The organism is Streptomyces sp. NPDC015130, from assembly GCF_043080005.1.
GTDB lineage: Bacteria > Actinomycetota > Actinomycetes > Streptomycetales > Streptomycetaceae > Streptomyces.
The window spans coordinates 1-55,854 of record NZ_JBIBVC010000011.1 but is presented as its reverse complement, the minus strand read 5'-3'; the positions used below and the strand labels follow the sequence as shown (position 1 = coordinate 55,854).

Genomic DNA, 55,854 nt, shown 5'->3' with positions numbered 1-55,854 from the left:
GCAACGGCCGGAGCTGCTCCCCGCCCGCGGCCAGGCGCAGTTGCCAGCCCCACCGGGTGCGGTGCCGGACCCAGAAGACGTCCCGCTCCTCCTCGGTCAGCACCCGCGCGGTGAGCGCCCGGGCGAAGTGCACGGCGTGCGCGGCCCGTTCGTAGCGCCGGGGCAGCGCGGCGAGGTCGAGCTCCGCGCAGAACGCGCTGTCCAGCCGGAAGATCCGCTCGGCGAGAGCCACCCCGTCCGGGCCGCCGTACTTGGCCGATTCCGGCGCGTACAGCGCGGGCGTGACGCCCCGCGCCGGCGAGCCGGGCGGCAGCGCGCCGGGCAGCAGGCCGACGGAGTCCTCGGGCCGCTCCTCCAGCGTGTCCAGCAGGGCGGTCAGCTCCTCGCGGGCGACGGCGTGCAGCGCGTCCACCGTGTCGGCCCCGGCCCGCAGCCGCAGCCGCAGGTGGTGGCCGGTGGCGTCCCAGTACCTGATGAAGAACCAGTCCTCGCTGCCCAGCCGCCCGGCCTGCGCGGCCAGCCACGGCGCCAGGGTGCGGACCGCGGCGTCCATGAGTCCGGGACCACCCGGATAGACCCGTACGTACCACCAGTCCCGCCGGGGGACGGTCGTGCTCATGCTTCCTCCTCCGGGCGCCGCCAACGCAGCAGCGCGATGTGCTCGGCGGCCCTCGTGCCGCCCGCCGCGTCCCGCAGCGGATGCGCGGACCTGACCGGCAGCGCCTCGACCAGACGCAGGTGCCCGGTGGCCGGACCGGCCCACTGGGCGAGTACGGACAGCGAGAGCGGTGACGTCAGCGACACCCACAGCGGCTTGCGGTCCGTGCCCTGCTCCCCCGGCCCGAAGCCGGTCAGCCGGTGGCAGAAGACCTCCTCCGGCAGGCCGTGCGCGCGCCGGAACTCCTCGGCGCGCAGCACCGTCTCGGCATCGCTCTCGCCCGGCCTCGGCACGGGCAGTGCGGCCGCCGGGACGACCCACGAGGCGCGGGAGACCGTGACGCGGCCGAAGCCGGTGCGCGCCGACGGCACGACCTCCTCGGTCCGCCGCTCCTGGAGCCCGAACGGCAGGACGTAGTCCGAGTGCGGCGAGCCGTTGACCCACGGGTCGGCGAGTACGGCGAGCAGCCGGGCGAACGGCGGGAAGAGGTGCGGCGGGACGAGCCCGAGATAGGCGAGGCCGACCGGCTCGCCGGCACGGTCGCGCAGCGCGAGGGTCCCCTCGCCGGGGTCGTGGGTGAGGACGGTGTCGGTCAGGTCGAGGCCCTCGTCCGCCGGGACCTCGCCGGGCAGCACCAGGGGCGGCAGCAGGCCGGCCGACCGCGACTGGGCCGTGTTGATCTCCGTCCACAGGACGAGTTCCCGGCAGGTCCGGCCCGGCCAGCAGGCCCGGACGTGCGCACGCAGCCGGTCCCGGAAGCCTTCGCCGAGCAGCCCGCCGAAGCGGGTCACGAGCCCGCCCGTACCGGGGTTGAACTGGTTGACCACCAGCCGGTAGTCGCCGGCGCGCACGGCCTCCGGGCCGCTCGCGGCGAGCTGGAACAGCACCGCCGACGCGGGCGGGGCGCTGCTCGGCCCGACCGGCAGCCAGGCCCGCTCCCCCGCGGTCTCCCGCTCGGCGCGGTCGGCGACGGAGGCCTTGTCGAGGTCGGGCTGCGCGTCCCCGTCGACGGCGACGCGCATGAGGAACCCGAGCACGTCGGTGCAGGTCCCGCCCGGCCCGAACTCGGCCGTGAAACGGTCCACGAGCACGTCGTAGAGGTGCGAACGGAAGACGAACGGGCGCATGCGGCGGCCCAGTTCGGTCAGATCGGCGCGGACCTCCGGCACGTCGAGGAGTCGCGGCAGGGCGAGATCGCTCGCGACGTCCTCGTACAGCACCTCCCCCGACTCGAACCGGTCGAGACCGGCCCGCCTGGCCCAGCGCCGGGCGGTGTGCCGGGCCCGGGTGAGCGTCTCGGTGCGCTCCTCCTCGCCGGCGGCGGCGAGCGCGGCGGCCGAGTCCCTCAACTCCCGTACCTCGGCGGCGATCCCGTCCCCGTCCTGGGGACTGCCCGCGAGGAGCTCCGCCACCGCCCCCACCGGATCGTCGCCGCGCCGCCAGGGCGGTACGGGTGCGATCAGCCCGGTGTCGAGGAGCCGCCGGAACCGGCGGAAGGGGTCCGGACCGCCGAGGCCCGCCAGCAGTTCCTCCAGGGAGTGCTCGGCATCGGGCGCGAAGCCCGCCAGCCAGGGCGCCGCGTGATCGGCCTCCACGACCCGGTCGAGCCGCCAGGCCAGACCGCCGTCGGCGACGGGCTCGGGCAGCAGCACGAGCCCCCGCGGAGCGTCCGACCCACCGGGCCGCACCGGCGCGAGCCGGTACCGCAGCAGCCCGGCGCTCCCGGCCTCGCGAGCGAGACAGCGCAGCGCGAGCTGCGCGAGAGCGGTGGCGGCGTAGCTGTGAGCGGCGGGGGTGGCGGCGGAGCCGGCCTCGCCGACCGTGGTCAGGGTGGAGAACGGGCTCGTCTTCACCGCCGCGCGGGACACGTAGGAGTACAGGGTGCGCAGGTTGCGGGTCTCGGCCGGGCGGCGGCGCGGGCGGCCGTGGCGCAGCCAGTCGGGGGCGGCGAGGGCGGCGGCCCGGGCGAAGCCCGGATCGGCGAGGTGGCCCGCGAGCGCTGCCGGGGCCGCCGCGCGGTCCTCGGCGAGCAGGGCGTCGAGCCGCCGGGCCGTCTCGTCGCGCAGCCGTACGGCCTGCTGCCAGCCGCGGAACTCCGCGGCCGCCTCGGGCCCGGCCAGCTCGGCGACCCGAGCGGGCAGTTCGTCGCCCCACGGCAGCGCGCGCAGCCGGTGCGCGGCCCGCTTGGCGGCCAGGACCTGGCGCCGCAGGGGCACTTCGTCGTCCAGGAGGGGCACCAGCGGGAAGCAGGCGTCCTCCACGGCGGGGCGGCGGCGCTCCAGTTCGGCGTGCGCGTCGGCGGCCTCGGCGATCGCGCTGCGGGTGGCGGCCCCGGTGAGGTCCAGGGCCTCGGTGGGCAGTCCGCCCACCCGGGTCAGCAGCGGTCCGGAGATCTCGGGAGCGGTCACGGCAGCGACCGTCCGACCAGCTCGAAGGACCAGATCAGCGACTGGACGACGAAGAAGCCGAGCGCCACGGTGTAGACGCAGCAGACGATGCCGTACGTGACGTGCAGCCGGCGGCTGCGGGCCGGCATCCGCTCCAGGAAGCCCGGCAGCGGACGGCCCAGCAGGCGGTGCTTGAGCAGGGTGAAGGCACGGCCCCGGGCGTCGACGAGGCCGAAGCCGGCCTCCAGCGCCGCGTAACCGTCGCTCGGGAGCATCGGGTTGATGTTCGTGACCAGGTTGAGCATCTGGAAGATCAGCAGCGCACCCGCGACCTGTGCGACCGGCCCGTCGGCGGTGAGGACGAGCAGGGCGGCGGCGCCGGTGAACCAGCCGTCGCTGAGCGGTCCGGCGACGGCGAGCAGGACCCGGCCGCCCCGGGAGCGGACGCGGTAGGCGTCGGTGCGGTCGACGTAGGCGAGCGGCATGAAGTAGAAGAGCAGCGCCACTCCCAGGCCCCGTACGGGCACCTTGAGCACCTGGCAGACCATGGCGTGCGCGCTCTCGTGCACGAGGATCTGGAGGAACATCAGCGCGATGGCGACGAGGGTTCCGGTGCCCAGCAGGTCCTTGGCCGGCGGGGCCGAGGTCAGGACCGTGTAGAGGCCGAGCAGGATGCCGAGGAGGCCGCCGCCGGCGAAGACGCCGACCGACAGCCAGGCCGGGACCGGGCGCAGCAGCCGGGCCAGGGGCTCGAGGACCTTCGGCAGCGAGCGGGTGACGACGAATCGGGGCATGAGCATGCTGGTGCCGAAGCGGCCGCCGGCGCGCTTCTTGGGCTCCCGTTCGGCTTCGGTTCCGACGAGGAGGCCGCTGCGGCTCAGCTCGTCGACGAAGGCGGTGAGCTCTCCGCGGACGCCCTCGGCGGGTACTCCCCGGCGCTCGGCCATCAGGGCCGAGAGCTCGTCCAGCGTGTGCGCTCCGTCGAACTGGCGGAGCAGCGCCGCCGCCGACTTGGTCAGCCGGTGGTAGGTCCCGCCCTTCGGATCGAACATCAGGGGGTGGTCGTCCATCCCCCGGATGATCTCCAGATCCTCCCGGAGCTTGGGTGCGGTGCACGTGTCCACGGCGCGGTTCCTCCCTCCGCAGCGGCGGCCGGTCCGCTACCGTGCCGGGCCGCCTGGCTCTAATCTGGTCGTGTCTGGTGCAGTCCGGTCCGGGAAAAGCGGACCGGGCTGAGCCTGTTCGGCGCTTGGGCCCTGGGCCCCGGGGTACTAGGACCACCCCGGAGCCCAGGGATCCGAGCCGCTGATCAGCCGCCCTGGCTGGAGACGCTGCTCATCGAGCCGACGCAGCCGACGGGGCAGCTGGCCGAGCCGGCGCAGGCGCCGCAGAAGGCGGTGGTGAAGCCGGGGCTGACGGCGTCCTGGAGGACCTCCAGGTCGAGGGACTCCGACCACAGCTCGAGCTCGTTGTCGAGGTTCTCGTTCATGGCGTTCACTTCCTTTCGTTCGCCCACCTGACGCGCAGGTGGTCCGGGTGGATGTGGTGCGGGTGGTGCGGGTGGTGCGGGTGGTGCCGGTCGTGCCGGCGACCTCGCGGGCGGACTCAGCCGAAGCTGGAGGCGCTCGCGGAGGAGGAGGCGGTGCTCGTCGGGCACGAGGCCGACGAGGCGGTGCCGGCGGTCGCCCAGGTGCCGAGGGCGACGCCCTCCTTCAGGGGCTCGAGGCCGAGGGCGTCCGAGGCCAGCTCGTCGGCGGACAGGTCCAGCTCGAGGTCGTCGAAGTCCTTCATCGAGGAATCCTTTCTGCGTTACGGGTAACGGTTTCTGGTACGGGTGCTGACCGGGGGTCAGCCGATGGTCGACGCGGACGACGCGGTGGCCGCGGACGTGCCGGGGCAGGACGCGGTCGAAGCGGATCCGGCGCAGAAGAAGCAGCCGAGGGCGTTGCCCTCCGGAAGCTCCTCGATGGCCAGCTCGTCACCGTCGATGACGTAGAGCTCGATGTTGTTCTCCATGGTGTTCACCTCCTTCCGGTGTGCGGTGCGGGGCGGACGGCCGGGCGGGCCGGCCTGGGGGCTTCGGATCACCCGTAGGTGGACGCGCTGCTGACGGACGACGCGGACGTCGCCGGGCAGGACGCGGTCGAAGCGGAACCGGCGGACGCCCAGCTCGCGAGGGCGTTGCCCTCGGGGAGCTCCTCGATCGCCAGCTCTTCGGCGTCGACGGCGTACAGCTCGATGTCCTCCATGCGAGGCACCTCCTCAGGTGTCGTGCGGTGGGTAAGGGCTCCCGCCCCCGGTCGGGGCGGGAAGTCTCAGGGGGCCGGCGGCAGGCCCAGGGCCAGCGCGAAGATCTGCTGGCGGCTCGTTCCGTCGCTGAGCAGCGGGCCGCGGACGGCCGCCGGGATGAAGCCGGCGAAGACGCTGCCGACCAGTCCGTGGGCGACGCCGTCCAGCCACATCGCGTACGCGGCGGAGCCGGCGCGGGTGAGCAGGAGCCGGTAGCCGTGCGCGCCGTGGCGGTGGACGGCGGCGTCCAGCGGGACTCCGATCGAGACGATCGCGGCGGCGTCGGAGAACTCCGGCTGCAGCGTCAGTCCGTAGCGGGCCGCTCCGGTGGGCAGCTCCATCACCGGGGTGAAGGTGGACGCGGCGGCGTCGAAGCGGTGGACGGCGGGGGTGACCCCGGTCAGCCGGTGGGCGACGACCGTGATCTCCAGCGGGCAGTCCGCGTCGTCCGCGTCCCTCTCGTCGAGGTCCAGGGTCCGGGCCATGATGCCGGCCAGCAGCCCGGCGGGCAGCGGCTCCTGGGAGAAGCCGCGCAGGGAGCGCCGGTTCTCCAGGGTGGTCAGGAGGTCGTGGGGCACGGTCCGGTGGGCGTACGGCTCGACCGTGACGGCCGGTCCGATCGCCGCCGGGGCGGGCACCGACCCGACGGACACCGGCTCGGTGCTTACGGCTCCGGCGGGTACGGCTCCGGCGGGTGCGGCCGGCGGGCGTTCGGCGAGCGCCGTGCCCGCGGCGGGGCCGCGCTGCTCGCGGAAGGACGCCAGCATGTCCAGGGCCAGTTCGTGCGGGGCGCTCACGGGGCTCCTCCCAGGTCGACGAGGGTGGTGACCGGTTCCAGGTCGGGGTCGATCCCCAGGGCCGCGGCGACCGCGAGGTCGTCCCAGCGGGTGCGGATCGCGAACGGCAGGTCCAGCGCGGTGGCCGCGGAGCGCAGCGTGGCGGTGGCGCAGCCGGCGTCGAGCAGGACGATGCGCAGGGCGAAGGCCGCGTACTTCTTGGCGACCTTGGTGAAGTCGCCGGTGAGGACGACCGTCAGCGGCGCCTCGCCGGGGACGGCGCCGGGGTCGGCGGCGAGCCTGGCCAGCCGGTGCTCGGAGGCCACGTAGCCGTAGACGCCGGGCTCCAGGCCGGGGACGTCACGGACGACGAGGTGGGCGACGACGGAGCCGATGTTCCCGCCGCTCGCCGTCCACCGCTGGACGCGGCCGGGCAGCAGGGCCCTGCGGCCCGCGGTGACGGCGAGGAGCAGTGCGGCGGTCCGGTCGTCGAGGAGAGCGGGCGCGGACGCCGGCGCGGGTGAGCGCAGCGCTTCGAGCGGGGGTTCCGGGAGGGGTACGGCCGCCGCGACGGGCCAGGTCTTCTCGTCGTTCTGCAGGGCGATGTTCGAGGGCTTGTAGTGGGCCTGGTGGGCCTTGCCGTCGGCGTACTCCTTGGGCGGGAAGGCGATCGCGGCCTCGTAGCGCGCGGCGAGCGGCGGGGCGACCGGGTCGCCGGGGGCGGCCGAGCAGTCGGGGCAGCCGGGCCGGGTGGCGGCCGAGCGGCGCTGCTGGGAGAGGTCGGCCAGGTCGACGGTGCGCCACTGGGACGGCAGCGGGCTGGGCGTGCTCCGCGTGAGCAGCGCGAACAGGTCGCGGGCGAAGAGCGAGGCGGCCAGCTCGGCGTCACCGGGCAGCGGGGGCCGTTCGTCCGCCGGGTCCTCCGCGGTGCGGCAGGCCAGGCAGGGCGTGAAGGCGAGGTCGACGTACGGCCCGAGGTGGGCGGTGCGGCCGGTGAGCGCGAGCCGGATCAGCGGGACGCCGGTCCGGGCGCAGGAGGCGGCGAGCGCCGCGGAGCCGGCCGGGTCGAGCCCGGCGGCGACGACGAGGGTGGTGCCGGGCGCCGGCGCGAGGTCGCCGCCGTTGTCGCCTCCGCCGCCGGTGTCCACGAGGGAGTCGGCGAGGTGGCGGCGGGCGGCGTCGGCCAGGGGGCCGGTGCCGAAGACCTCGACGCGGGCCCGGGCCAGCCGGTCCAGCGCCTCCTCCCAGGCGTGGTTGGCCCCGGTGGAGTCGCCGATGCGGGAGAGGAAGTCGGCGAGCGCCTCGGGCACGGCCGCCGCCCTGGAGGCCGCCGCCGGGGACGCGGCCTCCTCGATCAGACCGCAGGTCCACAGCAGGGAGAGGGCCTTGAAGACGGTGCCGGCCGGGATGCCCAGGGACTCGGCGACGTCCTCGTGGCCGCGGCTGCCGTCCAGCAGGGGGAGCATCCGGGGCAGCAGTTCCCGGGCGGCGGCGCCGCGCAGCAGCTGCTTCTTGGGCGTCCCCTCGACGACGAGGGCCTCGGGCGTGTGGTGCAGGGAGAGCCCGCGCCGGAGCCTGGGCCGTGCCGGGACGTGGAACTGCGGGTCGTTCAGGGCGGCCGAGGCCATGGCTTCGGCGGTGATCACAGAGTGGTCCGGCATCGAGGCCTCCTTTCCGGGTCGTACGGGATGCGGTACGGGTCGTACGAGGTGCGGTGCTGGTTCGTGCGCGGGTCCGGGGTCACCGGCCGGCGGGCGCCGGGAGGGCCGCGAGCTCCGTCGCGATCGCCTCGAACCGCCGGAGGCGGCTCTCGGGCGTGCGGGCCGGCCGGCAGCGGGCGCACCGGTCGACGGCGACGACCGCCGAGGTGGAGGTGGCGCCCTCCACGACCCCGAAGATCCGCACGGTGCCGCCGATGCCCTCCGCCGCGCCCGGCTCGCCGGGTTCGGCCAGGGCCTCGCGCACCGCCTGGTCCGCGAGGCCCACGGCGATGGCGACGTGGTGCGGGGCGTGCCCGGAGACCGGGGGCGCGGTGTTCGCGTCGCCGCGGGTGCCGTCCGCCGTCGGGGCGGTGTGCTGGGCGCGGCGACGGGTGTAGCAGCGGTGGCATGCGGTGCGGCCGGGGACGACCACCGGTCCGCACCGCAGGTCGAGGGGGCCGGCCTGGACGGCGAACCAGGGCCGCTTCCAGGCGTGGGCGCTGGCGTCCACCATGTCGGCCAGCACCTCCCGGTCCTGTCCGGTGGCCAGCACGATCAGATCGCTGTCGGGCCACAGGCTGGGGTGCGTGCCCTGGTTCACGTCGAGCACGGTCGACCCGGCGTGGCGTGCGGCCAGCCCTTCGGCGACGGCGGTGCCGAACGCTCCCGCGGCGAGGATCAGCAGGCGCGGATCGGTCATCTTGGGACTCCTCGTCGGACGTTCGGGGATCAGGCGAAAGGCTGCGGGTGCGGGTTGACGTCGGCTTCGCCGCGTACCGGGTGGCCCATGGCGGCGGGTGCCGCGTAGAGCCGGGGGTGTGCCAGGTAGCGGGCCCGGTGCACGAAGGACAGCGGCATGAGCTGGGGCACGAGCATCCGGACGACGGTGGCTCCGACCTGCTCGGCCTCGTCGGTGGTGAGGTCGACGGCGACGACCTCGCAGCCGGCGCCGTGCAGGCGCTCCAGGAGCCAGGCCAGGGCGGGCAGCGGCTCCTCGGACGGGGCCCGGGGGAGGTCGCGCAGCCCGTGCACCGGGCGTTCGCCCTCCAGCAGGAAGTCGAAGCGGTGGCGCTGGGACAGCGGGCCGGACAGCAGGGCGCCGTCGACGACGCTGACGATGTCCTCCTCCGCCGCGGGGGTCGTGGGCTCCTTCTCGGCGGCGCGGGCCATGTGGCGGAGCGCGATCCGGAGGGAGGACGCCTCGCGGTAGAGCTTGGCGATCCCCTTGCCGGGGTCCAGTTCCGCCGTGGCGGCGACGAGCTGGGCGATGACCCGGTCGTCGTCGGCGAGCTGCACCCCGTAGATCACCGGGATGCCGAGGTCGGTGGTGGCGTCGTAGAGCTGGGTACGGAGTCGTTCGCTGCTGCCCCGCTCGACGAAGGCCCGGAACTCCGGGGCCAGTTCGGCCGGGTCGAACTCCAGCCGGGGGAGCCTCAGCCGCTGGAGCCAGGTGAGCGCGATGGCGTCCCGTTCGACGATCTCCAGGATGCCGTTGACGACGGCGGCGGCCGGGTCGGAGTGCGCGGCGCAGCCGGTGGAGACCGGGTGGACGTAGCGCTCCGCGACGGACTCCACGGGATTCTTCAGCCAGACCTGCATGGCCGGCACGTACACCGGGCGGTTGCGGGTGAAGGACCAGCCGCGCACCCAGCGCATGGGGCCGTCGGGGTCGGTGGGGACGAGACCGCTGCGGGGGTCGGCCAGTTCGGCCGGCGAGCAGCGGGGCCAGTGGTCGCTGGGGATGGCGTCCTCGCCGAGTTCGGCGGCGGTCGCCCAGACGATCTGCTCGGGGTCCCGGGCGCAGGAGGAGTACCGTTCCAGCGATTCGGCGACCGCGAGGTGCGCGGCGCGCTCCGGGTCGAGGTCACCGCCGGCTCCGTCGAAGTTCCCGGAGCTGGGGTTGTGCTCCCAGCCGGACTGCTCGCTGAGGACTTCGCCGGGGTTGCCGAGCGAGGCCGTGAAGATCGGGAAGTCGGGTTCGCCCTCGGCGACGGGGAGCCGCGTGACGCGGTTCACCAGGCCGTAGGAGGAGGCCAGTTGGCCGATACGGAGGAGCGAGTCGGGTATGGCGGGGTGGTCCGTGCCGGCGGCGTTCCCGGCCGGGTTCTGGTCCATCGTACGAACGGTCATCATGCACGCTCCGTGTCCCAGCGGAACGTCCGTGCCGCGAGGGCGGTGAGCCCCGCGGCCGTCGCCGCCATCACTGTCCAGTCGAGCCACAGGGCGTGGCGGGTGATCCCGCCGACCACGTCGTGGCGCAGGGCGTCTCCGAACATCGCCAGCGGGGTCCAGGAGAGCGGACCGGCCACCGAGTCGGGGAGGAGTTCGAGGGGGAACAGAAGTCCCGTGCTCATCAGGAGGACCGGGGTGAGCAGCCCGGAGATCGCGTTGGTCACCTCGGGTGAGGAGAGCAGTCCGCCGAGGAGGTAGCCCAGGGCGAGCAGCATCACCAGGCCGATGGCCGTGGTCAGCAGCAGCCGCAGCATCGAGGCCGGCTCCAGGAGTCCGCCGGCGACGGCGCCCGTTCCCATCAGGGCGAGCACGGCGAGGGCCAGCAGTCCTCGGCCCGGGAGGAGCGAGAGCAGGACGGCGGGCCGGCGGGCGGGGGTCGTCGACAGCAGCCGCAGGGTGCCGCTGGCCCGCATCGCGACGAGGGCGGAGGCGGTACCGGTCAGGGCGAGCGAGAGCAGCGCGAAGGCGAGGACGCCGGGGATGACGAAGGCCATGGGGTCGAAGAGCACGGACCCGTCGCTGCCGACGGCCGTCACTTCCCATCCTTGCCAGCCGGTGTCGTCCAGGGCGGCGCGTACCGCGGCCACCACCGACGGCTGTTCCGGATCGACGGCCATCCGCAGGGTGCGGGAGGCCGCGTCGGGCACGATCAGCGCCGCCTTGCCGGGCTGCGGGCCGGCCTCGGCGACGGCGACGGCCGTACTGCCGCCGCCGAGCGCCTCCTGGAGCGCTGTCGCCTGGGGGCCGGTTCCGACGACGGCGAGGTCGAAGGGGCCCCGTACCCAGGTGAGTTGCATGAGGACGACGAAGAACACCGCCATCAGCAGGGGGAAGACCACGGTGAAGAAGAGCGCCGCGGGATCGCGCAGGAGCTGCCGGGTCATGGCCCGGGAGAGCGCCTTCAACTGACGTGTGGTGGAGACGGTCGGCGCCTCGACACTGACGTGGTTCATCGCATGCCCTCCTGTCCTTCCGCCGTGTCCGATGTGGGTTCGAGCGAGGTTCCGGTGAGACGGAGGAACACGTCCTCCAAGGTCGCGGGGCGCGGCCGGACGTCGGCCGCGGGGTCGAGTCCGGTGATCCACGCGGCGGTGGCGTGCGGGTCGTCCGCCGTCACCTCGAAGCGGGTGCGCCCCGAGCGCCCGGCCGACTCGACGGCGGTCACGGCGTCTCCGTGACGTGCGCGCACCCGGTCGGCGAGGCCGGAGTCCTCGGTCCGTACGGACACGACACCCCCCGACGCGTGTCGGGCGATCAGCTCGGCCGGGGAGCCGGCCGCCACCATCCGCCCCTCGTGCATGACGGCGAGGCGGTCGCACATCTCCTCCGCCTCGGCCATGGCGTGGGTGGTGAGCAGGAAGCTGGTGCCGCCGGCCTGGGCCCTGCGGATCAGGTCCCAGACGGCGTGCCGGGCGTGCGGGTCGAGTCCGGTCGTGGGTTCGTCGAGGACGACCACGGGGGTGTCGCCGACCAGCGCCGTGGCGAGCAGCAGCCGCTGCTGCTGGCCGCCGGAGAGCCGGGCGGAACGCGCCCCGGCCTTCTCGGCCAGGCCGATCTCGTCGAGCAGGGCGTCCACGTCCCGGGGCGCCGGGTAGAGCGCGGCCCAGGTCTCCAGGGTCTCCCTGACCTTCAGCCGCGGGAAGAGACTGGCCTGCTGGGGCTGGAGGGCGAGGGAGGCGCGCAGGAGATCGGTGTGCGCGAGCGCGTCCTCACCGAGGATGCGGACCTGTCCCGCATCGGGCCTGCGCAGCCCCGCGACGGCCGAGATGGTGCTGGTCTTGCCGGCTCCGTTACGGCCGAGGAGACCGAAGATCTCGCCCGGAGCGACGGAGAAGGAAATCCCCGCCACCGCTTCGACGTCGGCGTATCTCACCCGTAGGTCGACGACTTCGAGAACGTATTCCGAACCACCCGGGAATTCCGTGACACTCGGGAGCTGACTTGTCATGACCATCTCTGCTCTCGCCCTCTGGATCAGCAGTCGTGGAAAGGGGCGGGAACTACTGCCAGCCGTTGACCGGCTTGCAGTCCGGCATCGGAACCAGGTGCGGCACGTGCGGCAGGCTCGCCCGGATCTCGCAGATCAGCTCCCCGACCTCCGGCGGCACCGGCACCGGCCACTGCGCCTCACCGTGCAGTCCGGCACTCCGGCCGACACCCTGTCCCTCACCCTGCTCGGCGGCAGCCGCGCTGCCCGCCGCCACAGTGAGACCGGCGATCGTCAGAGCCAGACAAGCAACTGCCGAAGTGATTCGAATCCGCACTGTTTCCCCCTGGGTTCCGCTTCTGTGTTCCCTCTGCGTTTCCGCTGAGAAAGACAATGCCAGCGGGGCAGGGGCCACTCCACGGCATTCGGTGTCAGCTTGCTGCAGACCCCCGTGCAACAAGCTGACGCACACCGAAGGGCCGCACCCCGAGCAGGGGTACGGCCCTTGTCGTGCGGCTCGGGGGCGACCCCCCGAACCCCCATCCGCTAGGCTGTCAGCGATCAGTAGCCCCGCCTTCGTAGCTCAGGGGATAGAGCACCGCTCTCCTAAAGCGGGTGTCGCAGGTTCGAATCCTGCCGGGGGCACAGTGAAGTAGCAGGTCAGAGGCCCTGTCGTCCGTGTGGACGGCGGGGCCTTCGTCGGATCCGGCCCACGCCTCGGGAGGCGAGACCTCATGGACACGCTGCCGTACGTCGACGAGCACGCCGTCGTCGTCGGGGCCGGGGCCGACGAGGCGTGGGCGCGGGTGCGGGACGGGGTCGAGCGGGCGTTGTCGCGGGGGTGGCTCGCCTCCTACGCGCGGGTCGTGCGGGCCGAGCCGCGGGAGGCGGGTGGGCCCCGGCCGTTGGCCGAGGGGGCCGTGTTTCCCGGGTTCCGGGTCGTTCGGGTCGTACCGGGGCGGGAGCTCGCCCTGGAGGGGCGGCACCGGTTCTCCGTGTACTCCCTGGTCTTTCGGATCGAGGAGCTCACCGACGGCCGGACGCGGCTCCGGGCCGAGAGCCGGGCCGCGTTTCCCGGGGTGGCCGGGTGGGTCTATCGGGTCCTCGTCATCGGGAGCGGCGGGCACGCCGCGGGGATGCGGCGGATGCTCGCCTCGTTCGGTGGCGGGGCTGTCGTCGGCTGAGGGTCGTCAGCAGGTGCGGGTGGTCGGCGGCCGAAGAGTGGTCGGCGGCCGCAGGTCCTCAGCCGCCGAGGGCGGTCAGCGGAGTTCCTCCGGGCACGGTGTGCCCCGGGAGAGCTTGTACGGGGCCGCCAGGCGGTAGACGCCGGCCTTCGGGGCCACGAGTTCCGTCCACTCGTCGCCCTCCGTGTCCGCCTCCGCCTTGAAGAGGCAGCCCTCCTCGTTGGCGAAGACCTTCGGGAGCTCCGTCTCCGACTCCTCGCGGGCCAGCTTCGAGGCCTCCGTCTCCTGCGGGGCCTCGATCTTGCCGCCGTTCTCGTCCATGAGCGCGAGCCACGGCGAGTACGGGACCCGGATCTGGACCCGGCCGGGGCTGCCCACGCGGATCACGACCTCGTTCTCCTCCGCGCTCAGCACCTGCGCGGGCGCCTCCGCGAGCGGAGTCGGGTTCTCGACCTCGTACAGCCGCCAGTTCTCGTCCGACCAGACCTGCTTCAGGTACGGCAGCCCCTCGCCGACCAGTTCCGCCTCCTGCTCGGCGCCCGAGTCGGGGGCGCCGGTGGGCAGGACCACGTAGTGGACGGCCCAGCGGTGGAGCCAGTCCTCGTAGTTCACGGCGTTGAGCGTGTCGTCGTAGAAGAGCGGGTTGCGCTCCATGTCCGCCTGCCGGTTCCAGCCCCTCGCCAGGTTGATGTACGGGCTGAGCGCCGAGGACTCGCGGTGGCTGGAGGCCGGGACGACCTCGACCCGCGCCTTGCCCGCGTCCCGCACCTGGAGCTGGTTGACCAGCGGCGCGAGCTCGCGCGCCCAGGAGGCGTCCGGGGCGGTGCGGATGACGTCGTCGACGCCCTTGAAGCCGATCCAGAAGTTCAGCCCGACGAAGGCCAGCACGAGCGCGTACCAGCGGCGGGAGCGCGGCGCCGTGTACGGCAGCGCGGCGAGCAGGACGACGCCCGCGAAGAGCATCGGCAGCCGCGAGATGTTCGAGCCGATCTGCGAGTCGATCAGCCAGGTGAGGAGCGTGCCGATCGTGTACACCGCCGCCGCGGTGCGGACCGTGCGCCAGTCCCCCGGTACGAGGACGAAGACCAGGATCCCGAAGAGCAGCGGCAGGGCCGTCGAGCCGAAGGCCATCGGCTGCGTGCCCGAGAAGGGGAAGAGCCAGGAGGAGACGGCGACGACCGCCACCGGGGCCAGGCCCAGCGCGTACGCGCCGGGGCGCCGCTTGTTCAGGAACAGGGCCGCCGCCGCGACCCCGAGGAACAGCCCGGCCACCGGGCTGCACGCCGTCGCGAGGCCGGCGAGCGGTGCGGCGACCGCCGCCTTCGCCCAGCGCTTGCGCCGCCAGCGGTGCGGCCAGCAGAAGACGGCCGCGACCGCGCCCAGCGCGAACATCATGCCGAGACCGAAGGTCACCCGGCCCGAGAGCGCGTTGCACAGGAACGCGAAGACCGCCGCGAGCGAGCAGGCCATCGGATTGCGGACCGCGGGCACGCGCACCAGGATCAGCGCGGTGAGCGCGGCCGACAGCGTCCCGGCGACCATCATCGTGCTGCGGACGCCGAGCAGCGACATCAGGTACGGCGAGACGACGCTGTACGAGACCGGGTGCATCCCGCCGTACCAGGCCAGGTTGTACGCGGAGTCCGGGTGCCGTCCGACGAACTCGGCCCACGCGTCCTGCGCGGCCAGGTCTCCGCCGCTGTTCGCGAAGAAGTAGAACCAGAGGATGTGGGTGACGGCCGCGACCCCGGTGGCCGTCAGGACCGTCCAGCGGCGCTTGCGGCGCGGGCGCGGCTCGGCGGCCGGGCGCGCCGCCGAGGCGGGTGCGGTCGTGGGCTCCGGGGACGGGCGCTGGGACGGGAGCACTATTCGCGAGGGGGAAGAAGGGGAAACGGAGGACGGTTCGGTGCGGTCGGCTCGGTCGGCTTCATCGGTGTGATCCTCGCCGTCGGCGTGGTCGTCGGCGCGATCCGCGCGCGTCGGCTCAGCGGTGGTCACTGCTGCCCTTTCCCGTACTGCTCGTCCCCCGGAAACGCTAACAGCCGGACGCCCCGGAGGTCCGGGGCGTCCGGCCGAGCGGATGACCGTCGGCTCAGCCCAGGCGGGTCAGCTTCTTGTCGAAGCCGGGTTCCACCAGGTCCTTCTCCAGGGCGACCGGTGCGCTGACCTTGCCCACGCCCGTGCCGATGGACACCTGACCGATCACGTCGCCCGCCTTGCCCGAGTGCGGCACGGCCTTGCCGCCGGAGTTGAGCTCCAGCTTCACCTTGAGGCCCGGCCAGCCGATGGCCTTGAGCTCCTTCGTCGCCACGACCGGGGTCAGGCCGCCGAGGCCGTCGTCGATGTGGCCGAGGACCTGGCCCTTGCGGACCACGACGGCGGACGTGACGTCCTTCTGCGCCTGCTGGATCAGCAGGTAGCTGTTGTCGATGGCGAGCTGGAGCTTCTTGCCGAGGTCGGCCGCGTCCTTCGAGCCCATCACGATGCCCAGGATGCGGCGGTTCTCGCCGTCGACGATGGTGTTCGCCGCCCAGAGCAGGTTGCCGCCGGCGGGCGTGGAGGAGCCGGTCTTGATGCCGCTCACACCCGGCTTGAGCAGGATGTTGTTGTTGTTCTCGATCCGGCCGGGGATGCCGTCCACCGTCACGTTCGGCATGTTCACGATCTCGCGGAACACGTCGTACTGCATGACCGCCTTCGCCAGCTTCAGCTGGTCCTGCGGGGTCGACACGGTGCTGTCGAGCAGACCCGACGGGTCGGTGTACGTGGACTGGGTCATGCCCAGGTCCTTCGCGGCGGCGTTCATCTTCTCGACGAACGCGGCCTCCGAACCGGCGTCCCAGCGCGCGAGCAGCCGGGCCACGTTGTTCGCGGACGGGATCATCAGGAGCTCCAGGAGCTCCTTCTGCGTGTAGGTCTGGCCCTCCTGGACCGCCGCCGTCGACTCGTGCTCGGCCTTGCCCTGCTCGGCCGCCTTCTGGTCGATCTCGATCTCAGGGCCCTTCTGGCTGCCCTTGAGCGGGTGGTCGCGCAGGATCACGTACGCCGTCATCGTCTTGGTGACACTGGCGATCGGGGCCGGCTTCTGGGGTCCGTACATCCCCATGGAACCGACGCCCTCGACCTCGACGGCACCCTGGCCCTCGTTGGGCCACGGCATCTGCAGCTCGCCGCCCTCGAAGGTGAAGGTCGGCGAGGCGGAGAGGGTCAGAACGGGGTCCGGCAGCGGCCGGACCATCTGCACGATCGCAAAGACGATCAGCAGGAGCACGACCAGCGGCGTCCAGATCCGCACCCGGCGCGCGGTCGTCCGCAGTGCGTTCGGCTTCGGCGGCGGGGTGTTCGTGAGCTCCGCGAGCAGGTCCAGCGGGGGCAGCGGCGGCAGCGGCTGCTGCCGGGTCCGCTCCGCCTCGACGAGGGACGCCGGCGGTACGGGGGCGGAGGCCTGGGCCGGAGCGGCTTCCGCGGCCTGGGGGGCCTTGGGGGCCTGGGGAGCCTCGGGGGCTCCGCCGGCGGGCTCGGGGGCCGGCACGGGCGCCTTGGGGGCCGCCTGGGCCTGCCGGGCCACCTGGGCCTGCCGGGCCGCCTGGGCCTCCTCGGCCTTCCGCTCGGCCTTCCGCTCGGCGGGGATGTCCGCGCGCAGCGGTACGAAGGTGCTCGTGCGCTCGCTGTCGTAGTCCTCGCGCAGCGACTGCGGGAGCTTCAGCGCGGTCGTCGGCTGGTCCACGACGGGCGCCACCGGCGGGCGGACGATCTTGAACATGGCGGTCGGCTGATCGACCGGCTCGTCGGCCACCGGCTCGTCGGCGGCGGAGCCGCTGTCGGGCGACTCGGTCGACCCGCCGGAGGCCGGGCGCGCGCCGGAGGCCGGGGCGGCCGCCGCGGGCGCGTCCTCGACGTCCGTCCCGGCGTCGGAACCGGCGTCGGACCGGGCCGCGGCCTTCTCCGCCTCGACCGGCTTCCGCGCCGCGAACCAGGACTCGGCCGGCGCCTTGCCCTCGACGGGCGCGTCAACGGCCTCGTCGGCGGGCTCGTCCACGGCCTCGCCCACGGCCTCGTCGACCGTCGCGTCGTCAGACGCGTCGGCCGGCTCCTCCGAGGCCGCCGGCTCCGAAGCCGACTCCGCCCCGGACCCCGACTCGGACCCCGTCTCAGGCTCCGACTCCGTTCCCGACTCCGGCTCCTCGTCGTCCGCCGACGCCACCCACGCCGCCACGGCCGCCTTCAGCCGGTCGCCCCCGGGCGCGTCCGTGGACGCGGGCGCGGGCACGGCCTGCTTCGGCGCGTCGTCCTCCGGGGTCCGGGGAGCCAGCGTCCTGAACACGGCCGTCGCCTGATCCACCTGAACCGCCGACGCGGAGGAAGCCGAGGATCCCGACGTCCCCGACGATTCGGGCGACTCCGACGACGCGGACGAATCCGACCCCGGCGACGCGGACTCTGCCTCACGGAGCGCGGAAAGCCGAGGATCCCGGCCGCCGCCGCCCGAGGCCGCCGCCCGCTCCGACGACCCCTGCTGCTCCGCCTTGTCGGGGGACTCGCCCGCCACCGTGCCTCCTCCATGCGTCATGCGTACGTCCGAACCGTGTACCAGTGTCCTGTGTGAACCCCTTGGCCCCCGTGCTAGACGAGAACGACATACCTACTGGTTCCCGGATGAACCACCCAGGCACTCTCGACAGATGAATGTGAGAGGGGTCACCCTGTCATTCATCCACGCGGGGAGGCATGGATGGGCAGGAGCCGCAGAACTATTCCGGAGGAGCTTCTGCTGCTCGCTCTGGACCCGACCACGGGTACCACAGCGCAGCCGCAGTCGCTCGACCTCGGCCTGGCCGGAGCACAGCTAGTGGAGCTGGCTCTGGCAGGACGGATAGCCCCAGACGGGGATCGTATCGCCGTGGTGATGCCACGGCCGACCGGAGATCCGACCTTGGACTCCGCACTGGAGCTGCTGCGCAGGCGTGGCAGCCCGGTTCGGGCCGTCCATTGGATCGGCGGACCCCGACTGGGGCTCCGTCAGACGTATCTCTCGCATCTGGAGCGATGCGGCATGGTGCATGCCGTGGAGGGCCAGATGTGCGGGGTGTTGCCGACGACTCGCTACCAGGCGACGGACACGGCGATCAGCAGGGAGATCCGCTCCCGGCTGGACAATGCGATCCGCACCGGCGTACCGCCGGACCCGCGGACCGCGGCGCTCGCCGCACTGGCCCACGCGGTCGGTCTCGGCAAGCACCTGTACCCCGGCAACGAAGGACGGTCGTCGCGGTCCCGGCTGCGCGACCTGATCCGGCACGACCCGATGGGCGGCCTCGTGGCACACGCCGTGATGGACGTCCAGAACGGTGCGGCGGCGCAGCCGCGCCGTGCGCCCGCCGCGGGCGTACCGGCGCAGCCACGCGGCAGCATGGCCCGCGCGGCGGTTCACTGAGCCGTCGTACGGACCGCGGAACAAGGAACCGCAGGAACCCCTCCGGGAGCCGCACAGGTGTGCGGGGTGGCCGTCAGGCCGCCCCGCACACGTGCGTTGTGCCGGTTTCCCAGCGCGCGCCCGACCTTTGGTGGCAGTCTGCCAAGCGGTAGATACTCACAGCTACGCAGGCAGACAGCAGCCGGAGGTGCAGTTTCCGTGGCGTCCAACGTCAACCCCACCGTCAGGCGACGCCGATTGGGCCAGGAGCTGCGCAAGCTCCGGGAAGCGAAGAACATGACGGCCGAGCAGGTCGCCGAGCGTCTTCTCGTCTCCCAGTCCAAGATCAGCCGCCTCGAGAACGGCCGCCGTTCCATCAGCCAGCGCGATGTGCGCGACCTCTGCGGGGTGTACGAGGTCGAGGACGAGCGCATGGTCGACTCGCTCATGCAGATGGCGAAGGACTCGCGCCAGCAGGGCTGGTGGCACGCCTTCGGCGACATCCCGTACAGCGTCTACATCGGCCTGGAGACGGACGCCGAGAGCCTACGGATGTACGAGTCGCAGATCATCCCCGGACTGCTCCAGACCCCGGCGTACGCGGAGGCCGTGATCTCCGGTGCGATGCCGGAGTCGACGCCGGCGGACATCGACAAGCGCGTCACGGTCCGCACCCGCCGCCAGGAGCGCATCCGGGACGAGGAGCGTCCGCTGCGCCTGTGGGCGGTCATCGACGAGGGCGCCCTGCACCGGATCGTCGGCAGCAGGCAGCTCATGGTGCAGCAGCTGGAGCACCTCGTGGAGCAGTCGCACCTGCCGCACGTCACCGTGCAGGTGATCCCCTTCGAGATGGGCGCGCACCCGGGGATCAGCGGCCAGTACTCGATCCTGGAGTTCCCGGACACGTCCGACTCCAGCGTCGTCTACATCGAGGGCGTGACCAGTGACCTGTACCTGGAGAAGGCGCAGGACGTCGGCAAGTACAGCGTCATGTACGAGCACCTCAGGGCGCAGGCGCTGAACGTCGAGCAGAGCCGCGAGTTCATCGCGAAGATGGCCAAGAAGCACGCCCAGGGCTGATCCCGGGCGGGTGGGCCAGGCACCGTACACCGCGTGATCGCTCCCATGGAAGCGCAGTTGGAATATGCCACCCGGTCGGGTGAACGCCGGTCCCACCGGGCGGGGCCGGCGAGTAGCGTCGATCACGCCGGCAAGAACGCCGGTAGGACACCCCCACTGGGCAGAACCGGAGTTGAGCATAATGGCGATTTTTCAGGGTGCTACGGACACGTGGACGAAGTCTTCGTACTCCGGCGGGAACGGCGCCTGCGTCGAGGTGAAGTCCCCCGTCGTGGCCGCCATCGCGGTGCGTGACTCCAAGGCTCCCGAGGGTCCGTCGCTCACCTTCGGACCGGGCTCCTGGAACACCTTCGTCGGCGAGGTGGGCAACGGGGCGCTCTGAGCCCCGATGCTCCCGCCGTCACCCGCGGTACCGCAGCACACGCGTCACCCGCAGTACCCGAAGAGCCCTCTCGACCGGTCCGCCGTCCTGGCCGAGAGGGCTCGGCCCTTTTCGGGCCCCTTCTCCCCTTGCCCCTCAGCGCAGTTGGTCCACGTACCGGTCCGTGCCCGGCACCGTCGGGATGAAGGGGGCCAGCAGTTCGACCCGGGCCGCCTCCCCGCCCAGGGACTCCAGGTCCGCGAAGTGCTCCGTCCAGCACTCGCGCGGGTCCCGCTCCAGGAACCAGAGCAGGGTCAGCCGGGTGTCGACGCCCTCCACCTGCTTCACGTACGTCATGCGGTCGCCCGGCAGCGGGGTCGGGCGGAAGACCGTGACCATCGCCGCCGGTGAGCCGGCCAGCCGTGCGGGCAGTTCGCGCGAGCGCAGCCGTTCGAGCAGGTCCGCCCGCGCCTCGGGGCCCTCGGCGTCGACGACCTGGAGGATCAGTCCGGCGTAGGGGTGGTCGAGGGCGTGGAAGTCGCGCGGGCCGCCCGCCCCGTCGCGGTACACGGTCGCCTCGTGGTCCTGGAAGGCCGTGAAGACGTGCGTGCGGTCCTGGTGGACGCGGGCGTCGCGGTTGAGGCGCTTGTTGATGGCGACGGTCCACTTCATGTGCTCGTCGTAGCGGCCGTCGGTGATCCAGTACGTGGAGAGGTAGCAGCCCGCGGTGACGGGCTGGGCGACGGCGGACTTCTCCGGGCGGCGCAGCTCCTGGAGCTCGCGGGTGGCGACCCAGCGGCGGCCCGCGTACATCCAGGGCATGGCCATGGCGCCGGCGTAGTAGTGGTCGTCCTCGTACCAGCGGTTGTACGCGTACTCGTGGCCCGGGTGCGGTTCGACCATGGTGATCAGGGCGTGGCCGGGGCGCACGCCGTACGGGCCGACGGACGCCAGCTCCGCGTACGTCTCGCTGCGGGTCTCCTCGCTCACACTCGTACCTCTTCCCAAGTCGGTGACGGGGACCTAACCTGACCACCACTCTGACGGACCGTCAGATACTTGGCCAGGCTTGAGAGGGGTTCGGATGCTGCTCCAGGGGAAGACGGTCGTCGTGTCGGGCGTCGGGGCCGGGCTCGGCCACCGGATCGCGGAGACGGTGGTGCGGGACGGCGGGAACGCCGTCCTCGGCGCTCGTACCGAGGCGAACCTCGCCAAGTCCGCCGCCGAGATCGACCCGGAGGGCCGCCGCACCGCCTACCGGGCCACGGACATCACCGACGAGGAGCAGTGCGCCGCCCTCGCCGGGCTCGCCGTCGAGCGCTTCGGCGGGGTCGACGCGGTCGTCCACGTCGCCGCCTGGGACTCCTACTTCGGGGGTCTGGAGGACGCCGACTTCGCGACCTGGCAGGCCGTCCTGGACGTCAACCTGCTCGGCACGCTGCGGATGACCCGCGCCTGCCTCCCGGCCCTCAAGGAGCGCGGCGGCTCGGTGGTCCTGATCGGCACACAGTCGGCGATCGCCGCGCCCTCACAGGTGCGGCAGGCGGCGTACGCGGCCTCGAAGGGGGCGCTGACCTCGGCGATGTACTCGCTCGCGCACGAACTCGGGCCGCACCGGATACGGGTCAACACCGTGCTGCCGGGCTGGATGTGGGGGCCGCCGGTCCAGGCGTACGTGCGGTTCGCGGCGGACTCCGAGGGTGTTGCGGAGGCGGAGGTCCTGGCCCGGCTGACCGAGCGGATGGCGCTGCCGGAGCTGGCGACCGACGGGGACGTGGCGGAGGCGGCGGCCTTCCTGGCCTCGGACCGCGCGCGGGCCATCACCGGCCAGTCCCTGCTGGTCAACGCCGGGGAGCTGATGCGCTGACGCCCGTCCGAGCCCCTTCCATAAGTTCATAGACGTGAACAAGGGTCAGTAAACAGAACGATTTTACTGTCCCTTGACCCTCCATTGCATTGTCCCCGCCTCGGAACTCCCCACACGATGAACGGCGTTCACAAGGCGGACCGGACCCCTTGGAGGGGGCTCAATGAACAGTCTCGACTGGGCCGTGCTCATCGGCTACTTCGGCGTGATGGTCGCGATCGGCGTCTGGTCCCACAAGCGCGTGGACAACGTCTCCGACTTCTTCACCGCCGGCGGCAAGATGCCCTGGTGGCTCTCCGGCATCTCGCACCACATGTCCGGCTACAGCGCCGTGATGTTCACCGGGTACGCGGGCATCGCGTACACCTACGGCGTCACCTCGTACGTCACCTGGTCCTTCCCCATCGCCATCGGCATCGCGATCGGCGCCCACCTCTTCGCCCCCCGCCTCAACCGGCTCCGCTCCCGGCTCCACGTCGCCTCCCCGCTGGAGTACCTGAAGAACCGGTACAACCTCCCCACCCAGCAGGCGCTCGCCTGGTCCGGCGTCCTCCTGAAGATCGTCGACGTCGGCGCCAAGTGGGCCGCCATCGCGACCCTGCTCTCCGTCTTCACCGGGATCTCCCTCAACGAGGGCATCCTCATCACCGGCGTCATCACCGGCATCTACTGCACCGTCGGCGGCCTGTGGGCCGACGCCCTCACCGAACTCGGCCAGTTCGTCATCCAGTTCTTCGCCGGCATCGCCATGCTCGTCGCGGTCCTCGCCGAGCTCGGCGGCGTCAGCGCGCTGTGGGACGTCTGGGACCGGCCCGAGCTCCAGGGGCACACCGCGCCCACGGCCGGCCCGTACACGCTGACCTTCCTCCTCGCCTACCTCTTCATCAAGACCTTCGAGTACAGCGGCGGCATGTGGAACCAGGCCCAGCGCTACATGGCCACCCCCAGCGCCCGCGAGGCCACCCGCTCCGGCCGGCTCTCCGCCGTCCTGTGGTTCGTCTGGCCGCTCGTCCTCTTCTTCCCCATGTGGGTCGCGCCGCTGCTCGTCGACCCGAAGAAGCCCGACGCCTCCGACAGCTACGCCCTCATGACCGAGCAGCTGCTCCCGCACGGGCTGCTCGGCCTGGTCATCGTCGGCTTCTTCTCCCACACGATGGCCATGTGCTCCTCCGACGCCAACGCCATCGCGGCCGTCTTCACCCGGGACATCGCCCCCGTCCTCAGCAAGGCGGCGCGGAGCTGGACGCAGCGGGCCGGGCTGATCGCCGCGCGCTGGTCGACGATCGCCTTCCTCGCGCTGTCGATGGCGGTCGCCACCCAGGTCAACTCCCCCACCTTCAAGGACATCATCACCGTCGTCATCAAGTGGGTCGCCGGACTGATGGGCCCGATCGCGATCCCGTTCATGCTGGGCCTGCTGAAGACCTTCCGGAGGTCCGGCCCGACTGCCGCGCTCGTCTCCTGGGCGGCCGGGCTCTTCGCCTTCTGGCTCACCAACTACGGCCTCGACGGCATCGAGCTCCAGATCCAGATCGTCTCGCCGCTCGCCACCTCCCTCGTCCTGTACGTCCTCATCGGCTTCGTCCGGCCCGAGGACACCCCGGAGCGGGACGCGCTCCTGGACCGGATCGGCACGGACCCGGACGGGGACGAGGACGGGACCGGGGCCGCCGGGATTCCCGCCCAGGGCGGCGCCCGGACCGATCAGCCCCTGGGGTAGCGGGCCAGCCAGCCCGGCGAGGCCTCGGTGGCGGAGTGCAGGGCGGCGCCCTGGGTCATCTCCATCGCGAAGTCGTCCGCCAGTTCCAGGACCGTCGCGCGGCCCTCCAGTTCGGCCAGCCAGGCCGGCGGGAGGGCCGTCTCGCCGTGCAGGGCGCCGAGCAGCGCGCCGGTGAGCGCCCCGGTGACCGAGGAGGGCCCGTCGTGGTTCACGGCCAGCCGCAGCCCGTGCCGGACGTCCTCGCCGACCAGGGCGCAGTAGACGGCCGCCGCCAGCTGCCCCTCGGCCCGGTCCTCAGCCGCCCCGAGACCGGCCACCCGCTCCGCGTCCGGCGCCCCTTCCCGTACGGCTCCGAGGGCCGCGGCGAGCGCCTCCGTGACCGGCTCGTGGCCCGGGCGCTGCCCGAGCAGCTCCACGGCCCGGGCCACCGCCGCCTCGACGGATCCGCCGCGCGCGAGACCGTGCACCGTGACGGCGAGGGCGCCCGCCGCGAGCGTGGCCGCCGGGGCGCCGTGCGTCTGCGCCGCGCACTCCACCGCGAGCTGGCAGACGAGCTGCGGCTCCCAGCCGACGAGGAGCCCGAAGGGCGCCGAGCGGACGAGCGCCCCGGAGTCGGCGGCCTCCGGGTTCTTGGGCTTGTCGAGGGTGCCGAGGAGCTCGTCGCCCAGGCCGGTGAGGCAGGCGCGGGACGGGTTGCGGCGGGAGTAGAGCCACTCCTCGCGGGCGAGCCAGCCGTTGTCCTTGCGGCGCTCGTCGGGGCCCCAGTCGCGCTGCGTCGCCGCCCAGCGCAGGTGCGCCCGGTGGACGTCGGTGGGCGGGTGCCAGGCGCCCGTGTCACGGCGGACCTGCGCGCGGATGAGGCCGTCGACGGTGAACAGGCTCATCTGGGTGGCGGCGGTGACGGCGCCGCGCCGGCCGTACGCCGGCGCGGGCTCGGTCAGTCCCTCGGCTCCGTGGGCCTCCCGCGTCTCCGCGAGGGTGAGGCCGTCGGCCCCCGCCCCGAGCGCGTCGCCGACGGCTCCGCCGAGGAGACAGCCCCGCACGCGGGCCCGGAAGTCCTGCTGCTCGGCACGGCCCCACACGGCTGCGGCTGTCGTGGTCACGACGTGCCCTCCCCCGGTCGGCGGTTCGCTGACGGTTCCTCGCCGCACTGTAATCGACCGGGTACGAGCGTTCGGGGCACGGAACGTTATGTGATCGGACGTCCGTCAGTCCGCTTTTGACCGCAGTTCACCCGAGGTTCGGTCATGACGCGATCCGGAGGGACCTGCTGGTCGGGTGACGGCCGGGACGGGCCTCAGCGGCGGGTCCAGAAACCCGCGAACCTCGGCTCCCGGGGTTCCATCGACCAGCCGCCGGGGCTCTCGACCACCAGCAGGCGAGGGCCCCGGGGAATCGCGCCCCTGCCGCGCCCCCGGTCCCGCCTGCCGAACGCGTACTCCCAGTGCCCGCCGCGCCGGTGGGCCTGCACGCCGAAGTACCCCTCCTTGTCCTTGTCGCCCTGGAACCGGTACGTGACGTCGGTCTCGTCACCGGTGTGGGCCAGGACCTCGGGCCCGTACCCCTCCACGGGGCCGGGGCCCTCGAAGGACCGCAGCGTCGACACCGGCCGGAGCCTGACCGTCCACGCGGCCTGCCTCTCCGCGTCGACCCTCAGCCGCACCGGCGACTGACCGTCGTGGGGGAAGACGCCCACCCCGTGCAGATCCGGAAGTGCGCTGCTCAGCACGTCCCGCCATCGGCGCCCGCGGATGGTGCGCGTGAAGACCTCGATGTACCCGACGCCCTCCTTCAGCACGTCGACGGCCACGAAGCCCTTGGGAAGGGCGAGGCCGGTCTCGACGTCCTCCTTCCCACGGCCCGAGAACTCGACGGGCTCGAACTCGGGGCCCATCTGCTCGGGAAGGTCGTTGCACCGGGCCAACGGCACACCCAGGGGCGGCAGGAAGTGCGACGGTACGGAGAGCCACGGGTTCCCGTGCGCCGGGCGGACGCCTCCGGTGGCCAGGGGCGCGGGAGCCGGCACCGCACTCTCCGCCGGGGCCTGCGGCACCTCCGGAACTTCCGGAGCCTTCGACACGTCCAGGACCTCCGGCGCTTCCGGGATGTCCGGCGTCGCCTCCGGAGCCTCCGGGATGTCCAGCGCCTCCGGAGCTTCCGGCACCTCCGGCACCTCCGGCACCGAGAACCCGAAGTCCTTGGCCAGCCCCGGCAGTCCGGAGTCGTAGCCCTGCCCCACCGCGCGGAACTTCCACCCGCCACCCCGGCGGTAGAACTCGCCCAGCAGGATCGCCGTCTCCGTCGTCGCGTCCTCGACCGCGTACAGGGCCAGCTGCTCCCCGGTCGTCGCGCTCACCGCCCGCAGGTACAGGCCGGTGACCTCCCCGAAAGTGGCGTCGTCGCAGGAGGCCGCGACCACGATCCTGTCCACGGACGGCTCCACGCGGCCGGGGTCGATCTCCAGCCAGTCCGCGAGGACCCCGCCCTCGCCGTGGGCGGAGCCCGAAAGACGGACCCCGCTCCCCGCGTGCTCCGGCTGGTTGTAGAAGACCAGGTCCTCCGTGCCCCGCACCGTGCCGTCGACGGCGACGAGCAGCGCAGCCGCGTCCACCTGCGGCTCTCCCGGCTCGCCGGCCCGGCGGACGACGGCGACGCGCATGGGCTCGCCGCTGAGCGGGAGGTTTCCCCCCTTGATGATCTGCGTCATGGACGCATCATCCCCTCACTCCTGGACGAGCGGGAGGAGTTCGGGGAGGTGCCCGTCGGAGGCGGTCGCCGTGCGCTGCCGTTCCTCGGGGACCTCCCCGTAGAGGGTCGTGCGCGGCTTCGCGGGGCGGCCGGCCTCGTCCGCGATGGCGACCAGGTCGCGGATGGAGCGGTACGAGCCGTAACTCGACCCGGCCATACGGGAGATGGTCTCCTCCATCAGGGTGCCGCCCAGGTCGTTGGCGCCCGAGCGGAGCATCTCGGCGGCGCCCTCGGTGCCCAGCTTGACCCAGCTGGTCTGGATGTTGGGGATGTGCGGGTGGAGGAGGAGCCGGGCCATGGCGATGACCGCGCGGTTGTCGCGGGCGGTCGGGCCGGGCCGGGCGATGCCGGCGAGGTACACGGGCGCGTTGGTGTGGATGAAGGGGAGGGTCACGAACTCGGTGAAGCCGCCCGTCTCCTGCTGGATGCGGGAGAGGGTCCGGAAGTGGCCGAGCCAGTGGCGGGGCTGGTCGACGTGCCCGTACATCATCGTGGAGGAGGACCGGATGCCCAGCTCGTGGGCGGTCGTGACGACCTCGATCCAGGTGGCGGTGGGCAGCTTGCCCTTGGTGAGGACCCAGCGGACCTCGTCGTCGAGGATCTCGGCGGCGGTGCCGGGGATCGAGTCGAGCCCCGCCTCCTTGGCGGCCGTCAGCCATTCGCGGATGGAGAGGCCGGTGCGGGTGGCGCCGTTGACGACCTCCATCGGGGAGAAGGCGTGGACGTGCATGCCGGGGACGCGTTCCTTCACGGCCCGCGCGATGTCGAAGTACGCGGTGCCGGGCAGGTCCGGGTGGATGCCGCCCTGCATGCAGACCTCGACGGCGCCGACGTCCCAGGCCTGCTGGGCGCGGTCCGCGACCTGGTCGAGGGAGAGGGTGTACGCGTCGGCGTCGGTGCGGCGCTGGGCGAAGGCGCAGAAGCGGCAGCCGGTGTAGCAGACGTTGGTGAAGTTGATGTTGCGCGTGACGATGTACGTCACGTCGTCGCCGACCGCGGCCCGGCGGACGTCGTCGGCGATCCGGGTGAGCGCGTCGAGCGCGGGACCGTCGGCGTGGAGCAGGGCGAGTGCCTGGGCGTCGGTGAGCCTCGTCGGGTCGTCGGCGGCGACCGCGAGGGCCTCGCGGACGTCGGTGTCGATGCGCTCCGGGGCCATCCCGGGGGCGGCGGCCTCGCGGAGCGCCTCCCAGTCCCCGTACACCTCGTCGAAGTCGTCACGCCGGTCGTGGGTGCGGCCCGTGGTGTCGATGGTGCGGTGGAGGTCGGTGCGGCCGGCGGCGGTGAAGGCCTCGTCGGGCTCCTGCCAGGGCAGGCCGCGGACCTCCGCCGCGGGGTTCGCGAGGCCGGTCTCGGGGTCGGCGAGGGCGCGGACGTGCGGGAGGATCCGGGGGTCGAGCCAGGGCTCGCCGCGCTGGACGAACTCGGGGTAGATGCAGAGCCGTTCGCGCAGCTCGAAGCCGGCGGCGGCGGAACGCTCGGCCAGCTCCTCGATCCGGGGCCAGGGGCGCTCGGGGTTGACGTGGTCGATGGTGATCGGGGAGACGCCGCCCCAGTCGTCGATGCCGGCGGCGATGAGCCGCTCGTACTCGGAGTCGACCAGGTTGGGCGGGGCCTGGAGGCAGGCGGAGGGGCCCATGATGAGCCGCGCGACGGCGACGGTGGCGACCAGGTCGTCCAGCTCGGCGTCGGGCATGCCGCGCATGGCCGTGTCCGGCTTGGCGCGGAAGTTCTGGATGATCAGTTCCTGGATCGAGTGGTACGCGCGCGCCACGCGCCGCAGCGCGAACAGCGACTCGGCGCGCTCCTCGACGGTCTCGCCGATGCCGAGCAGCAGGCCGGACGTGAACGGCACCGAGGACCGGCCCGCGTCCTCCAGGACCCTGAGCCGCACGGCCGGCTCCTTGTCGGGCGAGCCGTGGTGCGGGCCGCCGGGCTCGCTCCACAGCCGGGTCGCGGTGGTCTCCAGCATCATGCCCATGGAGGGCGCGACGGGCTTGAGGCGCTGGAAGTCGGTCCAGGACAGGACGCCGGGGTTGAGGTGGGGCAGCAGCCCGGTCTCCTCCAGGATCCGGATCGCCATGGCCCGTACGTACGCGAGGGTGTCGTCGTAGCCGTGCGCGTCGAGCCACTCGCGCGCCTCGGGCCACCGGTCCTCGGGCTTGTCGCCGAGGGTGATCAGGGCCTCCTTGCAGCCCAGCTCGGCCCCGCGGCGGGCGATGTCGAGGACCTCGTCCGGCGACATGAACATCCCGTGCCCCGCGCGGCGGAGCTTGCCGGGCACGGTGACGAAGGTGCAGTAGTGGCACTTGTCCCGGCAGAGCCGGGTGAGCGGTATGAACACGCTCTTCGAGTACGTGATGACTCCGGGCCGCCCCGCGGCCTCGAGACCGGCGTCCCGTACCCGCCCGGCGGACGCGACGAGGTCCGCCAGGTCCTCCCCGCGCGCCTGCAACAGCACGGCGGCCTCGGTGACATCGAGCGCGACCCCGTCCCTGGCCCGCTTGAGCGCGCGGCGCATGGCGTTCCCGGTGGGACGTCCTGCCTGGTGATCCGTCATGAACCGAGCATACGAGCGGGCACGCCGGGGCGGGTTCGGGTCCCCGTAGGAAGGTGGGGTCAGTCGGTGTCCTTGGGATGGCGGGGTGCTGCGTACACCAGGTGCACCGTCCCGCGCGGCTCGTCCACGAGGTACCGGACGCGGCCTCCCGCCGTCACCTCGAACTCCCACTGCGGGTAGATCCGCCCCCCGAGCACCCCGGTGGCGAGGCGTCCGCGCAACCTGTGCTGCCGGTCGGGATCGTCCTGCCGGAGCGGGTCGCCGCGCAGGGCTTCGAAGCACCGGCGGGTGTTGCCGGGGGCTTCGGCCGCGAGCTCGGCCCATCCCTTGGCGGCCTCGTTCGTCGCGAAGCGCAGGCGCCACTCCTGCCCGACCGGCGGCGGGGCGACGTCGTCGCCCCGCTTCGGTGTCACGGCGCCGTCACCTCGCCGTGGTCCTGGTCGGGGAGGGCTCGCGTGAGCTGGGCGGTGAGGTCCGGGTCGGCGAGGATGCGCGCCGTCGCCCGCCACTCCACGATCGTGCGGTGGAGGGTCGCGTGGACGTCCAGCTGCGCCGCGTCGTGCGTCGCGTCCACCAGGTCCCCGACGAACTCGCGCAGCTCCTCGGCCGACAGGTGCCGCACCCAGGGGAAGACCACGGGCAGGGCACGCCCTATGACGCGCGCGCCGTCGTCGGCGACGAGGAGCGCGGCGAGGAGACGGGCCGTGACGTCGGCCGTCTCCTCCCGGTCCTGGTCGTAGCTGGCGGTCGTGAGGTACAGGTCTTGGCCGTCGCGGCGGGTGACGAGCAGGCGGTACTCGCTGTCGAGCCTCTCGGCGACCCGCTTCGAGTTCTTCGAGAGCTCGGAGAAGGAGACGGTCTGGGTCAGCATGAACCGAAGGTACTTCGGAACGTATTCCGAAGTCAATCGCTCAGAGGTACCGCGCGAACTCGTCCAGGACCCCCAGGACCTCCCGCTCGTCGCCCGGTGGGAGCTGGAGGACGACCTCCTCGCAGCCCAGTTCCGCGTAGTGCGCGAGTTTTCCGGGGCTCGGGAGGACCGCGTACGGGACGAGCCGGAGGGTCTTGGGGTCGCGGCCCGCGGACTCCCAGGCCTCGCGGAGGACCGGGAGCGACTCCGTGAGGCCCCGGCCGCCGATCGGCATCCAGCCGTCCGCCTCCGCGGCGATCCGCGCGAAGAGCTTCGGGCCCGCCGCGCCGCCCAGCAGGATGCGGGGCGCGCCGTCGCGGACCGGCTTGGGCCAGGCCTCCGAGGCGCTGACGGAGCGGCCGAACCTCCCTTCGTACGCCGTGGGTTCCGGCGCCCACAGCGCCCGCATCAGGGCCAGCCGGTCGTGGGTGAGCGCCCGGCGGGTGGACCAGTCGACGCCGTGGTCGGCGGCCTCCTCGCGGTTCCAGCCGTAGCCGACGCCGAGGGTGAAGCGGCCCCCGGAGAGGTGGTCGAGGGTCGCGATCTGCTTGGCGAGGGCGATCGCGTCGTGCTCGGCGATCAGGGTCACGCCGGTGCCGAGCCCGAGCCGCTCGGTGACGGCGGCGGCCTGCCCGAGCGCCACGAAGGGATCGAGTATGCGGCTGTACTCCCGGGGCAGCTCGCCGCCCGCCGGGTAGGGCGTGGTCCGGTCGACGGGGATGTGGGTGTGTTCGGGCAGGTAGAGCCCGCCGAAGCCCCGCTCCTCCAGCTCGCGGGCGAGCCGCACGGGGGTGATGGTCTCGTCGGTCAGGAAGATCGTGGTCGAGATCCGCATAGCGGCACGGTAGGGGGTGCGGCGTGGATTTCCGAGAGTCGCGACACGAGCCGTCCGGGTTGCGCCGCCACCGACGGCCGTCGGCCGGAAAACGGCCTGCGGTTTCCCTCGGCGCCCCCTACCGTGGCCCGGTGCTGCAGCGAATCGAGACGTTCTACGACGCCGTCCCCCGTTCCTCCGCCCGCGCCGAGGCGTACGGGCCCCTGACCCTGTTCGTGCAGGAGGGGAAGGGCTGGCCCTACTACGCCCGGCCCGCGCTCGGCCACACCGGCGACGTGCCGGTCGAGGCCGTGGAGGCCGTACGGGCCCGGCAGCGGGAGCTCGGCGTGCCCGAGGCCTTCGAGTGGGTCGCGGAGACCACGCCGGGGCTGCGCGCGGCGGTCGAGGCGAGCGGGCTCACCGTCCACGAGCACCCGCTGATGGTCCTGGAGGGCGAAGGGACCGCCGTACCGGCCCCCGAGGGGATCACCGTACGGATGGTCGGCGCGGACGACACCGCCCTGGAGAGCGCCGTCGCCGCCCCGTACGCCGCCTTCGGCATGGATCCGGAGCCCGGGACGGCCGAGCGGGTCGCCGAGCGGATCACGGCCGGGCTCACGGCGCTCGCGGCGGCGTACGGCCCCGAGGGCCGCGCCCTCGCGGCCGGGCAGCACCAGCCCGTCGGGGCGGTCACCGAGGTCGTCGGGGTCGGCACCGTCCCGTCGGCCCGCCGCCGCGGCCTCGGGCTCGCGGTGACGGCCGCGCTCGTCGCGGACGCCCGCGCGCGGGGCGCGGAGCTGGTGTTCCTGACGGCCTCGGACGCGGACGTGGCCCGGCTCTACGGGCGGCTCGGGTTCCGTACGGTCGCCACCGCGCTCATCGCGGAGACCTGAGCCCTGCGTCGGCGGTCGCGCGGGGCGGCCTGATCATCCACAGGTCGTGCTGGGTCTCGGTCTCCACGGAGAAGCCCTCCCGCTCGTAGAGCCGGACGGCCGCGCTGCCCCGCAGGGACTGCAGGCGCACGGGCAGGCCCGCGGCGTCCGCCCGGTCGAGGAGCTCCCGCAGCACCGCCGTGCCGAATCCCCGGCCCTGGGTCTCGGGGGCGAGGTAGAAGTGCTCCAGCCAGAAGCCCTCCGTGTCGCGGTGGTCGGGGCCGTGTCCCTGGTCGCCGACCTCGGCGTTCGGGACGAGTGCCGCGCAGCCGGCGAAGGCCCCGTCCACCTCGACGATCCAGGTGTGCTCGGCCCGGAAGCGGTTCCGCAGGCGCTGCCGCACCTGGTGCTCGTCGTAGAAGCCGAGCCTGACGAGGTCGTCCCGCATCACCACCGCCCGGAGATCGGCGACGGCCTCGACGTCCTCCGCCCGTGCCGGGCGCATCGACCACGTGATCATGTCCGCATCATAGGGAAGACCGCCGTTCCCCCTGTCCCGCTCGTAACCGGATCCGCACGGTCCGCGTTACGACGGGCATGAAGAGGATCCTCACCGCAGCCGCCCTGACCGTCTTCGCCGCCGCGGGCGCGGCCGGCGCCACCGCCGGAACCGCCGCCGCCGACACCGGCGGCATGAACCTGCCCTCGGTCGTCCCGCTCAGCGGCGTCCTCGCCCCCAAGCCGAAGCCCGCCGGCACCCCCGACCTGCCCCCGGCCAACGCGGCGGTCGAACGCCTCCTGCCCGGGCATCACTGACGGCCCGCACGAACAAGACGGACAAAAAGGACGAAGGCGACGGGACCCCCCACGGGCCCGCCGCCTTCGCGTTCTCGGTGACTCAGGTGCGCACGGCCGGTGGCCGTGGGGCCGTCAGTCGGCCATCACCAGGGACGGGGTCTCCTTCGTCAGGATCTCGCCGCGAAAGAAGGCCGGGCTCCGGCGCTGCATGACCAGCATGATCACCACGCCGAGGAGCAGCAGCCCCACGCCGATCACGAAGACCGAGCCGACGCCGAGGACGGCGGAGCCGGAGCCGTAGGCCGGGTCCCACATGTCGTACAGGGTCTTGCCGAAGACCGCGGTCAGCATCAGGCCGCCGAGCAGCGGCATGAGGCCCTTGTAGGCGAAGTCCCGGCCGGAGCGGAAGAGCTCGCCGCGGAAGTACCAGACGCAGGCGAAGGCCGTCAGGGCGTAGTAGAAGCAGATCATCAGGCCGAGCGCGTAGATCGTGTCGACCAGGACGTTCTCGCTGACCAGGGTCATCACGGTGTAGAAGACGCCGGTGGCGACGCCGGCCACGATCGTGGCCTTGCCGGGGGTCTTGAACACCGGGTGGACCTTGGTGAAGGACTTCGGCAGCGCCTCGTACGTGGACATGGCGAGCACCGTGCGGGCGACCGGGATGAAGGTCGTCTGGAGGCTCGCGGCCGCCGAGGCGAGGACCGCGACGAAGAGCAGGATGCCGAGCGTCGGGCCCATGACGGGGCCCGCGAGGGCGGCGAAGACGTTGTCGGAGGTCTCCGGGTTGGCGAGGCCGAGGCCCTCCTCGCCGGAGCCGACGACCATCTGGGCGGCGATGCCGGTGGCCAGGTAGGAGCCGACCAGGACGACCATCGCGATGAGCGCGGCGCGGCCGGGGGTCTTCGCGCTGCCGGTGGTCTCCTCGTTGGTCGCCATGCAGGCGTCCCAGCCCCAGTACATGAAGATCGAGAGCGAGAGGCCGGCGGTGAAGGCGGCGAAGGACTGGACCGCGAAGGGGTTCATCCAGGACCAGGAGAAGGAGACCGAGGTCTCGAAGTCGCCGGCCTTCGACAGCGCCATCGCCACGAAGACGACGAGGACGACGAGCTGGAGTCCGACGAGGGTGTACTGGATGCCCTTGGTGGCGGTCATGCCGCGGTAGCTGATCGCGGTGGCGACGGCGATGAGCGTGAGGCAGGTGAGGATGTGGACGGCCTTGTTGTCGTCCAGGGCGGCGATGGACTCGCTGCCGGTGATCTCGCCCGCGAGGAGCCAGAAGTACGAGGTCGCGACGCCGGCGAGGTTGGAGAGCACGATGATCGTCGCGATGACGAGGCCCCAGCCGCACATCCAGCCGATCTTGGGGCCGAAGGCCTTCACGGTCCAGGTGAAGGAGGTGCCGCAGTCGGGCATGACCTTGTTGAGCTCCCGGTACGCGAAGGCGACGAGGAGCATCGGGAGGAAGCCGGCGAGGAAGATCGCGGGCATCTGCAGGCCGACCTCGCCGGCGGTGGAGCCGAGGGTCGAGGTCAGGCAGTAGACGGGGGCGACGGTCGAGATGCCGATGACGGCACTGCCGAGGAGGCCGACGGAGTTGCCGCCGAGGCCCTTGGTGCGTACGGCCTGCGTGCCGCCCGGGGCGTCGACGCCCCTTACCGTGTCTCCGGCCTGGGGCCGTGCATCCACCTGAGTCATGAACAGGACGTTAAATGCTGCGGTTTCCATATCCGGAAGATCTAAGTCCGCTCACTTGATCGATCAACGCCTTGCATTGGACGGGTCGAAGCCGATGCACGCCAATGATTGAAAGATCGACGACCCGGACGGACCGACCAACTGGTAGGTCGGTCGATCCGTGTCCGATATGCGGGAACCGCAGCAGCGCCCCAAATGTCCGTTTCCAAATTTTCCCGGGGCAGTTTCGACGGACTGGGGCTCAGCCCGGCCAGACCACCGCCTGGAGCTCGCTGTACGCGTGCAGCGCGTACGAACCGACGTCCCGTCCGACCCCGCTCTTCTTGAATCCGCCGAACGGCGCCTCCATGTTCCGTCCGATCGTGTTCACGCCCACCCCGCCGGCCCGCAGCCGGGCCGCGACCCGGAAGGCGCGGGCCACGTCGCCCGACCACACGTAGTCGATGAGGCCGTAGTCGCTGTCGTTGGCGAGCGCGATGCCCTCCTCCTCCTCGTCGAAGGGGACGACCACGACGACCGGACCGAAGATCTCCTCCCGGACCACCCGCATCTCGTTGGTGCAGTCGGCCAGCAGGGTCGGGGCCACGTAGAAGCCCTTCGCGAGGTCCGGACGCTCCCCGCCCGCGACGACCCGCGCCCCTTCCTTCCGCCCCAGCTCGACGTACGACTCCACCCGGTCGCGGTGGGCGGCCGAGATCACCGGGCCGACCACCGTGCCCGGCGCCGCCGGGTCCCCCACCTTCATGAAGGCCAGGAAGCCGGTCAGCTTCTCGATCAGCTGCTCGTGGATCCCGCGCTGCGCGAGGACCCGGGTCGGGGCCGTACAGATCTGGCCGCTGTAGAAGGCGAAGGTCGTGCCGATGCCCATGACCGCGGAGTCCAGGTCCGCGTCGTCGAAGACGAGCGCGGCCCCCTTCCCGCCCAGCTCCATCAGCTGCCGCTTGAGGGAGCGCCCGCAGACCTCGCCGATCGCCTGACCGACGGCGGTCGAGCCGGTGAAGGAGACCATGTCGACCTCCGGGGAGTCCACGGCCGCCTCGCCGACCTCCCGCGCGGAGCCCGTGACGACGTTGACGACCCCCGGCGGGACCCCGGCCTCGGCCAGGGCCCGGGTCATCGCGTACACCGAGAGCGGGTCCTGCGGGGCGGGCTTCACGAGGACCGTGTTGCCCATCGCGAGCGCCGGCGCGATCTTCCCCGCCGGGTTGGCCCAGGGGTTGTTGTACGAGGTGATGCAGGTGACCACACCGACCGGGCGCCGCACCGCGACGGCCCCGAACACCCCGGCCTTCCCCATCGGCCCGGCCTCGTTGATCTGCGGGGGCAGCGCCTGCTCGACCGGCTCCATGGCGCCGCGGGCGTACCGCCGGAAGCGGGCGGAGCCGACCGCGACCTGCATGCCGCGGGCGGTGCCGGTGGTGGCGCCGGTCTCGGCGCGCGCGAGGAGGACGTTCTCCTCGGCGTCCCGGGCCATGAGGTCCGCCGCCCGGTCGAGGATCGCCGCCCGCTCCTCCGGCTTCGTCCGCGACCAGGAGTCGAAGGCCTCGCGGGCCGCGGCGGCGGCCTCGTACACCTGCTGCCTGCTCGCCTCGGGCGCGAGGCCGACGACCTCCTCCGTGGCGGGGTCGACGACCTCGTAGTGGCCGCCGTCGGGCTCGACCCACTCGCCGCCGATGAAGAGCTTCTCGGTCCTCACGCCCTCGGTCCTCCCGTTCCCGGTCCTGCCGCCCTCGGTCCTCCCGCTCCCGTTCCTCACCTCGTGCTCACCGTCCTCGTGTCGCGGCCGGAGCGCAGCACCCGGCCGGGGATCGCGCCGGTCACCTCGTCGTCCCGTACCGTCTCCACGCCGTTGACCCGGACCGAGACGATCCCGATCGCGCGCGAGTCGAGGCGCGGGCTGTCGCCGGGCAGGTCGTGGACGAGGGTGGCCGGGCCCGCCTCGATCCGCTCCGGGTCGAAGAGGACCAGGTCGGCGTGGAAGCCCTCCTCGATCCGGCCGCGTTCGCGCAGCCCGAAGAGCCGGGCCGGGTCGTCGGTCAGCATCTTCACGGCCCGCTCCAGGGGCACCAGCTTCCGGCCGCGCAGGCAGTCGCCGAGGAAGCGGGTCGTGTACGGCGCCCCGCACATCCGGTCCAGGTGCGCGCCGGCGTCCGAGCCGCCGAGCAGCACGTCCTCGTGGTCCCAGGTCTCGCGGCGCAGGGCCCACGAGGCCGGGTCGTTGTCGGTGGGCATCGGCCACAGCACGGTCCGCAGATCGTCGTTGGCGCAGATCTCGACGAGGCACTGGAAGGGGTCCTGGCCGCGTTCGGCGGCGATGTCCTTCACGACCCGGCCGGTCAGGCCCTCGTTCTCGGCGCTGTAGGTGTCGCCGATGACGTACCGGCCGAAGTGCGCGAGCCGACGGAAGACCCCGGCCTCCTTGGAGTCGGCGCGCCGCAGCATCTCGGCCCGTACGTCGGGGTCGCGGAGCTTCGCGATCCGTTCGGGGACGGGGAGGGCGAGGATCTCGCCCCAGCCGGGGATGAGGTTGAGGGCGCAGAAGGTGCCGAGGGACATGTTCATGGGGGTGAGGATCGGCATGGTGAGGGCGACGATCCGGCCGCCGGACTTGCGGGCGCGTTCGGAGGCGGTGAGCTGGCGCGGGACGCGTTCGGGGACGGCGGCGTCGATGGTGAGGACGTTCCAGTTGAGCGGGCGGCCCGCGGCGGCCGTCATCTCGACGAAGAGGTCGATCTCGGCGTCGGAGAACTGATCGAGGCAGCCCGCGAGGATCGCCTCCAGCTGGGTGCCCTCGTGTTCGCCGACGGCCCGGGAGAGGGCGATCAGCTCGGCGGGGCCTGCGTGGCGGGAGGCGACGGGGGCGCCGTCGCCGTCGGAGTGGGTGGCGGACTGGGTGGTGGAGAGGCCCCAGGCGCCGGCGTCCATGGCCTCCTTGAGGAGGGCGACCATCCGCTCCAGCTGTTCGGGGGTGGGCTGTCCGCCGACGGCGTCGGTGCCCATCACGTACCGGCGCAGGGCGCAGTGGCCGACCATGAAGCCGGCGTTGACGGCGATGCGGCCTTCGAGTGCGTCGAGGTACTCGGCGAAGGAGGACCAGCTCCAGTCGACGCCCTCTTCGAGCGCGGCGAGGGCCATGCCCTCGACCTTGGACATCATGCGGCGCGTGTAGTCGGCGTCCTCGGGCCGGTCCGGGTGGAGCGGGGCGAGGGTGAAGCCGCAGTTGCCGCCGGCGACGGTGGTGACGCCGTGGTTCATGGAGGGGGTGGCGTACGGGTCCCAGAAGAGCTGGGCGTCGTAGTGGGTGTGGGGGTCGACGAAGCCGGGGGCGAGGACGAGGCCGGTGGCGTCCTCGGTGGTCCGGGCCTCCTCGCGTACGGTGCCGGGTTCGGCGACGACGGCGATGCGGCCGTCGCGTATGCCGACGTCGGCGGTGAAGGCGGGGGCGCCGGTGCCGTCCACGACGGTGGCGCCGGTGATCAGGTGGTCGAGCATGACGGTCCCTCTCTGCGCGTGGACGCGGGTGTGCCCCGGACCGGGGGCCGCCGCGGGGGGCCTCCGGCCGGGGCCGGGACGGGACGGCGGTCCGGGAAGACACCGCCCCGCGCTTCAGGGTGAGGTTCGGGGGGCGGGGCGCGCCGCGGGCCTGTCGGCCGGCCCGCCCGGCGGCCCGCCTACTGGCCCGCGGCCTGCCGGAAGCGGGTGGTGCGGTGGACGGGGTCCGTGTCGATCTTGGGGATCACGTGCTCGCCGATGAGCTTGATCGAGTTCATCGTGTCCTCGTACGAGATCCCGATCGGGATGCCGAAGGAGAGCTGGTCCGCTCCCGACTGCTCCCAGCGCTTGCACTGGGCGAGGACCTCGGAGGGGTCGCCGCAGATCATCAGCTCCTCCTGGATGAGGAGTTCGATGATCTCGGCCGAGTACTCGGGGAGCAGCTCGGGCCACTCGGGGATGCCCTCGGGCCGGGGGAAGGTGTCGTGGTAGCGGAAGAGCAGCGACTGGAGGTAGTTGAGGCCGCCGGAGACGGCGATCTCGACGGCCTTGTCGTGGGTCTCCGCGCAGATCGCGGTCGAGGTGACCATGACGTTGTCGTTGACGAAGTCGCCGACCGCCTTGGCCTCCTTGATCGCGGTCTTGTAGGACTCGACGACCCACTCCATGTCGGAGACCTTCTGCACGCTGAAGCCGAGGACGCCGAGGCCCTTCTTGGCGGCCATGGCGTACGAGGAGGGGGACCCGGCCGCGTACCACATGGCGGGGTGGGAGGCCCCGTACGGCTTGGGCAGGACCTTGCGGGGCGGCAGCGACCAGTGCTTGCCCTGGAAGCCGACGTACTCGTCCTGGAGCCACATCTTGGGGAACTCGGCGATCGTCTCCTCCCAGATCTCCTTCGTGTGGTTCATGTCGGTGATGCCCGGCATGAACCCGAGGATCTCGTGGGAGCCCGCGCCGCGTCCGGAGCCGAACTCGAAGCGTCCGCCGGAGAGGTGGTCGAGCATGGCGACCTTCTCGGCCACCTTCACCGGGTGGTTGACGGGGGCGAGGGGGTTGAAGATGCCGGAGCCGAGGTGGATGCGCTCGGTGGCGTGGGCGAGGTAGCCCAGGTAGACGTCGTTGGCGGAGATGTGCGAGTACTCGTCCAGGAAGTGGTGCTCGGAGGCCCAGGCGTACTTGAAGCCGGACTTGTCCGCCTGGATGACGTACTCGGTCTCCTCCATGAGGGCCTTGTGCTCGGCTTCGGGATCGGTCTCGGCGCGCTTGCCGACGTATCCCTGTACGAAGATCCCGAATTCCAAGGGGGTTCACCGTCCTCGTGAGTTTCTGACGAGTCGTCAGATTCGTGATGTGCCCGACTGTCGCACCGAGCGGCAGGTGCGTCAATACCTGACGAGTCGTCAGAGATGGCTCAGAGGATGCTCACGCCCGCCAGCCAGCCGCCGTCGATCACGAACGGCTGGCCCGTGATGTACGCCGAGTCCTCCCCCGTCAGGAAGAGCGCGAGGGCCGCGACCTCCTCCGGCCGCCCGATCCGCCCCAGCGGCACGAGCTTCCGGTACAGCCCGGCCGTGGCCGCCGGGTCGACGCCCTCCGGGTTGCTCATCGGGGTGTCGATCGCGCCGGGGCAGACCGCGTTCACCCGGATGTTCCGCGCGGCCAGTTCGAGCGCCGCGACCTTGGTGAGCCCGAGGACCGCGTGCTTGCTGGCCGCGTAGGCACCGACACCGGCCATGCCGGTGAGTCCCGTGTACGAGGCGGTGTTGACGATCGTCCCGCCGCCGGCCGCCGCGATCTCGGGCGCGACCGTCCGGATGCCGAGGAAGCAGCCCGTCTGGTTGACCGAGACGATCGCCTGGAACTCCTCCAGAGGCGTGGCGAGCAGCTCGTTGAAGCGGAGGATCCCGGCGTTGTTGACGAGCCCGTCGATCTTCCCGAAGCGTTCCCTGGCGACGGCGACCGCCGCCGTCCAGTCCTCCTCCTTCGTGACGTCGAGCCGGACGTAGACGGCCCGCTCCTCCCCCAGGCCCTCCGCCAGCTCCTTGGCCAGCGCCTCGCCGGCGTCGTCGAGCACGTCCGCGAGGACGACGCGCGCGCCCTCGGCGGCGAAGAGCCGCGCCTCCTGCTCGCCCTGGCCGCGTGCCGCGCCGGTGACGAGGACGACCCTCCCGTCGAGCTTGCCCATGCCTGCCACGCTCCTCAGTTCAGGTGGGGGGCGACCTCCGTGCCGAAGGCCGCGATCTGGTCGGTGAGTTCGGTACGGCTCCGGGAGCGGAACCGGACCTGGATCTGGTGCACACCCATGTCCCCGTATGCGCGCAGGGAGGCGGCGAGGGCCTCCGGGGCGCCGCTCAGGGTGCGGCGGCCGACGTCCCAGCCGGGGGTGCCGACGTACAGCGCCTCGGTGATGGCGCCGACCGTGATCGGCTCGGCGATCCCGGCGTCGGCGCGCAGCCGCAGGAGCCGCTGGATCTGGACGGCGAGCTTCTCGCGCGGGTCGCCCTGCGGGAGCCAGCCGTCGCCCTTGAGCGCGGCCCGGCGCACGGCGGCCGGGGACGAGCCGCCCACCCAGACGGGGACCCGCTCCTGGGCGGGCCGGGGCAGCTGCCCGAGGTCCTTGAAGGCGAACCGCTCCCCCAGGTGCTCGGGGTACTCCTCCGGGCCGAGCGCCGCCCGCAGCGCGTCGACGGTCTCGTCGAGGACGGCGCCCCGGCGCGCGAAGTCCACGCCGAGCACCTCGAACTCCTCCTGGACGTGCCCGGCGCCGACCCCGAGGACCAGCCGGCCGCCGGAGAGGTGGTCCAGGGTCGCGTACGCCTTGGCGGTGACGAGCGGATGGCGCAGGCCGACGACGGCGACGTGGGAGAGGAGCCGGACGCGCTCGGTGGCGGCGGCGAGGAAGGAGAGCGTGGCGACCGGGTCGTACCAGACGGTGCTCATCGCCCCGGCCAGGCGGCGCGGGATGGCGACGTGGTCGCAGCTCGCGAGGTAGTCGAAGCCGTGCACCTCGGCGGCGCGGGCGACGGCGAGCAGATCACCCGGACCGGCGGCCGCCTCCCAGGGCTCGGCGTAGAGGGTGGACTGCGACTGGACGGGCAGCTGCATGCCGTAGACGACCATGAGAACCCCTTAACTGACGCTCAGTCAGATCCCGAAGGGACTCATCGTCGCGGGCGGAGGGCCGGGGGGCAAGGGGTCGGGCGGAGCGAGTGGGCGATGCCGACGGGCGTACACCTTCCCGTACGGAGCCGACCGGGCGACCTGCCCCCTCGAAGGAACCCGCGGCGTCATAACAATCCGACTGTTAAAGTCGTCGCATGAGTGAGACCACGCAGCCGGGTCCCGGCGAGGGCCCGACCCGCCCCGTGTCCGTCTCCCTGCACGCGGGGACGATCGCCGCGCTCAAGGAGCGCACCGGCAAGCGTGGCATGTCCGCGTACATCGAGGCGCTCATCCAGCGCCAACTGGAGCGGGAGCGGCTGCGCGAGCTGATCGAGGACGCCGAGGCGGAGTTCGGCCCGGCCGATGCCGCCGCCGTCGAGGCGAAGCGCGCGCTGCTCCGTGGCGAGGCCGCACCCCGGGCGGACGCCGCGTGAGCGGGACGCTCGTCCTGGACTGCGAAGGCCTGTCACTGCTCGTACGACGTTCCGCGGACCTCCTCGAATGGCTCGTGGCGGCCGAGGCCGAGGACATCCGGGTCGTGACCAGCTCCGTCACCCTTGTCGAGGCCCGCGACGCCCGAGTCCCGCAGGCGCGCTTCGACTACGCCGTATCCCGCGTGAACGTGATCCCACCGAGCGAGAGCATCGCCCGCAAGGCCTGCAAGCTCCTGGCGGACGCCGGGCTGCACGGCCACAAGTACGCCCTCGACGCACTCGTGGCCGCGACCGCACTGTCCGCTCCGGCACCGGTGACGGTCCTGACCTCGGACCCGGAGGACCTGGCCGCGCTGTGCGGTCCGGGTGTCCGCGTGGTCAAGGTCTGAGCGGACCGGCACTCCGCTACGGCCGCCAGAGGCCCTCTGGCGACAGCCCCAGCAGGTCGATCGCGTTGCCGCGGACGATCCGCTCGACGACGTCCGGGGCCAGGTGGCCCATCTGGGACTCGCCCACCTCCCGCGACTTGGGCCAGGTCGAGTCGGAGTGCGGGTAGTCCGTCTCGTACAGGACGTTCCCGACGCCGATCGCGTCGAGGTTCCGCAGCCCGAAGGCGTCGTCGAAGAAGCAGCCGAAGACATGGCCGGCGAAGAGCTCGGACGGCGGGCGCAGCACCTTCTCGGCGACCCCGCCCCAGCCGCGGTTCTCCTCCCAGACGACGTCGGCGCGCTCCAGGATGTACGGGATCCAGCCGATCTGCCCCTCCGCGTACATGATCTTCAGGTTCGGGAAGCGCTCGAACTTGCCGCTCATCAGCCAGTCGACCATCGAGAAGCAGCAGTTCGCGAAGGTGATGGTGGAGCCGACCGCCGGCGGGGCGTCGGCGGAGGTGGACGGCATCCGACTGGAGGAGCCGATGTGCATGGCGATGACCGTGCCGGTCTCGTCGCAGGCGCGGAAGAAGGGGTCCCAGTGGTCCGTGTGGACGGAGGGGAGCCCGAGGTGGGGCGGGATCTCCGAGAAGGCGACGGCCCGGACCCCGCGCGCGGCGTTGCGGCGGACCTCGGCGGCGGCGAGCTCGGGGTCCCAGAGCGGGATGAGAGTGAGCGGGACGAGCCGGCCGTGGGCCTCGGGGCCGCACCACTCCTCGACCATCCAGTCGTTGTAGGCGCGGACGCAGAGCAGGCCGAGCTCGCGGTCGCCCGCCTCCGTGAAGGTCTGCCCGCAGAAGCGCGGGAAGGTGGGGAAGCAGAGCGCGGACTGGACGTGGTTGACGTCCATGTCGGCGAGGCGGTCGGGGACGGAGTGGGAGCCGGGCCGCATCTGCTCGTAGGTGATGACCTCCAGCTTTATCTCGTCCCGGTCGTAGCCGACGGCGGTGTCGAGGCGGGTCAGGGGCCGGTGCAGGTCCTCGTAGACCCACCAGTCGCCGATGGGCCCGTCGTCGCCCTTGGCGCCCATGACCGGGGCGAACTTGCCGCCGAGGAAGGTCATCTCCTTGAGGGGGGCCCGGACGATCCGGGGGCCGGTGTCGTGGAAGCGGGACGGGAGCCGGTCCCGCCAGACGTGCGGGGGCTCCACGGTGTGGTCGTCGACCGAGATGATCCTCGGGAAGGTCCCGGCCTCGGCGTCGGTCGCGGTCGCTGTCTCCGTGCTCTCCATGCTCTCCATGGCTTTTACGGTAGCGCCGATCTGACGACCCGTCAGCTATCGTGGCGCACAACGGTCCGGCAACGACCCGGTTCCAGGCCCGCTCCAGCCCCCGCCCACGGCCGACCCGATGCTGACGGACTCCCTCCGGACAAGGCAGACTGTCCTGGGCGAAACCAGCGGTACGGGCAGGGGGAGCTATGGACCGTGAAGACGGGCCGCGCGTTCCGGTGCAGCGGACTCGCAAGGCGAGCGCGGGTGCCGACGCGGGCGCGGGCACGGATTCCGAAGAACGAACGAGTACGAGTACGGGTACGGGTACGGGTACGGGCGTGGATACGTCCGGCGGCACCGATGCCGGCCCCGGCACCGGCGGTGAGCTGCGCTTCGGCGTGCTCGGTCCCGTTCGCGCCTGGCGCGGCGCCGAGGCCCTCCCCACCGGCTCGCCCCAGCAGCGCGCCCTGCTCGCCGCCCTGCTCCTGCGCGGCGGACGCACCGCCACCGCCTCCGAGCTGATCGACGCGCTCTGGGGCGAGGAACCGCCCTCGCAGGCCCTCGCGGCCGTACGGACCTACGCCTCCCGGCTCCGCAAGGCCCTCGACCCGAAGGTCCTCGTCAGCGAGTCCGGCGGCTACGCCCTGCGCACCAGGGCCCTGGACCTGCTCACCGCGCAGGAGCTGGCCGCCGAGGCCGAGAAGCTGCGGGCGTCCGGCGACCGGGCGGGCGCGCGGGAGCGGCTCGCCGAGGCCCTCGCGCTGTGGGACGGCGAGGTGCTCGCCTCCGTACCCGGCCCGTACGCCGAGACGCAGCGGGCCCGCCTGGAGGAATGGCGGCTCACGCTCCTGGAGACCCGCCTGGACATCGACCTGGAGGTCGGCGCGCACGCGGAGGCCGTCTCCGAGCTGACCGCGCTCACCGCCGCGCACCCGCTGCGCGAGCGGCTCCGCGAGCTGCTGATGCTCGCCCTCTACCGGGGCGGACGGCAGGCGGAGGCGCTCGCCGTGTACGCGGACACGCGCCGGCTCCTCGCCGACGAGCTCGGGGTCGACCCGACGCCCGAACTCTCCCGGCTCCAGCAGCGCATCCTCCAGGGCGACACCGAACTCGCCCGCCCGGTCGAGGAGGCGGCCCCGGCCGCCGCGCCACTCGCCCGCCCGGCGCAGCTCCCGGCCACTGTCCCGGACTTCACCGGCCGCGCCTCCTTCGTGCGCGAGCTGGGAGACCGGCTCGCGACCGCCGAGGGCCACGTCATGGCGGTCTCGGCGCTGGCGGGCATCGGCGGCGTCGGCAAGACGACCCTCGCGGTGCACGTGGCCCACGAGGCCCGGCGGCACTTCCCGGACGGCCAGCTGTACGTGGACCTCCAGGGCGCCGGCAACCGCGCCGCGGCCACGGAGACCGTCCTCGGCTCCTTCCTCCGCGCGCTCGGCACACCGGACTCGGCCATCCCCGACTCCCTCGACGACCGCGCCGCGCTCTACCGCTCGACGCTGGACGGCCGCCGGGTCCTGGTGCTCCTGGACAACGCCCGCGACGCGGCGCAGATCCGGCCGCTCCTGCCCGGCACGGCGGGCTGCGCGGCCCTGGTGACGAGCCGGATCCGGATGGTCGACCTGGCGGGCGCGCACCTGGTGGACCTGGACGTGATGTCCCCGGAGGAGGCGCTCCAGCTCTTCACGAGGATCGTCGGCGCGGAACGCGTCCAGTCCGAGCGGGAAGCGGCCCTCGACGTGGTCGCGGCCTGCGGTTTCCTCCCCCTGGCGATCCGCATCGCGGCCTCCCGCCTGGCGGCCCGCCGCACCTGGACGGTCTCGGTCCTGGCGGCGAAGCTGGCGGACGAGCGGCGGCGACTGGACGAGCTCCAGGCGGGCGACCTCGCGGTCAAGGCGACCTTCGAACTCGGCTACGGGCAGCTCGAACCGGCGCAGGCCCGCGCCTTCCGCCTCCTGGGCCTCGCGGACGGCCCGGACATCTCCCTCGCGGCGGCGGCCGCGGTCCTCGACCTCCCCCTCTGGGACACGGAGGACCTCCTGGAGGCGCTCGTCGACACGTCGCTCCTGGAGTCGGCGGCCCCGGGCCGCTACCGCTACCACGACCTGGTCCGCCTCTACGCGCGTGCGTGCGCGGACCGCGACGAACAGCCCCCGACGGAGAAGGAGGCGGCGCTCTCGCGCCTGCTGGACTTCTACCTGTCGACGGCGGCGCGGGTGTACGCGATCGAGCGCCCGGGCGACCGCCTGGTGGACCACCTGGAACCGACGGCGTACGAGGGCCTGACCTTCACGGACCGCCACGAGGCCCAGGACTGGCTCTACGCCGAGGCCAACTGCCTCCTGGCCACGGTCCGCCAGTCCGCCGCCTCCCCGACGACCCTCCGCCGAGCGGTGGACCTGCTGTGGGCGTCCCTGGACCTCGGCGAGTCGGGAGCGAACTCCAGGGAGTTCGAGGCGACGGGAGCCGTCCTGCGTGACGCCGCCCGTGCCCATGCCGACGCCAAGGCCGAGGGGCGCGCGCTCATGGTCCTCGCGGGGGTCCACCACACGGCGGGCCGCTTCGCGGAAGCGGACCGGGACGCCGAACTCGCCCTGCCGCACGCGGATCGGGCCGAAGACCCGGTTCCGGCCTGCTGGTCCGCCAACGCCCGGGGCATCATCGCGCTCTACCAGAACCGGTTCGCGGAGGGCGAGCGGTACTTCACCGAGGCGATCGAACGCTTCCGCGGCATCGGGGACGAGCCGGGGGAGGCGAGCGCCCTCTGCAACCTGTCGCGCATCCACCTGGCCACGGGCCGCACGTCGAGCGCCATAGCTCTCGCCCGGCAGGGCACGGAGATCTACGACTCGATGGGGCACGCGCTCCGGGGCGCCAACGGCCGGTACGCCCTCGGTCTCGCCCTCACCCAGGACAACCAGCTCGGCGCGGCGGGCGAGCAGCTCCGCGAGGCGATGGCGGTCTTCGCCGACAGCAGGCAGCGGCTGTGGGAGGGCATGACGCTCTTCCGGCTGTCCGAGGTGGACCTCGCGGCACGCCGGCACGCCCAGGCGGCGTCGAACGCGGAGATGGCCCTCACGGTGCTGCGGGGCATCGGCGGGGAGTGGCGGCGGGGGAACGTCCTCACCGTCCTGGGCAGGGCCCTCACCGGCATCGGCCAGAGCGGGCGTGCGCTGGTCTGCTGGCAGGAGGCGCTCGGCATCTTCGAGGAACTCGGGGCCCCGGAGGCCGACGAGGTCCGGGTGCTGCTGGCCCCCGCAACGGCCGCATAGGCGTCCCTGCCAGTGCGTTCATCGTTCGTTTATCGCCGCCCGGCATGCTCTTCCCATGACGATCCGCCGCGTCGGGGGGCAGACGGGTCGCCGGTGAGGGCCACAGCCCCTGAGCACTAGGGTGATCGGCCCCGGAGATTCGTCCAGCGGTCCACGGGGGAACGGCTGGACGAATCTCCTTACATCTCGGACATCACACGCAGGAGTTGACGAGCATGACCGACCCGATCAAGCAGGACCCGATCATCACCACCAAGGACATGCACGCCACCTCGGAGCCGGCGCTCGACGCGATCACGGACAAGATCACGGGCGGCCACGACGAGACCATCACCACCAAGGACATGCACGCCACGTCCGAGCCCGCGGTCGGCGCGATCACGGACAAGATCACCGGTGCGCACGACGAGGCCGTCACCACCAAGGACATGCACGCCACGTCCGAGCCGTTCAAGCCGGCCAAGTAGACCATTCCCGACGGGGAAAGGCCGCGGCGGCAGGCACGGGGGAGCCGCCGGGGCCCGGGGAGGTCCGGTCGACGGGGGAGCACACGGGCTCGGGGGACACCCGGCGGGTTCAGGGGGAACCGTCCGGGAGGGCCCGTGCGCAACGCGATCGGACCACCGCACGAGGAGGGGCCGGGCATCTGCCCGGCCCCTCCGACGTGCCCGGCCCCTCCGACGTGCCCGGCGACGACCTCGCCGGGCCCGGTCAGGCCTCCGGGCACCTCGCCGGGAAGCGGGCCACCAGCCGTGCCCCCTGTGGTGAGTCCTCGATCGTCAGGGTGCCGCCGTGGTGGGTGGCGATGTCCCGGGCGATGGGGAGGCCCAGGCCCGCGCCGCCCGAGGTGCGGGTGCGGGAGGCGTCGAGGCGGGTGAAGCGGTCGAAGACGCGGGACCGGTCGGCGGGCGGGATGCCCGGGCCGTCGTCCGTCACCGTGAGCACCGTCCAGGACCCGTCGCCCTCCACCGTGACCTCGACCCGCGTCTCCGCGTGGCGGCAGGCGTTCGCCAGGAGGTTGCGGAGCAGGCGTTCCAGCCGGGTCGGGTTGCCGTGGACGAGCGTCGGCGCCGCCGGGGTCCCGCACGTGAGGAGGAGGCCCGTCGCGTCCGGGAGGTGCTCGTGCTCGCGGACCAGGTCCTCCGCCAGCGCCGCCAGGTCCACCGGCTCCCCCGCCGGCGCGGTCGCCCGGTGGCTCGCGAGGAGCAGCAGGTCGTCGGTGAGTGCCTGGAGGCGTACGACGTCGGCCGCCGCCCCCGCCACCACCTCCGGCCACTCCGTCACCGAGTCCGGGTGGCGCAGGGCCGTCTCCAGCTGGGCCCGGAGTGCCGCGAGCGGACTGCGGAGTTCGTGCGCCGCGTCCGCGACGAACTGGTGCTGGCGGGACGAGGACTGCTCCAGGCGGTCGAGGGTGTCGTTGGTCGTCTCCGCAAGGCGCGCGATCACGTCGTCGGTGGGCGGGACCGGGACCCTGCGGTCCAGGGACTGGCCGGTGATGTCGGCGAGTTCGCGGCGGATCGCCTCGACGGGGCGCAGCGCCCGCGCGGCGGTGATGTGGACGAGGACGCCGGTGAGGAGGGCGACGAGCGGCACCCCGGTGATCAGCGCGACCCAGTACGTGTTGCTCCACGGCTCCTGGTGCTCCGGCTGCGCCCGCCGCAGGACCTCGATGGTCACCGCGAACAGCCCGCCGGTCGTGGCCGCCGCCACCAGGACCGTACGGCCCCGGTACGGCAGCCGGCCCGCGCCGCCGCCGAGGGCCGCAGCCACGGCCGCCGCCGTGAGCAGACCCGTCGAGGGGCCGATGAACATCAGCCCCCAGCGGAAGGCCTCCTCCGCGACCAGCCACGGCTTGATCGGGTTCTCCCTGACGAGCCACTGGGCGTAGGTGGCGAGGAGGGCCCCCGAGGCGAGGAGGGCGGCGAAGGCCGCCCGGAGGCGTGCCGCCCGTACGTGCCCCCGGCCCGCGAGCCAGCCGACGGCGCCGACGCCCACCGCGCCGAGCAGGCAGCCGGGCCAGGCCAGGAACGCGATCTGCGGGCCCACCCGGTCGGTGGCGATCAGCTCGGGGATCACCCACGGGAGCGGCCCCACCGCCCGGTCCTCCGCCTCCAGCCAGATCACGGCCGCCGCGACGGCGAGCGTCGCCGCGAGTCCCGACGCCCACACCGGCCGGTACCGGTGACGCGGTTCAGCCACGGTCGCCGCCTCCCGTCACCCGGTATCCCGCGCCCCGCACCGTCTCGATGGTCTCCCGTCCGAACGGCGCGTCGATCTTCCGCCGTACGGCGCTGATGTAGACGTGCACGATGTTCGGGTCGCCCGTGAAGTCCGCCGACCACACCTCGTCGAGGATGTCGAGCGTCGGGACGACCTCGTCCGGGCGCAGGAGCAGGCACTGGAGCACCCCGAACTCCTTCGGGGTGAGGGAGATGTCGGCCGTTCCCCGGCCGCACGTCCGGCGCGCCTGGTCCAGCCACAGGTCGTCGCACTCCAGGAGCGTGCGCGTGCGGGCGCCGCCGCGGCGGAGGAGGGCGCGGAGGCGGGCCTCCAGGACGACGTACGAGAAGGGCTTGGCCAGGTAGTCGTCGGCGCCCGTGTCGAGGCCCTCGGCCTCGTCGTACTCGCCGTTCTTGGCCGTCAGCATCATCACCGGCACGTCGTTGGACTCGGCGCGCAGCCGGGAGCAGACCTGGTAGCCGTTGAGACCGGGCAGCATGATGTCGAGGAGGACCGCCGCGTAGCGGTGCTCCCTGGCCAGGTGGAGGCCGGTGACGCCGTCGTGGGCGACGTCGACCGTGTACCCGACGGCCGAGAGGCCGCGCCGCAGAGAGGCGGCGATCCTCTCCTCGTCCTCGATCACCAGTACGCGCATGGGGTCGAGTATCGCCGGGCCTTCGGAGCCGGGGCTGAACAAATCCTCAGGCTTCTTCAGCACCGCTTCAGGGGCGGTTGCCGAGGCTCCCCCTCATGGCCTTGATCATGAAGTCGGCGACTCCCCCCGCGCCTCTGCCCGTCCGGCTGCCGCCCGCCGGCTCCCGTGCCGTTCCCGCGCTCCTCGGCGCCGTCTTCTTCGTGCTGTACACGGTGCTCGCGCTGCGCGAGCACGCCCGCTTCCGGACCACCGGATACGACCTCGGGATCTTCGGGCAGGCCGTGCGCTCCTACGCGGAGGGGCGGGCGCCCGCCTCCGAGATCCGGGCCGCGACCGCCCCGCCGGGATTCGCCGCCGACGCGTACCCGCTCCTCGGCGACCACTTCCACCCGGTCCTGGCCGTCCTCGCGCCGCTCTACCGGCTCGTCCCGCACGTCGGCACGCTCCTCGTCGCGCAGGCCGCGCTCGTCGCCCTCGCCGTGTACGTCCTCGCCCGCACCGCCCAACAACACCTTCCCGCCCATAAGTTCGCCGCGCTCGCGATCGGGACGGCCTGCGGGCTCGGCTGGGGGGTGCAGCAGCTCATCGGCTTCGACTTCCACGAGGTCGCCTTCGCCGTGCCCCTGCTCGCCCTCGCCTGCCGCGCCTACCTGGACGGCCGGACCCGCGCCGCCGCGTGCTGGGCCGCCGCCCTGCTCCTGGTGAAGGAGGACCTGGGCGCGACCGCCGCCGTCTTCGGGCTGCTGCTCGCCCGGCGGGACCGCCGCACCGGGCTCGCCCTCACCGCCGGGTCCGTGCTCGGCACGGCCCTGATCCTGTACGGGGTGATCCCGGCCTTCGCGCCCGACGGGCGGTATCTGTACGCGGGCCAGGTCAGCGAGGCGTACGGGCTCCTCGACGGCTGGGACGTGAAGGTGCTGACCGTCCTGCTGCTGCTGGCCGTGACCGGCGGGCTCGTCGTGCGCAGCCCGCTCGCCCTGCTGCTCCTGCCGACGCTGGCCTGGCGGTTCACCTCCGCCAACCCGGCCCACTGGGAGCCGGGCCTGCACTACTCGGCGGTCCTCGTGCCGATCGCGCTCGCCGCGCTGGTCGACGCGCTGCGCCGGGGCGTACGGCTGCCGCTGGCCGTGCCCGTGGCCGTCGCGCTCCTGCTGCTGCCCACGCAGCCGCTGGCCTCCCTTGCCACACCGGGCTTCTGGCGGACGAGCCCTCGGGAGGCCGCCGCCCGTGAGGCGCTGTCACTCGTCCCCGACGGGGCCCGGGTCGCGGCGAGCAACAGCCTGGCCCCGCACCTGACCGAGCGGACGACCGTGCACCTGGTCGCGGACGGGGTGCTCGGCCGGAGCCCCGCCGTGGAGTGGCTCGTGGCGGACCGGACGGAGGCCTGGCCCTCGGGGGCGGTCGGGCGAGTGCTGCGGCAGGCCGGGGGGCGCGGGTGGCGGGTCGTGCGGGACGAGGCCGGGATCGTGGTCCTCGTCCGTCAGCGGGGTCAGATGCGCTGAACCACCACGCCTGGCGGGCAGAGCTTCGTCATGTCGTCCTCGTCGGAGGTGAACACGGTCACGATCCCGCTCTGGCGCCCCGCGATGACCGCGAGCGCCGCGTCGATCGCGTACTTGTGCCCGTGCAGGCCGGTGCTCCGCAGGAGAGTGACGGCGTCTTCCGCGATGCCCTCCGTGACGGGGACCACCACGATGCGGGAGAGCGCCCATTTCCACGCCGCAAGAGGGATCTTGGAGTGGTACGCCTCGATCAGCGTCATCGAACTCGTCACCACGCGGGCGCGCACCCGATGAGCCCTGGCCAGACGGGCGTGCATCTCGCGGTCGCGCATCGCGGCCCTGGACAGGCCCTCGCTGTCCAGCACGTAGCAGAACTCGCTCACGCCGCTTCGCTCCGGTACTCCGCCTCAGGAGCATGATCTCCCGCCTCGGCTTCCGCGCGCTCGCGTTGCCGCCGCTCCCGGTGCCGCCGCTCGATCTCGCGGAACTCCGCGTCGGCGGCGGCCTGTTCTTCCTCCGTGAGCGGCCCGTTCTCCTCGGCCATCCAGTCCACCAGCTCCCCCAGCCGATCCTGCTCCCGCTGGCGCTGCAGGACCTGCGTGACATATGCGCTGAAACCGCCCGGCCCCACCTTGGCGCGGATCTCCTCCGCGAGCTCCTCGGGCAGGGTCACCGTGTACTTCTTGGTTGCCATACCGCGTACCATACCAGCGCCCGGAGTGACCTACATCACATATCCCTACCGGCCCCGCAGCTCCCCCTTCACCACCTTCCCGCTCGCGTTCCTCGGGAGCTCCGTCACGAACTCGACCTCCCGCGGCACCTTGTAGTTCGCCATCTCCCGCCGCGACCAGGCGATCAGGTCGTCCGCCGTCACCCGCGCCCCCGCCCTGCGCACCGCGAAGGCCTTGCCGACCTCGCCGAGCCTCGGGTCGGGGATGCCGACGACCGCGACGTCCGCGATGTCGGGGTGCAGGCCCAGGAGCTGCTCGATCTCGGCCGGGTAGGCGTTGAAGCCGCCCACGATGAACATGTCCTTCAGCCGGTCCGTGATCCGCAGGTTCCCCGCCTCGTCCAGGACCCCGACGTCCCCCGTGCGCAGCCAGCCGTCCCCGTCGATCGCCGCCGCCGTCGCCTCCTCGTCCTCGAAGTAGCCGCGCATGACGTGGTGGCCGCGGACGAGGACCTCGCCGGTCGGCGAGAGCCTGACCTCGGTACCGGGCACGGGCCGGCCCGAGGTCGTGGCGACGGTGCCGGCCGGGTCGTCGCGGCGGCACATGGTGACGAGGCCGCTCGCCTCGGAGAGGCCGTACGCCGTGAGGACCGTGCCGACGCCCAGCTCCGTGCGGAGGCGTTCGACGAGCCGGAGCGGGACCACCGCCGCGCCCGTCACTACGAGGCGGAGCGAGGAGAGGTCGTGGGCCGCGCGGGCGGGGTGGTCCAGGAGGGACTGGTGGAGGGTGGGCGGGCCGGGCAGGACGGTGATGCGCTCGGCGGCGATGTTGGCGAGGACGGTGTCCACGGTGAAGACGGACTGCGGGACGATCACCGCGCCGCGCATCAGGCAGGCGAGGATCCCCGCCTTGTAGCCGAAGGTGTGGAAGAACGGGTTGACGACGAGGTACCGGTCGCCCTCCCGGAGGCCGGCGAGCTCGGACCACACGTCGTAGCAGCGCAGGCTCTGCGCGTGGCCGATGACGGCCCCCTTCGGCCGGCCCGTGGTGCCCGAGGTGTAGATGATGTCGGAGGGGTCGGAGGGGTCGATCGCGTCGGCCCGGGCACGGACCCGCTCGGCCGTGACCCGGTCGCCTTCCGCGAGGAAGGCCTTCCAGGTCGTCCAGCCCGCGTCGTCGGGCGCGGTGTCGCCGAGGACGACGACCTTCTCCAGGTGCGGGAGCGCGATGCCCGAGCGACGCAGGGAGGCCACGTACGAGGTGCCGAGGAAGGTGCCGGTGACGAAGAGCAGGCGGGCCCGGGAGCGCTGGAGGACCTGGGCCGCCTCGGTGCCCTTGAAACGGGTGTTCAGGGGGACGAGGACGGCGCCCGCGGTGACGGCGCCGAGCGCCGAGACGATCCAGTCGAGGGTGTTGGGGGCCCAGATCGCCACCCGGTCCCCCGCCCGCATCCCGGTGGCGAGGCAGGCGGCGGCGGCCCGCTCGACGCGCTCGCCGAGTTCGGCGTACGTGACGCGGACGCGCCCGTCGACGACGGCCTCGCCCTCCCCGTACCGCTCGGCCGCCGCCCGTACGAGACCGGGGATCGTGCCCCACTCCAGGTCGCCGCGCATGTCCATACCCAACCTCCCTGTAGCTGACTATCCGTCAGATTAGTTGTAGCCTGACGCGCTGTCAGCAGTGCTGCCCCATGAGGAGGTTCGGTGCTCAAGGACGCCACGGCGATCGTCGGCATAGGTCAGACCGCCTTCGCGAAACAACTCCCCGAGACGGAGAAGACACTCGCCTGCCGGGCGATCCTCGCCGCCCTCGACGACGCCGGGATCGACCCCTCCGAGGTCGACGGCTTCGCCTCGTACACGATGGAGGAGACCGACGAGGTCGAGGTCGCCAAGGCCATCGGCGCCGGCGACGTCACCTTCTTCTCCAAGGTCGGCTACGGCGGCGGAGGCTCCTGTGCCACCGTCGGCCACCTCGCCGCCGCCGTCGCCACCGGCCAGGCGAGCGTCGGCGTCGCCTGGCGCTCCCGCAAACGGGGCAGCGGCCCCCGCCCGTGGAAGAACACCGCCGTCCAGCTGCCCACCCCCGGCCAGTGGACCCGCCCCTTCGGACTGCTCCGCCCCGCCGACGAGATCGGCATGCTCGCCCGCCGCTACATGCACGAGTACGGCGCCACCCGCGACCACCTCTTCAACGTCGCGCTCGCCTGCCGCAACCGCGCCAACCAGAACCCCGCCGCGATCATGTACGAGCGCCCGCTGACCCGGGAGATGTACATGACCTCCCGCTGGATCAGCGAACCCCTCTGCCTCTTCGACAACTGCCTGGAGACCGACGGCGCCCTCGCCTGCGTCATCGTCTCCGCCGAACGGGCCCGCGACTGCCGGCAGAAACCGGTCTACGTGCACTCCGCCGCCCAGGGCCTGCCCGCCCAGCACCACGGCATGGTCAACTACTGGAACGACGACCCGCTCTCCGGCCCCGCCTGGACCGCCGCCCGACACCTCTGGAAACAGGCCGACTTCGGCCCCCAGGACGTCGACGTCGCCCAGATCTACGACGCCTTCACCCCGCTCGTCCCACTCTCCCTGGAGGGCTACGGCTTCTGCGGGCGCGGCGAGGGCGCCGCGTTCACCGAGGGCGGCGCCCTGGAGATCGGCGGCCGGCTCCCCCTCAACACCGGCGGCGGCGGACTGAGCGAGGCGTACGTCCACGGCTTCAACCTCATCAACGAGGGCGTGAAACAGCTCCGCGGCACCTCCACCGCCCAAGTGCCCGACGCCGCCACCTGCCTGGTCACGGCCGGCGAGGGCGTCCCCACCTCCGCGATCCTCCTTCGAGCCTGAGGAGCCGAGACACCATGCCGATGCTGAACCCCGTCCCCGACGAGGACGGCGCCCCCTTCTGGGAGTACACCGCCCGGGGCGAGCTCCGCGTCCAGGCCTGCGCGGCCCCCGACTGCGGCGAGCTCCGCTTCCCGCCCCGCCCCTGCTGCCCGCACTGCCACTCCTTCGACAGCGAGTGGCGGCTCATGTCCGGCCGCGGCCGCATCTGGTCGTACGTCCTGCCCCACCCCCCGCTGCTGCCCGACTACGCCGCCCAGCCCGGGTACAACGCGGTCCTCGTCGAACTCGCCGAGGCCCCCCGCATCCGCCTCGCCGGCAATGTCGTCACCGCCCCCGACGCCCCGCTGAACTCGGTCGACCCGGGCCGCCTGCGCATCGGCGCCCCGGTGCGGGTCGCCTTCACCGAGGTCGAGGGCGTCACGGTCCCCCGCTGGCTCCTGGAGCGCGGCTAGATGGCCGTCCGCGTCGAGCGCGACAAGGAGACCGGGGTCGCGGTCGTCACCCTCGACCGGCCGGAGAAGCACAACGCGATCACCCTGGACATGGCCCGCGAACTCGCCGCCGTCTGGAAGGGATTCCGGTACGAGGACGAGGTCCGCGCGATCGTCGTCACCGGCGCCGGCGGGCGGGCCTTCTGCACGGGCATCGACCGGGACGCCGTCGGGAACGTCCCGCAGCCCTCGTCCCCGTACACGATCGACGACCCCCTGCTCACGATCGGCCCCAAGGCGAACGACCTGTGGAAACCGGTGATCGCCGCCGTCGAGGGCATGGCCTGCGGCGGGGCGTTCTACCTGCTCGGCGAGGCCGAGTTCCTGGTCGCCGGCGAGGACGCCACCTTCTTCGACCCGCACACCACCTACGGGATGGTCAGCGCCTTCGAGACCATCCACATGGCGCAGCGCATGCCGTACGGGGAGATCGCCCGGATGGCCCTGATGGGCAGCGCGGAACGGGTCTCGGCCCGGCGCGCGTACGAGACGGGGCTCGTCTCCGAGCTGACCCCGGCCGGCGGGGCCCTGGAGGCCGCCCAGCGGGCCGCGGCCGTCGTCGCCGCGCACCCGACCGAAGCCGTCCAGGGCACGGTCCGGGCCCTCTGGTCGGTCACCGAGGCGTCCCGGACCCCGGCACTCGCCCACGCGCCGCACCTGGTCACCCTGGGGAACCTGCCGCCGGAACGTCAGGCGGCGCTGTTCACCCGACGGGGGCCGGGGTTCAGGACGCGGTAGGGGACGGGGTCTCGGAGGCGGTTCCCGACGGGGTCGCGGACGCGTCGGGCCGCTGCCGGACGTCGTACACCCAGCAGTCCTTCACCCGGTCGACGGCCTTCGGGGTCTTCATCCCGACCTCGAAGGTCTTCGTCCCGCCGCCGTCGACGGTGACGAGCGCGGTGGCCGAGTCCACCGCGGACCCCGCGGAGCCCTTGAACTCCAGGGTGACCTCGAACGTCTCCGTGTACGCGCTCTTCGAGGTGATCCGCAGGGTCGCCGTGGTGTCCGCCTTGCGGGCCGGCCTGCCCTTCCGCTTCTTCTGCGCCGGCTTCACGCAGTCGACGACCACGACCTCGGCCACCGCGCGGGACGCCGTGGGGGTGGGCGCCGTCGTCTGCGAGCCGGAGCCGCCGGAGCCGTCGTAGTCGTCGTTGCTCTTCTCGTCGCTGGAGCAGCCGCCGCCCGAGTCGTCGTCCGAGCCGCGGCTCTTGCCGCTCTTGCTCTTGCCGCTCCCGCCACCGCTGCTGCCGTGGCCGGTCTGGAAACCGGTCAGCGCGAGCACCACCACCGTGAGCGTCGCCGCCATCTTCAGGCGCGTGCGCACCATCGATCCTCCCTGGGCTGTCGTGTCCGCGCCACACCCTAGGGGGTGTGGCGAAAGTAGCGCCGGCCGCCCGCAGGGCGGGCCCGACGGGGTCTGGTGCGTGCGATCGCAAGGCGGAGGGTCGCCCCGATACTGGATGTATCGGGG

Annotated in this window: 53 protein-coding genes and 1 tRNA gene (1 of these 54 only partly in view); 17 read left to right on the top strand and 37 right to left on the bottom strand. The window is 72.8% G+C overall.

Annotated features, from left to right (window positions below; genetic code table 11):
* The 14 genes from ACF08F_RS23190 to ACF08F_RS23125 form a co-directional block, all read right to left on the bottom strand.
* Positions 1–619 carry the 5' portion of a lantibiotic dehydratase C-terminal domain-containing protein gene (locus ACF08F_RS23190; protein ID WP_392300438.1) on the bottom strand. The gene continues 257 nt to the left of window position 1, outside the view, so the window shows 619 of its 876 coding nt (coding positions 1–619); the start codon lies at positions 617–619; the stop codon falls past the left edge of the window.
* Complete coding sequence (locus ACF08F_RS23185) at positions 616–3,066, bottom strand: hypothetical protein (RefSeq protein WP_392300437.1); 2,451 nt, start codon at positions 3,064–3,066, stop codon at positions 616–618. The genes ACF08F_RS23190 and ACF08F_RS23185 overlap by 4 nt, the downstream gene beginning before the upstream one ends.
* Complete coding sequence (locus ACF08F_RS23180) at positions 3,063–4,169, bottom strand: PqqD family peptide modification chaperone (protein ID WP_392300436.1); 1,107 nt, start codon at positions 4,167–4,169, stop codon at positions 3,063–3,065. Before ACF08F_RS23180 ends, ACF08F_RS23185 begins: the two co-directional genes overlap by 4 nt.
* 185 nt (positions 4,170–4,354) lie before the next feature.
* The gene (locus ACF08F_RS23175) at positions 4,355–4,534 is read right to left on the bottom strand and encodes a thiocillin family RiPP (RefSeq protein WP_055642953.1); all 180 of its coding nucleotides are present in this window, start codon (positions 4,532–4,534) and stop codon (positions 4,355–4,357) included.
* Between the two features lie 116 nt (positions 4,535–4,650).
* A complete protein-coding gene (locus tag ACF08F_RS23170) occupies positions 4,651–4,836 on the bottom strand; it encodes a thiocillin family RiPP (RefSeq protein WP_392300435.1) in 186 nt (61 codons plus the stop codon).
* Positions 4,837–4,893: 57 nt separating this feature from the next.
* Positions 4,894–5,061 carry a thiocillin family RiPP gene (locus tag ACF08F_RS23165; protein WP_189507939.1) on the bottom strand — a complete coding sequence of 56 codons (168 nt, stop codon included), beginning with the start codon at positions 5,059–5,061 and terminating at the stop codon, positions 4,894–4,896.
* Positions 5,062–5,129: 68 nt separating this feature from the next.
* Entirely contained in the window at positions 5,130–5,294 is a 165-nt protein-coding gene (locus ACF08F_RS23160; protein ID WP_107105427.1) for a thiocillin family RiPP, read from the bottom strand.
* 66 nt (positions 5,295–5,360) lie between these two features.
* A complete protein-coding gene (locus tag ACF08F_RS23155; RefSeq protein WP_392300434.1) occupies positions 5,361–6,131 on the bottom strand; it encodes a hypothetical protein in 771 nt (256 codons plus the stop codon).
* Positions 6,128–7,771, bottom strand: coding sequence for a hypothetical protein (locus tag ACF08F_RS23150; RefSeq protein WP_392300433.1), 1,644 nt, complete (start codon positions 7,769–7,771; stop codon positions 6,128–6,130). Before ACF08F_RS23150 ends, ACF08F_RS23155 begins: the two co-directional genes overlap by 4 nt.
* A 79-nt stretch (positions 7,772–7,850) precedes the next feature.
* Positions 7,851–8,510: a TOMM precursor leader peptide-binding protein gene (locus ACF08F_RS23145; RefSeq protein ID WP_392300432.1), complete on the bottom strand. Its 660-nt coding sequence runs from the start codon at positions 8,508–8,510 to the stop codon at positions 7,851–7,853.
* Positions 8,511–8,539: 29 nt separating this feature from the next.
* Positions 8,540–9,943, bottom strand: coding sequence for a YcaO-like family protein (locus ACF08F_RS23140; protein ID WP_392300431.1), 1,404 nt, complete (start codon positions 9,941–9,943; stop codon positions 8,540–8,542).
* Positions 9,940–10,995, bottom strand: coding sequence for an ABC transporter permease (locus ACF08F_RS23135; protein ID WP_392300430.1), 1,056 nt, complete (start codon positions 10,993–10,995; stop codon positions 9,940–9,942). The genes ACF08F_RS23140 and ACF08F_RS23135 overlap by 4 nt, the downstream gene beginning before the upstream one ends.
* Complete coding sequence (locus ACF08F_RS23130) at positions 10,992–11,891, bottom strand: ABC transporter ATP-binding protein (protein WP_392300429.1); 900 nt, start codon at positions 11,889–11,891, stop codon at positions 10,992–10,994. The genes ACF08F_RS23135 and ACF08F_RS23130 overlap by 4 nt, the downstream gene beginning before the upstream one ends.
* A 151-nt stretch (positions 11,892–12,042) precedes the next feature.
* Positions 12,043–12,246: a hypothetical protein gene (locus tag ACF08F_RS23125; protein ID WP_392300428.1), complete on the bottom strand. Its 204-nt coding sequence runs from the start codon at positions 12,244–12,246 to the stop codon at positions 12,043–12,045.
* Positions 12,247–12,541: 295 nt separating this feature from the next.
* On the opposite strand from ACF08F_RS23125, the gene ACF08F_RS23120 reads away from it, so the two are divergent.
* Positions 12,542–12,614: transfer RNA gene (locus tag ACF08F_RS23120), tRNA-Arg, on the top strand.
* Positions 12,615–12,703: 89 nt separating this feature from the next.
* Positions 12,704–13,153: a hypothetical protein gene (locus tag ACF08F_RS23115; RefSeq protein ID WP_392300427.1), complete on the top strand. Its 450-nt coding sequence runs from the start codon at positions 12,704–12,706 to the stop codon at positions 13,151–13,153.
* Positions 13,154–13,228: 75 nt separating this feature from the next.
* Here the strand turns inward: ACF08F_RS23115 and ACF08F_RS23110 are convergent, their stop codons facing one another.
* Together ACF08F_RS23110 and ACF08F_RS23105 are read right to left on the bottom strand one after the other, a co-directional pair.
* Positions 13,229–15,151 (bottom strand): MFS transporter, encoded by a 1,923-nt coding sequence (locus tag ACF08F_RS23110; RefSeq protein WP_392300426.1) that lies wholly within the window; start codon positions 15,149–15,151, stop codon positions 13,229–13,231.
* 94 nt (positions 15,152–15,245) lie between these two features.
* Positions 15,246–17,477 (bottom strand): serine hydrolase, encoded by a 2,232-nt coding sequence (locus tag ACF08F_RS23105; RefSeq protein WP_392300425.1) that lies wholly within the window; start codon positions 17,475–17,477, stop codon positions 15,246–15,248.
* A gap of 408 nt (positions 17,478–17,885) precedes the next feature.
* Here ACF08F_RS23105 and ACF08F_RS23100 point away from each other — a divergent pair, with 408 nt between their 5' ends.
* The 3 genes from ACF08F_RS23100 to ACF08F_RS23090 all read left to right on the top strand — a co-directional run bounded on the left by ACF08F_RS23100 (position 17,886) and on the right by ACF08F_RS23090 (position 20,028).
* Positions 17,886–18,587, top strand: coding sequence for a GPP34 family phosphoprotein (locus ACF08F_RS23100; RefSeq protein WP_150269251.1), 702 nt, complete (start codon positions 17,886–17,888; stop codon positions 18,585–18,587).
* Positions 18,588–18,785: 198 nt separating this feature from the next.
* A complete protein-coding gene (locus ACF08F_RS23095; RefSeq protein ID WP_055642931.1) occupies positions 18,786–19,646 on the top strand; it encodes a helix-turn-helix transcriptional regulator in 861 nt (286 codons plus the stop codon).
* 181 nt (positions 19,647–19,827) lie between these two features.
* Complete coding sequence (locus ACF08F_RS23090) at positions 19,828–20,028, top strand: DUF397 domain-containing protein (RefSeq protein ID WP_392300424.1); 201 nt, start codon at positions 19,828–19,830, stop codon at positions 20,026–20,028.
* 135 nt (positions 20,029–20,163) lie between these two features.
* Here the strand turns inward: ACF08F_RS23090 and ACF08F_RS23085 are convergent, their stop codons facing one another.
* Positions 20,164–20,997 carry a hypothetical protein gene (locus ACF08F_RS23085; protein ID WP_392300423.1) on the bottom strand — a complete coding sequence of 278 codons (834 nt, stop codon included), beginning with the start codon at positions 20,995–20,997 and terminating at the stop codon, positions 20,164–20,166.
* 94 nt (positions 20,998–21,091) lie between these two features.
* Between ACF08F_RS23085 and ACF08F_RS23080 the strand changes: the two genes are divergently transcribed.
* Together ACF08F_RS23080 and ACF08F_RS23075 are read left to right on the top strand one after the other, a co-directional pair.
* Positions 21,092–21,874, top strand: a complete 783-nt coding sequence (locus ACF08F_RS23080; RefSeq protein ID WP_392300422.1) for an SDR family oxidoreductase — start codon at positions 21,092–21,094, stop codon at positions 21,872–21,874.
* 163 nt (positions 21,875–22,037) lie between these two features.
* A complete protein-coding gene (locus tag ACF08F_RS23075) occupies positions 22,038–23,594 on the top strand; it encodes a sodium:solute symporter family protein (RefSeq protein ID WP_392300421.1) in 1,557 nt (518 codons plus the stop codon).
* On the opposite strand, the gene ACF08F_RS23070 is transcribed toward ACF08F_RS23075, so the two are convergent.
* The 6 genes from ACF08F_RS23070 to ACF08F_RS23045 all read right to left on the bottom strand — a co-directional run bounded on the left by ACF08F_RS23070 (position 23,579) and on the right by ACF08F_RS23045 (position 30,644).
* On the bottom strand, positions 23,579–24,697 hold the full coding sequence (locus ACF08F_RS23070; RefSeq protein ID WP_392300420.1) for an ADP-ribosylglycohydrolase family protein: 1,119 nt from the start codon (positions 24,695–24,697) through the stop codon (positions 23,579–23,581). The genes ACF08F_RS23075 and ACF08F_RS23070 overlap by 16 nt on opposite strands.
* 194 nt (positions 24,698–24,891) lie before the next feature.
* On the bottom strand, positions 24,892–26,301 hold the full coding sequence (locus ACF08F_RS23065; protein WP_392300419.1) for a TerD family protein: 1,410 nt from the start codon (positions 26,299–26,301) through the stop codon (positions 24,892–24,894).
* A 15-nt stretch (positions 26,302–26,316) separates the two neighbouring features.
* On the bottom strand, positions 26,317–28,899 hold the full coding sequence (locus tag ACF08F_RS23060) for a bifunctional FO biosynthesis protein CofGH (protein WP_392300418.1): 2,583 nt from the start codon (positions 28,897–28,899) through the stop codon (positions 26,317–26,319).
* Between the two features lie 59 nt (positions 28,900–28,958).
* The gene (locus ACF08F_RS23055; protein ID WP_392300417.1) at positions 28,959–29,312 is read right to left on the bottom strand and encodes a hypothetical protein; all 354 of its coding nucleotides are present in this window, start codon (positions 29,310–29,312) and stop codon (positions 28,959–28,961) included.
* The gene (locus ACF08F_RS23050; protein ID WP_392300416.1) at positions 29,309–29,770 is read right to left on the bottom strand and encodes a prevent-host-death family protein; all 462 of its coding nucleotides are present in this window, start codon (positions 29,768–29,770) and stop codon (positions 29,309–29,311) included. Before ACF08F_RS23050 ends, ACF08F_RS23055 begins: the two co-directional genes overlap by 4 nt.
* Positions 29,771–29,810: 40 nt before the next feature.
* A complete protein-coding gene (locus tag ACF08F_RS23045; protein WP_392300415.1) occupies positions 29,811–30,644 on the bottom strand; it encodes an LLM class F420-dependent oxidoreductase in 834 nt (277 codons plus the stop codon).
* A gap of 131 nt (positions 30,645–30,775) precedes the next feature.
* Between ACF08F_RS23045 and ACF08F_RS23040 the strand changes: the two genes are divergently transcribed.
* Positions 30,776–31,516: a GNAT family N-acetyltransferase gene (locus ACF08F_RS23040; protein WP_392300414.1), complete on the top strand. Its 741-nt coding sequence runs from the start codon at positions 30,776–30,778 to the stop codon at positions 31,514–31,516.
* On the opposite strand, the gene ACF08F_RS23035 is transcribed toward ACF08F_RS23040, so the two are convergent.
* On the bottom strand, positions 31,500–32,015 hold the full coding sequence (locus ACF08F_RS23035) for a GNAT family N-acetyltransferase (RefSeq protein ID WP_392300413.1): 516 nt from the start codon (positions 32,013–32,015) through the stop codon (positions 31,500–31,502). The two genes, ACF08F_RS23040 and ACF08F_RS23035, sit on opposite strands and share 17 nt — an antisense overlap.
* A 77-nt stretch (positions 32,016–32,092) precedes the next feature.
* On the opposite strand from ACF08F_RS23035, the gene ACF08F_RS23030 reads away from it, so the two are divergent.
* Positions 32,093–32,311 (top strand): hypothetical protein, encoded by a 219-nt coding sequence (locus ACF08F_RS23030; RefSeq protein ID WP_392300412.1) that lies wholly within the window; start codon positions 32,093–32,095, stop codon positions 32,309–32,311.
* Between the two features lie 114 nt (positions 32,312–32,425).
* On the opposite strand, the gene ACF08F_RS23025 is transcribed toward ACF08F_RS23030, so the two are convergent.
* The 6 genes from ACF08F_RS23025 to ACF08F_RS23000 form a co-directional block, all read right to left on the bottom strand.
* Positions 32,426–33,991, bottom strand: a complete 1,566-nt coding sequence (locus ACF08F_RS23025) for an APC family permease (protein WP_392300411.1) — start codon at positions 33,989–33,991, stop codon at positions 32,426–32,428.
* A 241-nt stretch (positions 33,992–34,232) separates the two neighbouring features.
* A complete protein-coding gene (locus ACF08F_RS23020) occupies positions 34,233–35,687 on the bottom strand; it encodes an aldehyde dehydrogenase family protein (RefSeq protein ID WP_392300410.1) in 1,455 nt (484 codons plus the stop codon).
* Positions 35,688–35,743: 56 nt separating this feature from the next.
* The gene (locus ACF08F_RS23015) at positions 35,744–37,483 is read right to left on the bottom strand and encodes an amidohydrolase family protein (protein ID WP_392300409.1); all 1,740 of its coding nucleotides are present in this window, start codon (positions 37,481–37,483) and stop codon (positions 35,744–35,746) included.
* 179 nt (positions 37,484–37,662) lie between these two features.
* Complete coding sequence (locus tag ACF08F_RS23010; protein WP_392300408.1) at positions 37,663–38,787, bottom strand: LLM class flavin-dependent oxidoreductase; 1,125 nt, start codon at positions 38,785–38,787, stop codon at positions 37,663–37,665.
* A gap of 110 nt (positions 38,788–38,897) precedes the next feature.
* Positions 38,898–39,671, bottom strand: a complete 774-nt coding sequence (locus ACF08F_RS23005) for an SDR family NAD(P)-dependent oxidoreductase (RefSeq protein ID WP_392300407.1) — start codon at positions 39,669–39,671, stop codon at positions 38,898–38,900.
* Between the two features lie 14 nt (positions 39,672–39,685).
* A complete protein-coding gene (locus tag ACF08F_RS23000; RefSeq protein WP_392300406.1) occupies positions 39,686–40,606 on the bottom strand; it encodes a TIGR03619 family F420-dependent LLM class oxidoreductase in 921 nt (306 codons plus the stop codon).
* 197 nt (positions 40,607–40,803) lie between these two features.
* Between ACF08F_RS23000 and ACF08F_RS22995 the strand changes: the two genes are divergently transcribed.
* Both ACF08F_RS22995 and ACF08F_RS22990 read left to right on the top strand, forming a co-directional pair.
* Positions 40,804–41,082: a hypothetical protein gene (locus ACF08F_RS22995; RefSeq protein ID WP_189507894.1), complete on the top strand. Its 279-nt coding sequence runs from the start codon at positions 40,804–40,806 to the stop codon at positions 41,080–41,082.
* Positions 41,079–41,471 carry a type II toxin-antitoxin system VapC family toxin gene (locus tag ACF08F_RS22990; protein WP_392300405.1) on the top strand — a complete coding sequence of 131 codons (393 nt, stop codon included), beginning with the start codon at positions 41,079–41,081 and terminating at the stop codon, positions 41,469–41,471. The genes ACF08F_RS22995 and ACF08F_RS22990 overlap by 4 nt, the downstream gene beginning before the upstream one ends.
* A 16-nt stretch (positions 41,472–41,487) precedes the next feature.
* Here ACF08F_RS22990 and ACF08F_RS22985 read toward each other — a convergent pair whose 3' ends face one another.
* Entirely contained in the window at positions 41,488–42,744 is a 1,257-nt protein-coding gene (locus tag ACF08F_RS22985) for an amidohydrolase family protein (RefSeq protein WP_392300616.1), read from the bottom strand.
* Between the two features lie 188 nt (positions 42,745–42,932).
* Here ACF08F_RS22985 and ACF08F_RS22980 point away from each other — a divergent pair, with 188 nt between their 5' ends.
* Positions 42,933–45,995, top strand: a complete 3,063-nt coding sequence (locus tag ACF08F_RS22980; protein ID WP_392300404.1) for a BTAD domain-containing putative transcriptional regulator — start codon at positions 42,933–42,935, stop codon at positions 45,993–45,995.
* 215 nt (positions 45,996–46,210) lie between these two features.
* Positions 46,211–46,462, top strand: a complete 252-nt coding sequence (locus ACF08F_RS22975) for a hypothetical protein (RefSeq protein WP_392300403.1) — start codon at positions 46,211–46,213, stop codon at positions 46,460–46,462.
* 244 nt (positions 46,463–46,706) lie between these two features.
* Here the strand turns inward: ACF08F_RS22975 and ACF08F_RS22970 are convergent, their stop codons facing one another.
* On the bottom strand, positions 46,707–48,194 hold the full coding sequence (locus tag ACF08F_RS22970; protein WP_392300402.1) for a sensor histidine kinase: 1,488 nt from the start codon (positions 48,192–48,194) through the stop codon (positions 46,707–46,709).
* The gene (locus tag ACF08F_RS22965; protein ID WP_392300401.1) at positions 48,187–48,870 is read right to left on the bottom strand and encodes a response regulator transcription factor; all 684 of its coding nucleotides are present in this window, start codon (positions 48,868–48,870) and stop codon (positions 48,187–48,189) included. Before ACF08F_RS22965 ends, ACF08F_RS22970 begins: the two co-directional genes overlap by 8 nt.
* Before the next feature lie 95 nt (positions 48,871–48,965).
* Between ACF08F_RS22965 and ACF08F_RS22960 the strand changes: the two genes are divergently transcribed.
* Positions 48,966–50,372 (top strand): DUF2079 domain-containing protein, encoded by a 1,407-nt coding sequence (locus ACF08F_RS22960; protein ID WP_392300400.1) that lies wholly within the window; start codon positions 48,966–48,968, stop codon positions 50,370–50,372.
* Here ACF08F_RS22960 and ACF08F_RS22955 read toward each other — a convergent pair.
* Genes ACF08F_RS22955 through ACF08F_RS22945 form a run of 3 tightly spaced genes read right to left on the bottom strand, consistent with a single transcriptional unit; the run spans position 50,360 to position 52,659 of the window.
* Complete coding sequence (locus ACF08F_RS22955) at positions 50,360–50,755, bottom strand: PIN domain-containing protein (protein ID WP_392300399.1); 396 nt, start codon at positions 50,753–50,755, stop codon at positions 50,360–50,362. The genes ACF08F_RS22960 and ACF08F_RS22955 overlap by 13 nt on opposite strands.
* Entirely contained in the window at positions 50,752–51,066 is a 315-nt protein-coding gene (locus ACF08F_RS22950) for a hypothetical protein (protein ID WP_392300398.1), read from the bottom strand. The genes ACF08F_RS22955 and ACF08F_RS22950 overlap by 4 nt, the downstream gene beginning before the upstream one ends.
* Before the next feature lie 45 nt (positions 51,067–51,111).
* A complete protein-coding gene (locus ACF08F_RS22945; protein ID WP_392300615.1) occupies positions 51,112–52,659 on the bottom strand; it encodes a FadD3 family acyl-CoA ligase in 1,548 nt (515 codons plus the stop codon).
* A gap of 90 nt (positions 52,660–52,749) precedes the next feature.
* On the opposite strand from ACF08F_RS22945, the gene ACF08F_RS22940 reads away from it, so the two are divergent.
* Genes ACF08F_RS22940 through ACF08F_RS22930 form a run of 3 tightly spaced genes read left to right on the top strand, consistent with a single transcriptional unit; the run spans position 52,750 to position 55,121 of the window.
* Positions 52,750–53,892, top strand: coding sequence for a lipid-transfer protein (locus ACF08F_RS22940; protein WP_392300397.1), 1,143 nt, complete (start codon positions 52,750–52,752; stop codon positions 53,890–53,892).
* Positions 53,893–53,912: 20 nt separating this feature from the next.
* Entirely contained in the window at positions 53,913–54,344 is a 432-nt protein-coding gene (locus ACF08F_RS22935; RefSeq protein ID WP_392300614.1) for a Zn-ribbon domain-containing OB-fold protein, read from the top strand.
* Positions 54,345–55,121: an enoyl-CoA hydratase/isomerase family protein gene (locus tag ACF08F_RS22930; protein WP_392300396.1), complete on the top strand. Its 777-nt coding sequence runs from the start codon at positions 54,345–54,347 to the stop codon at positions 55,119–55,121.
* Here the strand turns inward: ACF08F_RS22930 and ACF08F_RS22925 are convergent.
* On the bottom strand, positions 55,108–55,710 hold the full coding sequence (locus ACF08F_RS22925; protein ID WP_392300395.1) for a hypothetical protein: 603 nt from the start codon (positions 55,708–55,710) through the stop codon (positions 55,108–55,110). The two genes, ACF08F_RS22930 and ACF08F_RS22925, sit on opposite strands and share 14 nt — an antisense overlap.
* Positions 55,711–55,854 lie beyond the last annotated feature (144 nt).

What these genes read in the sequence shown, in the direction of transcription:
- ACF08F_RS23135 (WP_392300430.1), bottom strand. Translation starts at nt 10,995, where the DNA reads ATGAACCACGTCAGTGTCGAGGCGCCGACCGTCTCCACCACACGTCAG.
- ACF08F_RS22945 (WP_392300615.1), bottom strand. Translation starts at nt 52,659, where the DNA reads ATGCGCGGCGACCTGGAGTGGGGCACGATCCCCGGTCTCGTACGGGCG.
- ACF08F_RS23100 (WP_150269251.1), top strand. Translation starts at nt 17,886, where the DNA reads ATGGGCAGGAGCCGCAGAACTATTCCGGAGGAGCTTCTGCTGCTCGCT.
- ACF08F_RS23150 (WP_392300433.1), bottom strand. Translation starts at nt 7,771, where the DNA reads ATGCCGGACCACTCTGTGATCACCGCCGAAGCCATGGCCTCGGCCGCC.
- ACF08F_RS22960 (WP_392300400.1), top strand. Translation starts at nt 48,966, where the DNA reads ATGGCCTTGATCATGAAGTCGGCGACTCCCCCCGCGCCTCTGCCCGTC.
- ACF08F_RS23115 (WP_392300427.1), top strand. Translation starts at nt 12,704, where the DNA reads ATGGACACGCTGCCGTACGTCGACGAGCACGCCGTCGTCGTCGGGGCC.
- ACF08F_RS23075 (WP_392300421.1), top strand. Translation starts at nt 22,038, where the DNA reads ATGAACAGTCTCGACTGGGCCGTGCTCATCGGCTACTTCGGCGTGATG.
- ACF08F_RS23045 (WP_392300415.1), bottom strand. Translation starts at nt 30,644, where the DNA reads ATGCGGATCTCGACCACGATCTTCCTGACCGACGAGACCATCACCCCC.
- ACF08F_RS22950 (WP_392300398.1), bottom strand. Translation starts at nt 51,066, where the DNA reads ATGGCAACCAAGAAGTACACGGTGACCCTGCCCGAGGAGCTCGCGGAG.
- ACF08F_RS23035 (WP_392300413.1), bottom strand. Translation starts at nt 32,015, where the DNA reads ATGATCACGTGGTCGATGCGCCCGGCACGGGCGGAGGACGTCGAGGCC.
- ACF08F_RS22925 (WP_392300395.1), bottom strand. Translation starts at nt 55,710, where the DNA reads ATGGTGCGCACGCGCCTGAAGATGGCGGCGACGCTCACGGTGGTGGTG.
- ACF08F_RS23030 (WP_392300412.1), top strand. Translation starts at nt 32,093, where the DNA reads ATGAAGAGGATCCTCACCGCAGCCGCCCTGACCGTCTTCGCCGCCGCG.
- ACF08F_RS23090 (WP_392300424.1), top strand. Translation starts at nt 19,828, where the DNA reads ATGGCGATTTTTCAGGGTGCTACGGACACGTGGACGAAGTCTTCGTAC.
- ACF08F_RS23015 (WP_392300409.1), bottom strand. Translation starts at nt 37,483, where the DNA reads ATGCTCGACCACCTGATCACCGGCGCCACCGTCGTGGACGGCACCGGC.
- ACF08F_RS23140 (WP_392300431.1), bottom strand. Translation starts at nt 9,943, where the DNA reads ATGATGACCGTTCGTACGATGGACCAGAACCCGGCCGGGAACGCCGCC.
- ACF08F_RS22980 (WP_392300404.1), top strand. Translation starts at nt 42,933, where the DNA reads ATGGACCGTGAAGACGGGCCGCGCGTTCCGGTGCAGCGGACTCGCAAG.
- ACF08F_RS23080 (WP_392300422.1), top strand. Translation starts at nt 21,092, where the DNA reads ATGCTGCTCCAGGGGAAGACGGTCGTCGTGTCGGGCGTCGGGGCCGGG.
- ACF08F_RS23065 (WP_392300419.1), bottom strand. Translation starts at nt 26,301, where the DNA reads ATGACGCAGATCATCAAGGGGGGAAACCTCCCGCTCAGCGGCGAGCCC.
- ACF08F_RS23175 (WP_055642953.1), bottom strand. Translation starts at nt 4,534, where the DNA reads ATGAACGAGAACCTCGACAACGAGCTCGAGCTGTGGTCGGAGTCCCTC.
- ACF08F_RS23165 (WP_189507939.1), bottom strand. Translation starts at nt 5,061, where the DNA reads ATGGAGAACAACATCGAGCTCTACGTCATCGACGGTGACGAGCTGGCC.
- ACF08F_RS23025 (WP_392300411.1), bottom strand. Translation starts at nt 33,991, where the DNA reads ATGACTCAGGTGGATGCACGGCCCCAGGCCGGAGACACGGTAAGGGGC.
- ACF08F_RS22995 (WP_189507894.1), top strand. Translation starts at nt 40,804, where the DNA reads ATGAGTGAGACCACGCAGCCGGGTCCCGGCGAGGGCCCGACCCGCCCC.
- ACF08F_RS23170 (WP_392300435.1), bottom strand. Translation starts at nt 4,836, where the DNA reads ATGAAGGACTTCGACGACCTCGAGCTGGACCTGTCCGCCGACGAGCTG.
- ACF08F_RS22985 (WP_392300616.1), bottom strand. Translation starts at nt 42,744, where the DNA reads ATGGAGAGCACGGAGACAGCGACCGCGACCGACGCCGAGGCCGGGACC.
- ACF08F_RS22975 (WP_392300403.1), top strand. Translation starts at nt 46,211, where the DNA reads ATGACCGACCCGATCAAGCAGGACCCGATCATCACCACCAAGGACATG.
- ACF08F_RS22965 (WP_392300401.1), bottom strand. Translation starts at nt 48,870, where the DNA reads ATGCGCGTACTGGTGATCGAGGACGAGGAGAGGATCGCCGCCTCTCTG.
- ACF08F_RS22935 (WP_392300614.1), top strand. Translation starts at nt 53,913, where the DNA reads ATGCTGAACCCCGTCCCCGACGAGGACGGCGCCCCCTTCTGGGAGTAC.
- ACF08F_RS23005 (WP_392300407.1), bottom strand. Translation starts at nt 39,671, where the DNA reads ATGGGCAAGCTCGACGGGAGGGTCGTCCTCGTCACCGGCGCGGCACGC.
- ACF08F_RS23000 (WP_392300406.1), bottom strand. Translation starts at nt 40,606, where the DNA reads ATGGTCGTCTACGGCATGCAGCTGCCCGTCCAGTCGCAGTCCACCCTC.
- ACF08F_RS22930 (WP_392300396.1), top strand. Translation starts at nt 54,345, where the DNA reads ATGGCCGTCCGCGTCGAGCGCGACAAGGAGACCGGGGTCGCGGTCGTC.
- ACF08F_RS23160 (WP_107105427.1), bottom strand. Translation starts at nt 5,294, where the DNA reads ATGGAGGACATCGAGCTGTACGCCGTCGACGCCGAAGAGCTGGCGATC.
- ACF08F_RS23145 (WP_392300432.1), bottom strand. Translation starts at nt 8,510, where the DNA reads ATGACCGATCCGCGCCTGCTGATCCTCGCCGCGGGAGCGTTCGGCACC.
- ACF08F_RS23050 (WP_392300416.1), bottom strand. Translation starts at nt 29,770, where the DNA reads ATGCTGACCCAGACCGTCTCCTTCTCCGAGCTCTCGAAGAACTCGAAG.
- ACF08F_RS23060 (WP_392300418.1), bottom strand. Translation starts at nt 28,899, where the DNA reads ATGACGGATCACCAGGCAGGACGTCCCACCGGGAACGCCATGCGCCGC.